The sequence below is a fragment of the Novosphingobium sp. B 225 genome (assembly GCF_002198665.1).
Lineage (GTDB): Bacteria > Pseudomonadota > Alphaproteobacteria > Sphingomonadales > Sphingomonadaceae > Novosphingobium.
In genome coordinates, this window is sequence record NZ_MWLM01000034.1 from 79,468 (window position 1) to 137,138 (window position 57,671).

The 57,671-nt window shown below is 65.8% G+C and carries 39 protein-coding genes and 1 pseudogene (1 of these 40 running past the window's edge); 22 read left to right on the forward strand and 18 right to left on the reverse strand.

Annotated features, from left to right (window positions below; translation table 11 throughout):
• Positions 1-324 precede the first annotated feature (324 nt).
• Both MNBBLIKP_RS05335 and MNBBLIKP_RS05340 read left to right on the forward strand, forming a co-directional pair.
• Complete coding sequence (locus tag MNBBLIKP_RS05335) at positions 325-1,404, forward strand: fatty acid desaturase (RefSeq protein ID WP_254912920.1); 1,080 nt, start codon at positions 325-327, stop codon at positions 1,402-1,404.
• Between the two features lie 206 nt (positions 1,405-1,610).
• The gene (locus tag MNBBLIKP_RS05340; protein ID WP_088308212.1) at positions 1,611-2,171 is read left to right on the forward strand and encodes a YqgE/AlgH family protein; all 561 of its coding nucleotides are present in this window, start codon (positions 1,611-1,613) and stop codon (positions 2,169-2,171) included.
• A 48-nt stretch (positions 2,172-2,219) separates the two neighbouring features.
• Here the strand turns inward: MNBBLIKP_RS05340 and MNBBLIKP_RS05345 are convergent, their stop codons facing one another.
• Positions 2,220-3,527, reverse strand: coding sequence for a sugar MFS transporter (locus MNBBLIKP_RS05345; RefSeq protein ID WP_176399661.1), 1,308 nt, complete (start codon positions 3,525-3,527; stop codon positions 2,220-2,222).
• A 168-nt stretch (positions 3,528-3,695) separates the two neighbouring features.
• Here MNBBLIKP_RS05345 and MNBBLIKP_RS05350 point away from each other — a divergent pair, with 168 nt between their 5' ends.
• The 4 genes from MNBBLIKP_RS05350 (at position 3,696) to MNBBLIKP_RS05365 (ending at position 11,147) form a co-directional block, all read left to right on the forward strand.
• On the forward strand, positions 3,696-4,442 hold the full coding sequence (locus tag MNBBLIKP_RS05350) for an IclR family transcriptional regulator (RefSeq protein ID WP_088308216.1): 747 nt from the start codon (positions 3,696-3,698) through the stop codon (positions 4,440-4,442).
• Between the two features lies 1 nt (position 4,443).
• The gene (locus MNBBLIKP_RS05355) at positions 4,444-5,601 is read left to right on the forward strand and encodes an acyl-CoA dehydrogenase family protein (protein ID WP_088308218.1); all 1,158 of its coding nucleotides are present in this window, start codon (positions 4,444-4,446) and stop codon (positions 5,599-5,601) included.
• A 2-nt stretch (positions 5,602-5,603) separates the two neighbouring features.
• Positions 5,604-6,836, forward strand: a complete 1,233-nt coding sequence (locus MNBBLIKP_RS05360; RefSeq protein WP_088308220.1) for a CaiB/BaiF CoA transferase family protein — start codon at positions 5,604-5,606, stop codon at positions 6,834-6,836.
• Positions 6,837-6,944: 108 nt separating this feature from the next.
• Positions 6,945-11,147, forward strand: coding sequence for a hypothetical protein (locus tag MNBBLIKP_RS05365; protein ID WP_088308222.1), 4,203 nt, complete (start codon positions 6,945-6,947; stop codon positions 11,145-11,147).
• A gap of 12 nt (positions 11,148-11,159) precedes the next feature.
• Here the strand turns inward: MNBBLIKP_RS05365 and MNBBLIKP_RS05370 are convergent, their stop codons facing one another.
• The 7 genes from MNBBLIKP_RS05370 to MNBBLIKP_RS05400 form a co-directional block, all read right to left on the reverse strand.
• The gene (locus MNBBLIKP_RS05370) at positions 11,160-14,024 is read right to left on the reverse strand and encodes an adenylate/guanylate cyclase domain-containing protein (protein ID WP_088308224.1); all 2,865 of its coding nucleotides are present in this window, start codon (positions 14,022-14,024) and stop codon (positions 11,160-11,162) included.
• Positions 14,021-14,668: a Crp/Fnr family transcriptional regulator gene (locus tag MNBBLIKP_RS05375; protein ID WP_176399662.1), complete on the reverse strand. Its 648-nt coding sequence runs from the start codon at positions 14,666-14,668 to the stop codon at positions 14,021-14,023. Before MNBBLIKP_RS05375 ends, MNBBLIKP_RS05370 begins: the two co-directional genes overlap by 4 nt.
• A 178-nt stretch (positions 14,669-14,846) precedes the next feature.
• A complete protein-coding gene (locus MNBBLIKP_RS05380) occupies positions 14,847-16,007 on the reverse strand; it encodes an acyl-CoA dehydrogenase family protein (RefSeq protein ID WP_088308227.1) in 1,161 nt (386 codons plus the stop codon).
• Positions 16,008-16,054: 47 nt separating this feature from the next.
• Complete coding sequence (locus MNBBLIKP_RS05385; RefSeq protein ID WP_088308229.1) at positions 16,055-16,744, reverse strand: VOC family protein; 690 nt, start codon at positions 16,742-16,744, stop codon at positions 16,055-16,057.
• A gap of 27 nt (positions 16,745-16,771) precedes the next feature.
• Entirely contained in the window at positions 16,772-17,968 is a 1,197-nt protein-coding gene (locus MNBBLIKP_RS05390) for a CaiB/BaiF CoA transferase family protein (protein WP_088308231.1), read from the reverse strand.
• On the reverse strand, positions 17,965-18,879 hold the full coding sequence (locus MNBBLIKP_RS05395; RefSeq protein ID WP_088308233.1) for a hydroxymethylglutaryl-CoA lyase: 915 nt from the start codon (positions 18,877-18,879) through the stop codon (positions 17,965-17,967). Before MNBBLIKP_RS05395 ends, MNBBLIKP_RS05390 begins: the two co-directional genes overlap by 4 nt.
• 15 nt (positions 18,880-18,894) lie before the next feature.
• On the reverse strand, positions 18,895-20,037 hold the full coding sequence (locus MNBBLIKP_RS05400; RefSeq protein ID WP_217896653.1) for an alpha/beta fold hydrolase: 1,143 nt from the start codon (positions 20,035-20,037) through the stop codon (positions 18,895-18,897).
• A 98-nt stretch (positions 20,038-20,135) separates the two neighbouring features.
• On the opposite strand from MNBBLIKP_RS05400, the gene MNBBLIKP_RS05405 reads away from it, so the two are divergent.
• On the forward strand, positions 20,136-21,275 hold the full coding sequence (locus tag MNBBLIKP_RS05405; protein WP_088308237.1) for a cell wall hydrolase: 1,140 nt from the start codon (positions 20,136-20,138) through the stop codon (positions 21,273-21,275).
• Positions 21,276-21,308: 33 nt separating this feature from the next.
• Here the strand turns inward: MNBBLIKP_RS05405 and MNBBLIKP_RS05410 are convergent.
• From MNBBLIKP_RS05410 to putA, 4 genes and pseudogenes are all read right to left on the reverse strand, one after another.
• Positions 21,309-22,547 (reverse strand): annotated as a pseudogene (locus MNBBLIKP_RS05410) (3-hydroxyacyl-CoA dehydrogenase NAD-binding domain-containing protein); the annotation flags it as partial.
• 61 nt (positions 22,548-22,608) lie between these two features.
• Positions 22,609-23,130 (reverse strand): hypothetical protein, encoded by a 522-nt coding sequence (locus MNBBLIKP_RS05415; protein WP_088308241.1) that lies wholly within the window; start codon positions 23,128-23,130, stop codon positions 22,609-22,611.
• A gap of 137 nt (positions 23,131-23,267) precedes the next feature.
• A complete protein-coding gene (locus tag MNBBLIKP_RS05420; protein WP_088308319.1) occupies positions 23,268-24,857 on the reverse strand; it encodes a fatty acid--CoA ligase in 1,590 nt (529 codons plus the stop codon).
• 335 nt (positions 24,858-25,192) lie between these two features.
• Complete coding sequence (putA, locus tag MNBBLIKP_RS05425; RefSeq protein ID WP_441339266.1) at positions 25,193-28,336, reverse strand: bifunctional proline dehydrogenase/L-glutamate gamma-semialdehyde dehydrogenase PutA; 3,144 nt, start codon at positions 28,334-28,336, stop codon at positions 25,193-25,195.
• Positions 28,337-28,483: 147 nt separating this feature from the next.
• On the opposite strand from putA, the gene MNBBLIKP_RS05430 reads away from it, so the two are divergent.
• The 7 genes from MNBBLIKP_RS05430 (at position 28,484) to MNBBLIKP_RS05460 (ending at position 37,085) form a co-directional block, all read left to right on the forward strand.
• On the forward strand, positions 28,484-29,023 hold the full coding sequence (locus MNBBLIKP_RS05430; protein WP_176399663.1) for a YfiR family protein: 540 nt from the start codon (positions 28,484-28,486) through the stop codon (positions 29,021-29,023).
• Between the two features lie 4 nt (positions 29,024-29,027).
• Positions 29,028-30,272 carry a diguanylate cyclase domain-containing protein gene (locus MNBBLIKP_RS05435; RefSeq protein ID WP_088308245.1) on the forward strand — a complete coding sequence of 415 codons (1,245 nt, stop codon included), beginning with the start codon at positions 29,028-29,030 and terminating at the stop codon, positions 30,270-30,272.
• Entirely contained in the window at positions 30,265-30,762 is a 498-nt protein-coding gene (locus tag MNBBLIKP_RS05440) for an OmpA family protein (RefSeq protein WP_254912922.1), read from the forward strand. The genes MNBBLIKP_RS05435 and MNBBLIKP_RS05440 overlap by 8 nt, the downstream gene beginning before the upstream one ends.
• 158 nt (positions 30,763-30,920) lie before the next feature.
• A complete protein-coding gene (locus tag MNBBLIKP_RS05445) occupies positions 30,921-34,514 on the forward strand; it encodes a hydantoinase B/oxoprolinase family protein (protein ID WP_088308249.1) in 3,594 nt (1,197 codons plus the stop codon).
• Between the two features lie 2 nt (positions 34,515-34,516).
• Positions 34,517-35,164 (forward strand): DUF969 domain-containing protein, encoded by a 648-nt coding sequence (locus MNBBLIKP_RS05450; protein WP_088308324.1) that lies wholly within the window; start codon positions 34,517-34,519, stop codon positions 35,162-35,164.
• A complete protein-coding gene (locus MNBBLIKP_RS05455) occupies positions 35,161-36,096 on the forward strand; it encodes a DUF979 domain-containing protein (protein ID WP_088308251.1) in 936 nt (311 codons plus the stop codon). The genes MNBBLIKP_RS05450 and MNBBLIKP_RS05455 overlap by 4 nt, the downstream gene beginning before the upstream one ends.
• On the forward strand, positions 36,093-37,085 hold the full coding sequence (locus MNBBLIKP_RS05460) for a DUF2891 domain-containing protein (RefSeq protein WP_088308253.1): 993 nt from the start codon (positions 36,093-36,095) through the stop codon (positions 37,083-37,085). The genes MNBBLIKP_RS05455 and MNBBLIKP_RS05460 overlap by 4 nt, the downstream gene beginning before the upstream one ends.
• Here the strand turns inward: MNBBLIKP_RS05460 and MNBBLIKP_RS05465 are convergent.
• The 5 genes from MNBBLIKP_RS05465 to zwf all read right to left on the reverse strand — a co-directional run bounded on the left by MNBBLIKP_RS05465 (position 37,082) and on the right by zwf (position 43,949).
• Positions 37,082-39,025, reverse strand: coding sequence for a hypothetical protein (locus MNBBLIKP_RS05465; protein WP_088308255.1), 1,944 nt, complete (start codon positions 39,023-39,025; stop codon positions 37,082-37,084). The two genes, MNBBLIKP_RS05460 and MNBBLIKP_RS05465, sit on opposite strands and share 4 nt — an antisense overlap.
• Positions 39,026-39,103: 78 nt before the next feature.
• Positions 39,104-39,718, reverse strand: a complete 615-nt coding sequence (eda, locus tag MNBBLIKP_RS05470) for a bifunctional 4-hydroxy-2-oxoglutarate aldolase/2-dehydro-3-deoxy-phosphogluconate aldolase (RefSeq protein ID WP_088308257.1) — start codon at positions 39,716-39,718, stop codon at positions 39,104-39,106.
• Positions 39,715-40,692: a glucokinase gene (locus MNBBLIKP_RS05475; RefSeq protein WP_088308259.1), complete on the reverse strand. Its 978-nt coding sequence runs from the start codon at positions 40,690-40,692 to the stop codon at positions 39,715-39,717. Before MNBBLIKP_RS05475 ends, eda begins: the two co-directional genes overlap by 4 nt.
• Entirely contained in the window at positions 40,689-42,503 is a 1,815-nt protein-coding gene (gene edd, locus MNBBLIKP_RS05480) for a phosphogluconate dehydratase (RefSeq protein WP_088308261.1), read from the reverse strand. Before edd ends, MNBBLIKP_RS05475 begins: the two co-directional genes overlap by 4 nt.
• Positions 42,504-42,509: 6 nt before the next feature.
• Positions 42,510-43,949 carry a glucose-6-phosphate dehydrogenase gene (zwf, locus tag MNBBLIKP_RS05485; protein ID WP_088308326.1) on the reverse strand — a complete coding sequence of 480 codons (1,440 nt, stop codon included), beginning with the start codon at positions 43,947-43,949 and terminating at the stop codon, positions 42,510-42,512.
• A gap of 155 nt (positions 43,950-44,104) precedes the next feature.
• On the opposite strand from zwf, the gene MNBBLIKP_RS05490 reads away from it, so the two are divergent.
• Complete coding sequence (locus MNBBLIKP_RS05490) at positions 44,105-45,358, forward strand: cation:proton antiporter (RefSeq protein ID WP_088308263.1); 1,254 nt, start codon at positions 44,105-44,107, stop codon at positions 45,356-45,358.
• Entirely contained in the window at positions 45,355-46,212 is an 858-nt protein-coding gene (locus MNBBLIKP_RS05495) for an endonuclease/exonuclease/phosphatase family protein (protein ID WP_088308265.1), read from the forward strand. The genes MNBBLIKP_RS05490 and MNBBLIKP_RS05495 overlap by 4 nt, the downstream gene beginning before the upstream one ends.
• Here the strand turns inward: MNBBLIKP_RS05495 and MNBBLIKP_RS05500 are convergent.
• Positions 46,196-47,164: a cupin-like domain-containing protein gene (locus MNBBLIKP_RS05500; RefSeq protein ID WP_176399664.1), complete on the reverse strand. Its 969-nt coding sequence runs from the start codon at positions 47,162-47,164 to the stop codon at positions 46,196-46,198. The two genes, MNBBLIKP_RS05495 and MNBBLIKP_RS05500, sit on opposite strands and share 17 nt — an antisense overlap.
• 214 nt (positions 47,165-47,378) lie before the next feature.
• On the opposite strand from MNBBLIKP_RS05500, the gene MNBBLIKP_RS05505 reads away from it, so the two are divergent.
• From MNBBLIKP_RS05505 to MNBBLIKP_RS05530, 6 genes are all read left to right on the forward strand, one after another.
• Entirely contained in the window at positions 47,379-48,407 is a 1,029-nt protein-coding gene (locus MNBBLIKP_RS05505) for a LacI family DNA-binding transcriptional regulator (RefSeq protein WP_088308269.1), read from the forward strand.
• Between the two features lie 158 nt (positions 48,408-48,565).
• Entirely contained in the window at positions 48,566-51,469 is a 2,904-nt protein-coding gene (locus tag MNBBLIKP_RS05510) for a TonB-dependent receptor (RefSeq protein ID WP_088308271.1), read from the forward strand.
• Between the two features lie 146 nt (positions 51,470-51,615).
• On the forward strand, positions 51,616-53,589 hold the full coding sequence (locus tag MNBBLIKP_RS05515) for a glycoside hydrolase family 3 protein (RefSeq protein ID WP_140420528.1): 1,974 nt from the start codon (positions 51,616-51,618) through the stop codon (positions 53,587-53,589).
• A 47-nt stretch (positions 53,590-53,636) separates the two neighbouring features.
• A complete protein-coding gene (locus tag MNBBLIKP_RS05520) occupies positions 53,637-55,142 on the forward strand; it encodes a tryptophan halogenase family protein (RefSeq protein WP_088308275.1) in 1,506 nt (501 codons plus the stop codon).
• On the forward strand, positions 55,139-56,572 hold the full coding sequence (locus MNBBLIKP_RS05525) for a glycoside hydrolase family 30 protein (RefSeq protein ID WP_217896655.1): 1,434 nt from the start codon (positions 55,139-55,141) through the stop codon (positions 56,570-56,572). The genes MNBBLIKP_RS05520 and MNBBLIKP_RS05525 overlap by 4 nt, the downstream gene beginning before the upstream one ends.
• A protein-coding gene (locus tag MNBBLIKP_RS05530) for an MFS transporter (protein WP_254912923.1) crosses the window boundary here: on the forward strand, positions 56,569-57,671 show its 5' portion. Its footprint extends 169 nt past the window's final position; only the first 1,103 of its 1,272 coding nucleotides appear in the window; its start codon is at positions 56,569-56,571; its stop codon lies beyond the right edge, outside the window. Before MNBBLIKP_RS05525 ends, MNBBLIKP_RS05530 begins: the two co-directional genes overlap by 4 nt.

Consider the following 57,671-nt stretch of genomic DNA (forward strand, 5'->3'; position numbering starts at 1 on the left):
CTCCCTTCGAGCTGAAACGTAATTTCAGCCAAAAAAACACCTCGTCACCCCGGGCTTGACCCGGGGTCCAGCTGTTCTTCAGCGAGGGTCCGGAACAACGCGAAGGCCGCAAAGGAAGCTGGACCCCGGGTCATGGCTCCGCGAGCCACGTGTCTCGCTACGCGGGTGACGGGAAAAGGGGCTGGATGAAAAGGGCGATGTGCCTTTCAGCCGCCAGTTCCCCCCAACCTTTCAACCCTTCGGATCGCCCCCACACCCCGGCGATTTCAGCCAACCCTTCAAACGCGCGTGACAAATGTGGCGGAGGCAATTAGCGGATCGGGTGTGAACGCTATCGAACATCAATCGACCTTCATCGGCAGCCGCGACAACACTGATTCCCCGCCGATCGATCCCCGGCGGCTGATGCGTGATCTGCAGGCGTTTCGCGACCCGCGGCCAGGCCGCAGTGCATGGGAACTGGCGGTCACGCTGATCCCCTTTCTGGCCTTGTTCGTGCTGATCGCGATTGCGACAGAGGCTGGCTATTACTTCGCGCTCGGGGCAACGCCGCTGGCGGGGCTGTTCTTGATGCGATTGTTCATCATCCAGCATGATTGCGGCCATGGGGCGTTCCTGCGAAACCGGATGAGCAATGACTGGTTGGGCAGGGCACTAAGCGTTTTCACGCTGACGCCGTATGATTGCTGGCGGCGTTCGCACGCGCTGCATCACGCCGCCACCGGCAATCTGGATGCGCGCGGGATCGGCGATGTCGATACGCTCACCGTGCGTGAATATCGCGAACGCACGCCGATCCAGCGGTTGCTCTACCGGTTGTACCGCCATCCCGTGGTGCTGTTGGGCTTTGGCCCGGCATACCAGTTTCTGTTGCGCCACCGGCTTCCGTTCGGCCTGATGAAAGACGGGCCGATTTACTGGAGCAGCGCCATCGGGACCAATCTGGCGACTGCGCTGATCCTGGCCATACCGGTTTTCCTGTGGGGCTTCGGCATCACAGCCATGGTGTTCTTTCCCGTGCTGATCAGCGCGGCATCGCTGGGTGTCTGGCTGTTTTACGTGCAGCATCAATTCCCGGAAGCCTATTGGGATCGCGCAGCCGATTGGTCATTCCATGATGCTGCATTGCGCGGCAGCTCCTACCTCGATTTGCCGCCGATATTTAGCTGGTTCACCGGATATATCGGCATCCATCATGTCCATCACCTGGCCAGCAGAATTCCGTTTTATCGCTTGCCCGAAGTGTTGGCAGAGCATCCCCAGCTGCGCGATCTGAACCGGTTCACCGCGCTTGAGGCGTGGGGCACTTTGCGGCTGGCCTTATGGGATGAAGGCGGGCGGGTGCTGGTGTCATTCCGCGAGGCATGTCGCATTCGCAGCGACACTTGCGCGCCGGGTTCATGACGGTGAAAAGCACGTAGGGCTGCAAAAGCGCTGCGGCGCGCCGGCCCCGAGGCTGCGGCGGCATTCCCCAACCTGCCCCGTCCGGCCCCAACCTGCCCCGTCCGGATCGCCCCCACGCTCCGGTGATTGCAGGCCCCCCCGACCTTGCCCTGGCCAGCTCCCATTCTGCCTGACCCCCGGCCCGATCCTGTGCTACAACCCCGCCCATGACCCAGGCCGAATATCTTGCCGGACGCCTGCTGCTGGCCATGCCCGGGATGGGCGATCCGCGGTTCGATCATGCGGTGGTGGCGATGTATGTTCATGACGGGGAAGGTGCGCTGGGGGTGATGGTGGGCAAGATCCGCCACGGGCTGCGGCTGCATGAATTGCTGGAGGATCTGGATATCCATCCCGGCGCGGCGCCCGATTGCGTGATCCATGATGGCGGGCCGGTGGAACAGCAGCGCGGGTTCGTGCTGCATTCACCCGACTGGGCCGGGCCGGGGACGATCGAAGCGGGAGAGCTGGGCTGTCTGTCGGCCTCGATCGAAGTGCTGAAAGCGATCGCTGCTGGCGAAGGGCCCAGCCGCTGGATCGTGGCGCTGGGCTATGCCGGGTGGGGTGCGGGCCAGCTGGAAGGGGAAATGCGCCGCCACGGCTGGCATGCGGCCAGGGGCAACGCCGAAGTGCTGTTTGACACCCCCGTCAGCGCCCGCTGGAAAGCGGCCTGGCAGAGCGAAGGGATCGATCCGGCGCTGCTGGCCAGCGAGACCGGGCGGGCATAGCCGCAAGCCCCCTCCTCTGAAGAGGAGGGGGGAAACCTGCCTGCGGCCTTATGCTTCGCTGCCGTGCCCGCTGCTGGGATGCTTCACGGTCCAGGCCCCGAACATGGCGATGATCGCATAGCAGACCACCGGCACCAGCAGCGCCATGCGGATATTGCCGGTCATGTCTGCCACCGTGCCGAACAGATAGGGGACCAGCGCCCCGCCAACGATTGCGGTGCACATGATGCCCGACCCTTGCGGGGTCTGGTCGCCCAGCCCTTCGGTCCCCAGGCTGAAGATCGTCGGGAACATCAGCGAATTGCAGAACCCGACCAGGATCAGCGTCCAGGCGGCCATGTTGCCGCTGCTCATCGCCGACAGGCCGATCAGCAGGATCGCGGTGGCGGCGAAGGCGGTCAGCACCCGGCCCGGCTTGAACAGGCGCAGCACAAAGCCGCCCAGCAGCCGCCCGATCATCGCGCCGCCCCAATAGAAAGCCACCAGCTTGCCGGCCGCTTCCATGCCCAGGCCCATCACGCTCTGATCGCCCAGATAGGCGATCATGTTGCTGCCGATCGCCACTTCGGCGCCGACATAAGTGAAGATGCAAAGCGCACCCAGCTGGACCCGGCGGTTGCTGGTGAACAGGTCCCAGGTCCCGGCCACTTTGGCCTCTTCCGCCTTGGCCCCGTCCAGCGCGGCGCGGAACAGCCAGAACAGTGCGGCCATGGCCAGCATGACCACGGCCAGCCACATATAGGCGTGGCCGATCGAAGCGCCCTGCTCGACCCGGTAGGCCTGCAGCTGTTCAGCCGTGGCGCTGGCCGCGTCGATCGGCTTGGCATCGCCCAGCAGAACCTGAGCCCCGCCATAGACCATCAGCGTGACGCCGATCGAATTGAACGCCTGGGCAAATGTCAGCCGACTGTGCGATGTTTCCACCGGCCCCAGCGTGGTGATCACCGGGTTCATGGCCACCTGCAGCACGGTAATCCCGGCCCCGATGAAGAACAGCGCGGTCAGGAACCCGCCGAACGATCCTGAATTGGATGCCGGGATGAACAGCAATGCCGCCCCCGCCACCATCACGAAACCCAGCACGAAAGTGCGGATGTAGCCCAGCCGGGCCATCACGATCCCGGCCGGGATCGAACACAGCGCATAGGCGATGAAGAACGCCATCTGCACCAGATTGGCCTCGGCATGGCTCAATTGGAACATCGGCCGGAACTTGCCGACCAGCAGGTCGTTGATGTTGGTCACCCCGCCCAGGATGAAAAATACCGCGAAAGCCAGCAGCAGCACGGTGCGTGCCTGCCCACCTGTCGCGCCGCCGGTCCCACCGGTCTGCGTACCCGTAATCGGAGCTGCCATGATCCCCTCTCCACCATGAGCCAGATCGGCTCTGCGGGCCTTGTTGCCACGCTTGATAGCCTTGTCTACCCGCATACGTATGGCAGCAGGGTGAGCGTTGGGAGCGCTTCCGGCGGGTTTTCAATATTCGGGATTGCATTTCAACAATGTGAAAAATAGAAGGCCGGGATGACCGGACCGGTGCGCTCTGTTTCTCAGGCCTTTGCCATTCTGCGGCTGCTGGCGCGCGATGGGCAGGCGCAGACCCTGTCCGACGTGGCCCGCGCCACCGGGCTTTCGGTGTCCAGCTGCCTCAACCTGCTGCGCACTCTGGTGGCCGAAGGCGCGTTGGAGGCGGAAAGCGGCAAACGCTACCGCCTCGCCCCCGGCTGGAGCGATCTGGGCGCGCTGATGCGCAGCGAAGTGGCGCGGGTTGTGGCGCGCACCCAGCCTTTGCTGACCCGCTTTGCCGAACAGCACAATGCTACCCTGGGCCTGTGGCACATCCAGCCGCGCGAGCGCCTGGAACTGGTCGCACTGGGTGCAAGCGACAGCGCGACGCGGATCCATATGGCCGTGGGGCAGCGCCAGCCGATCGGCGGCGGCAGCACCGGGCGCGCCCTGGCCGCAGCGCAAGTGGTGGACGATGCCGAACTGATGCGCCGCTTTGCCGCGTTGCGCTGGCACCGCCCGCTCGATTACGCGGCCTATGCACTGCAAGTCGGCGCGGCGCGCTCCAGTGGCTATGCGCTGGACGATGGCTTTGGCCACGCCGGGGTCTGCTCGGTCGCCTGCGTGGTGCCGGGCGAGCCTGCGGCCTATTGCCTGTCCGCTTCCATATTTGCCGGTTCGCGCGATCCCGATGGGGTGCGCGCGCTGGGGCTGGCGCTGGGCGCGCTGGCCCGCGCTATCGGCCAGAGCGACGAAAGGTCCTGACATGACGCAAGCGGAAAGCTTCCCCGAAATCCGCGACGCTGTGCGGCGGCTCTGTGCCGATTTCCCCGGTTCCTACTGGCAGGCGCTCGACCGCGAGCGGACCTATCCGACGGAATTCGTCCAGGCGCTGACCAGGGCCGGGTTCCTGTCGGTGCTGATCCCGGAGGAGTTCGGCGGATCGGGGCTGGGGCTGGGCGCGGCGACCGCGATTCTTGAGGAGATTCACCGTTCGGGCTGCAACGGCGGGGCCTGCCACGCGCAGATGTACACCATGGGCACCGTGCTCAAGCATGGCTCGCCTGAGCAGAAGGCAAAGTACCTGCCGGGGATTGCCGATGGCTCGCTGCGGCTGCAGGCCTTTGGCGTTACCGAACCGGGCGCGGGCACCGACACCACCCGGATTCGCACCTTTGCCCGGCGTGACGGTGATCACTACGTGGTCAGCGGTCAGAAGATCTGGATCAGCCGGGCCGAACATTCCGACCTGATGGTCCTGCTCTGCCGCACCACCGCGCGTGAGGATTGCGCCAAGAGCAGCGACGGGATGAGCGTGCTGCTGGTCGACATGCGCGAAGCGGTGGGCAACGGACTGACGGTGCGCCCGATCCGCACCATACTCAACCACGCCACCACCGAGCTGTTCTTTGACGATCTGCGCGTGCCGGCCGAAAATCTGATCGGGGAAGAGGGCAAGGGGTTCCGCTATATCCTGTCGGGCATGAACGCCGAACGGATCCTGATCGCCAGCGAATGCATCGGCGATGCCCGGTTCTTCATCGACCGCGCTTCGGCCTATGCCAAGGATCGCAATGTGTTTGGCCGGGCGATCGGATCGAACCAGGGCGTGCAGTTCCCGATCGCGCGGGCCTATGTCCAGATGACCGGCGCCAGCCTGATGGTGGACGATGCTGCGGCGAAGTTCGAGGCCGGGCTCGATTGCGGGACCGAAGCCAACATGGCCAAGATGGCGGCGAGCGAAGCCAGCTGGTACGCCGCCGACATGTGCGTGCAGACCCACGGCGGGTTCGGCTTTGCCGAGGAATATGACATAGAGCGCAAGTTCCGTGAAACCCGGCTGTATCAGGTCGCCCCGATCAGCACCAACCTGATCCTCAGTCACGTCGCCACCCACGTGCTGGGCCTGCCCAAGAGCTTCTGACCATGACCACAGTCAACCGTGCCCTCGACGGGGTCAAAGTGCTCGATCTCTCCCGCGTCCTTGCCGGGCCCTGGGCCACGCAGATGCTGGCCGATTTCGGGGCGGACGTGATCAAGGTCGAACTGCCGGGCAAGGGCGATGACACGCGCGGCTGGGGCCCGCCGTTCCTGAAATTGCCCGATGGCCGCGACGATCCCCAGGAAAGCGCCTATTACCTGTGCTGCAACCGCAACAAGCGCAGCATCGCGGTGGATCTGGCGCGGGCAGAGGGGCAGGCTCTGATCCGCAAGCTGGCCGCGCAGGCGGACATTGTGGTGGAGAATTTCAAGGTCGGCGGGCTGGCCAAATACGGGCTCGACTATGCCAGTCTCAGCGCGCTCAATCCCCGGCTGGTCTATTGTTCGATCACCGGGTTCGGCCAGTCCGGTCCCTATGCTGATCGTCCGGGCTATGATTTCGTCGCGCAGGGCATGGGCGGCTTCATGTCGATCACCGGCGAGGAGGGCGGCGGGCCATTGCGCGCGGGGGTGGCCATGGCAGACCTTTCCACCGGCAACATGGCGATGATTTCAATCCTGGTTGCGCTGCGCCATGCCGAACGGACGGGGGAAGGGCAGCAGATCGACGTGTCGCTGCTCGACACCCAGATCGCGATGCTGGCCAACCAGGCCTCAACCTATCTGGTCGACGGCACGGTGCCCGGGCGGATGGGCAACCGCCACCCCACCGTGGTGCCCTATACCACTTTCCCTTGCGCCGACGGAGTGCTGATCATCGCGATCGGTAACGACGGCCAGTACCGCGCCTTTTGCCACGAGATGGGCTGCCCCGAACTCGCCGAAGACCCCCGCTTCAAACTGGCGCGCGACCGGCTGATCAATCGTGAGGCGATCGAGCAGATCGTCCGCGATCTTGCCGCGCCGCAATTGCGCGATCCCCTGATCGACCGGCTGGTCAGGGCCGGGGTGCCGGCCGGGCCGGTCAATTCGATCAAGGACGTCTTCGCCGATCCCTTTATCGAAGCCCGCCAGACCGTGCACCGCTATGTGCGCGACGACGGAGTGGAGATTCCCAGCGTGGCCTTCCCCGGCAAACTCTCTGCCACTCCGGCGGACTACCGCCATCAGCCACCCCGGATCGGCGAACAGACCCGCGCGGTGCTGGGGGACTGGCTGGCTCTGGACGAAGCGGACTGCGCCGCGCTGGAACAGAGCGGCGCCGTTTTTCAGCGCTGAGCGACGCCGGCTTGTAGCTTTTCGCACAGACTTGGCCGCCAGCCTTGCTCTCAATCACCGCGCGCGTCCTAATGGATCGATTCGCGCGGACACATACAGGGGCAAGACATGCTGGAAGTCACATCCAAGACCATCGATGGCATCACCGATCTGGTCGTGATCGCCCCGATCAAGGAAGGCTTCATCCAGGCCTATGAGAACATCACATATGCCAGCCGCCTGAAACTGGTGGCCGAAGCGCTTAACCGGATTCGGGTTTCGGCGCGCGAATTTGAACGGGTGGTGCCGTTTTCCGATGTAACCGAACGGATTCTCAACCTGCTCGATTTCCGGGTTGGCGTGCTGGACAAGGACCTGTTCGGCATGGCCCGCAAGGCCCCGGGCAAACTGGAACTGCAAAGCCGCCGCTACCTGTACCTGACCGCCACTTTCGAAGGCGGGTGGGAACCTTACATGCGGCTGATCTGGCGGCCGCTGGGCACGTTCCTGGACCTGCTGTTCTGCAATTGCGATGGCTATGTCACTGCAACCGAACACAGCTGCGAGGAATACCTGCAATGGGTTCGCGACAACCAGATGGACAGCGCGATCTTCTATAACACCACGGGCCTGTCCACGCGCGATCAGAAATACCTGTCGCGGATCGAACGCCTGCAGCGCGAAGGCAAAAGCGAGCTGGAACTGGCGCAGGCGCGGATGGTCTATCCCGAACCCGCCGCCGCCGAAACCCGTCAGGGCAAAAGCGATCTGGCCAGGCTGCAGATGCAGCAGACCGGCAATCCCCTGGTCGGCTTCGAACATGTCGGCAAGACGCTCGAACTGGGGCTCGAAGCGCTGAATGTGATTTACAAGCTGGCCGATTTCTATCCGCCCGAATGGCTGACCGGGCGGCAGGCCGGGACCGATCCCGGCGGGCGCCAACGGATCAACGAAGGGCACCGTCTGGTCCGTGCGGCGGCGGATATTCTGCTGGGGTGGGATCAGTTCGCCGCCGGGCTCGATCAGCTGCCGGATGCGCACCCGCTCAAACAGCGTTGGACCACGGCCAAGGGGATCTACAAGGAACCGCTGAACTGGTATTCGACCGGCAAGACGCACCTCAAGCGGCTGGATGCCGCGCTGGAGGCGGAGCGGCCGCAAGACCCGGTGTTTGCCGCCAGCGAAGTGCAGGGCGGGATCCTGAAATCGCAGGGCAGCGCCGCCCAGCCGGTGGTCCACGGCGCGCTGCTGCTGTTCACGATCCGTGACAGCGCCGGGGCGCGCCGCTTTGTCAGCCAGATCGATCTGCATTTTGCCGATGGTGCGGGAAGCACGCCCACCGATGGGTTGTACCGCAATCTGGCCCTGACCGCCGATGGCCTGCTGCGGCTGGGGCTTGATCATCAGGTGGTCGATTGTTTCCCCAAGGAATTCCGCGAAGGGATGGAACAGCGCAGCGGGATCATTGGTGACATGCGCGAAAATCACCCGCGCAACTGGATCCTGCCCGAACGCAACGGCCCGGTTTTGACCGGTCAGGTTCCGGCTGGCACCGCGCTGCCCCGGGTCGAACTGCGCGAGGTTGATCTGGTAATCCAGCTGCGCTCGACCAATCCGGATCGCGCCGCGCTCGAAGCCGAAGCGCGCCGTCTGGCTGCGCTGGCCGGGGCGGGGGCCTCGCTCGAAGCGGTCGAATGGATGCTGGGCGGGCACGGTGAAGGCGACGGCTATTTCCGTGATCATTTCGGCTATCTTGACGGGATCAGCCAGCCGCGCCCGGTCCTGCCGGGTCAGCCCGCCGGTCTGGCGCGGGACCGGGTCAAACCGGGCGAAGTGCTGGCCGGTTATGGCAACGATCGCGGTGATGCCGCGCCGGGCCCCTATGCCTCGCTGGCCGATGAACGCAGCGGCCCGCGCGCCGCGGCGCAGGATCTGCAACGCAACGGCACCTATCTGGTGCTGCGCAAGATTGGTGAGGATGTCGAACGCTTCAACCAGTGGCTGACGCGCGCTGCCGGGCCGATCGCCGCGCAGCTGGGGATCGATGCCGGGGCCGCGCAGGCGCTGCTCAAGGCCGCGATCATGGGGCGCGATCAGGCCGGACGGCCGCTTGCCAAGCCCGACAGTCCTGACCTCAACGATTTCGATTACGGCGAGGACGGGACGGGGCAGCGCTGCCCCTATGCGGCGCATATCCGCCGCGCCAATCCGCGCCGGATCGTGACGGGTGGGGGCCTGCCCCCGGCCAGCCAGGCCGAAACCCAGACCCGCGCCGAATTTGATCGGCCATCGCCCCGGCTGCTGCGCCGGGCCATGCTGTTCGGCGATCCGGCCCAGGGTCCGGCCCGTGCCGGGCTGATGTTCATGGCCTATAACGCCAGCATTGCCGAACAGTACGAAGTGATCCAGCGCTGGCTCAACGGTGGCAACAGCACCGATGTGGCCGGCGCCAACAACGATCCGCTGACCGGGGTCGGGCCCAAGGATGCCCCGGCGGTGTTCCAGTTCATTGCCAGCGATGCCGCGGGCAAGCCGCAAGTGGTGCGGGCCGAACTGCCGCTGTTCACCCCCGGCGCACCGCCGGTGGGCCATGCCGATCCGGGGCGACATCCGTTTACGCCGCTGCATTGGGGGCTGTACCTGTTCGTGCCTTCGCGCAGCGCACTGGCCGCGCTGGGTCAGTTGACCGCCAGCTATCTGCCGATGCGCCCGTTTGATGAAGACGCGGTGGGCCGCGCGATCATCGAACGGGTGTCCGCCATGCCCGAAGATGAAGCGGCCAAGGAATGGAAGCGGCTGCTGGAAGATTTTACCACCAAGGACCCGGCCGAACGCGATCTGACCCCTGATATGTGGGCGGCGATCCGGCACTATTACGGCGGCGCGCTCAACCTGCGGCGCGGGCCGAACCAGGGCGGCGGCGTGGCGCTGGTGGGCGAAGGCGATAGCGGCGAGGAACCCGATGCGCCGCGCTATGACTGGGCCAATCCCGATCGCGAAAACCAGAACGTGGTGCTCTGCGCGGGCGCGCGGCAGGTGGCTCAGGTGCTGGCGGACTGGAAGAACTTTTCCAGCGAGGAACAGCTGCGCCGGATCCATGGCAACAGCGGACCGATCTTCGTTACCCAGCAGCCCGACGATAACTATCACAACCCGGCGCTGACCGCGCTCAAGCTCAACTACTGGAACGATTCCAACGCGACCAACGCGATCCTGATGAAGTACGATGCCCCGGCCGGGTTCAAGGCCGGTTACGCCGCCGGGACCAAAGTGCTGAACGCATCGAAGCAGGCGGTTGAGGCGCTGGGGCGCACATCGTTCAAGCTGGAACTGCGCCGCCAGTACCTGCTCCCCGCGCTGGGGGTTTTAAGCCAGATCTGGTACGGCTTCCCCGATGGCACCCACATGCTGCTTGGGCCGTGGTCATGGTCGCCGGTGCGACTGGGCGAACCGGGCGAGGCGGAAATGGCTGCGGCCAATCCCGATATGGTCTGGCGCGACAAGCCGCATGCTCCGGGCGATTTCCTCTCCCCCTCGCGCAATGCCTTCTATCCCCGGCCCAGCCCCGAAGTGACCGACTATGCCGAAAACCACGGCAAGGCGATTCTGATCGCGGCCCGCAAATTCGTGGCCGATCACCGCGCGGCCGACACGGTTCCGGGCGGATCGGTTGCCGCCGCGATGTTCCGGGAGATCCAGGATCCCGAAGTGCTGGCGCGCAATATCGTTGGCACCATGGTGGGTGCGATCCCGCCGATGGATGGCAATCTGCGCGGGGTGCTGGCCGAATGGCTGGGTCAGAAATCGCTGTGGCGGCACCAGTCGGCGCTGAAGCAGGCCACTGCGGGCCAGTCCGCCGATCAGGCGATCGCTGCGGCCATCGCGGCCTTGCGGGGCCCGGTTTCGCAGGCGATGTGCATCCGCCCCGCGCCAGACCTGCTCTATCGCACGGCCCAGCACGATACGCGGATCAAGACAGACCCGCCCACGCCCGGCTGTCCGCACCGCCGCGATGTGAAAGTGCGCAAGGGCGATATGGTGGTGGTCAGCCAGGTCTCCGCCGCGCAGCGCTCACTGTTCGATCCGGCCACGCCGGACGGCGATGTCTCGATTGTGTTCGGGGGCAAGCGTCAGCAGGCCGATCAGATCGACAGCCCGCCGCCTTATGCGGTTCACGCCTGCCCGGCGCAGGACATGGCCTTTGGCGCGATCATGGGGATCATGGCGGCCTTGCTCGATGCCGGGACGATCCAGGCCATGCCCGCCGCGCTGATCGTGCGGCTGAGTGACTGGAAACCGATCGGCGCTTCGCCCGGTGTTGCTTCCACGTGAGTGGAACAGACTCTAGGCTCTGATCCCCAGCGCTGACAGGGCGGCCTTGGCTTCGGCCTCGATCGTCTCGGCTGCGGCACTTTCACCGCGAAAGCGGGCAAGCTGTGCGGCGCACAGCAGGTTTCGGGCGGCTTCGCGCGGGCTGTGGCGGATCCGGGCCGAACGTCTGGCCTGATCCAGATAGTGATCGGCGCGGTCGCTGCGGCCCTGGCCTTGGGCCAGCCGGGCCAGTGCGCGCCAGCCCATCGCTTCGCCCAGCCGGTCACCGCCTTCGCGGACCCGTTGCACCAAGGCCCCGGCATAGGCCCGCGCCGCCGCCGTATCGCCGCGCACGGCCATGACCTGGGTCAGCCAGCCGAACAGCAGCGAGGTGCGCTGGCGGCTGTTGCCCGGGCTGAGGAACCAGCGCGCGGTATCTTCCATCCGCCGCACCTGCCGTTCATCGCCATCGATCCGCCAGCGGGCATAGGCGGCCAGCGCGTGGCTCATCATCGCCAGATAGCGGGTGTGGGTGCGGGTGCAATCCTGCAGCGCGGCCTGGGCCAGGCTTTCGGCCCCGTACCAATCGCCTTGCCACAGCCGGATCGCGGCGCGCTGGGTCAGCAGCGATGGGCGCATCGTGGTCAAGGCATCGGGATCGAGTGCTTCGGCCCGGTCGAACAGCGCGTCCGCCTCGGCCATGTGGCCCTGATCGCCCAGCAGAAAGCCGTGGCAGGCCAGCCCATAGATCAGCGTTTCGCGGTGGTGGCGGCCGCCGCGCTCGGCGAACTGGGGCAGCACCACGCGGAACAATTCGTCCGCCTCGCCATACCGACCGGCGCTGTTGAGGGACTGGGCCAGCTTGATTTCGATCTGGCCCATGAACCGCTCGTCGCCTGCCGCCAGCGCGGCATCGCGTGCGACCGAAAGGTCGCGGATCGAGCGCTTGCCGAGCCCCAGGCCATAAGCGATCGATCCCAGCCAATAGCGTCCCCGGATCTGCGCGGCGGGATCATCGCTGCCGGCCAGCAGCGCCTGGGCGCGCTGGATCACATCGAGCTGGTCGGCGGCGGGATCGACGATGCTGGCCAGCCCGAACTTGTTGAGCAAGGTCCAGCCCTGCCCTTCGCGCTGAGGGCCGGGCTCAAGCGCCTCGATCCGGGTCAGCGCGGCGCGGTAATGCGCCTGAGCCCGGTCCAGCGCGCCCGCCGCCAGCGCCGCGTCCCCGGCGCGCATGGCATAATCAAGCGCGGCCTCGTCCATTCCGGCGGCGGCGCTGTGATAGGCCAGAGCATCGAGCAGGCCATCCGCGCCGAGCAGTTCGGCCCGCTCTTCCAGCACATGCAGCGCGCGTTGGTGCAGATCGCGGCGCAGCGCCAGATCGATCCCGGCATAGACGGCATCGCGGGTCAGCCCGTGCTTGAAGCGCAGCATGGTGCCGCTATCGCCGGGATAGAGGAAATCGGCCTGCTCCAGCCGGTGCAACGCGGGCGCATCGATCGCCGCGCCCTGGATCGCGGCCAGCAGCCAGCCGGGCACCTGATGGCCCAGCACCGCAGCCTGTCGCAGCAGATCGGCATCGCGGGCGGGAAGCGCGGCAAAGCGGGCTTGGACCGCCATGTCGAACCATGCCCCGCGCGCCTCGCCTTCGGGGGCCTCGCCGCGGCTGGCCCAGGCGTGGCACAGCTCTTCAAGCAACAGCGGACTGCCCCCGGCGGCCATGGTCAGCCGTTCGATCACCCCGGGTTCGACCGTACCCAGCAAGGCCGCAATCGCCTGCTGCGCGGCCTGCGGCGTCAGCGGCAGCAGTGGTTCGATCAGGCAGGGCGTGCCTTCGGGCAAGCGGACCTGCCCCTCGCGCGAGGCGAGCAGGACGCGCAGCTGCCCGGCGGGCGCGGCGGCGAGCATCGCGGCCAGCTCGTCGCGGCTCGCATCGTCGGCCCATTGCCAATCGTCGATCACTACCAGGACCGGCAGGCTTGCCGCCGCCAGCGCAATCTCGCGCCCGATCGACACGCCCTCCGCCGCCGCCTGTTCGGCCTGCTCGCTCCCGGCCAGTCCGCCCGCAATCTGCAGGAATGGTTGCAGCGGCCGCGCTGCCAGGTACGCTTCGCAGTACCCGCGCGCGACGCGCCATCCGGCACTGCGCGCCTCGTCGCAAGCATGCGCAAGCAGGCGGCTCTTGCCGATCCCGGCGGGTCCGTGGAGCAGCATGGTCACCGCGCCCTGGCCGCCGCCGCGCAGCCAGGTCTTGAGCCGCGTCTGAATCTCGTCACGCCCGGTAAGCGGGGTCAGCCGTTGGCGCGCGCGTCCGGCAAAGCGGCTTTCCACATCGCTGCGGCCCAGCACCGGCAGCGCATTCAACCGCTTGCGCCGCCCGCCCAGCTGCAAGGGCACGGGCGCGCCGGTGGTAAAAAACGCGGCGTCCCCGCCCAGCGTCTCGGCGCTGACCAGCAGCCCGTCGGGGCTGGAGGCATCGCACAGCCGCGCCGCGACATTGGTCGCATCGCCCAACATCTCATAACGCCCGCGCACCATGTCGCCGCTACGCAGCAGCACCACCCCGGCGTGAATCCCGCTGTGCAGCCGCAGCTTGAGCCCCGGGCCGAACAGCCCGTCCAGTTCTGCCGCGGCCTGATGCAGATCCAGCGCAGCTTCGGTCGCGCGGCGTCCGGCGTCTTCGTGGGCGAGCGGATAGCCGAACATGCACAGCGCCCCGTCCCCGTCGATCCGGACCACCTCGCCACCATGATGGCTGACGATCCGTCCGGTCAGTTCGCGCAGCCGGGTCAGGAGTTCGGCATAGTGTTCCGGTTCCATGTTCCCGGTGATGCCGGTGGAATCGGTCAGGTCGGTGAACAGCAGGACAAGGTGATGGCGCTGATTGACCAGGCTCATCTCAGCATGCGTTCGTATTGGTTGCGCAGGGCCGAAAGCGAAGCGATGTGCAACTGGCGGCCGCGCTGCTGAAGCAGGCCATCCTGGCCCAGCAGCCCCAGTTCGCGCGAAACCGCTTCGCGGCTGGTGCCGATCCGTGCGGCCAGTTCGGCATGGGTCGGCATCGGGCGGATATCGGCGCTGTCGGCCCCCGGTTCAGCCACTTCCAGCGCAAGCCGCAGCAGTTCGGCCTGGACCCGGCTGGCAACTGGCAGGGTGGCAAGTTCAAAGGCGCGGTCGGTCAGATTGCGGACCCGCTGGGCCAGCTGCTGTGCCACCCACAGCCCGGCCTCGGGCACTTCGCCCAGCAGCTGGGTAAATTCAGGCCCGGTCAGATGCGCAAGACGCGAATCCTCGATCGCGGTAACATTGGTAGAGCGCGGCTGGCCATCGATTGCGCTGAGTTCCCCGAACATCTCGCCCGGGCCCATATCGCTCAGGATTACTTCGCGCCCCTGCGGCGAAACCAGCGAGAACAGCAGGCGTCCTGACAGGACCAGATAGACGTCGCGGCCCTGGCTGCCTTCGGCAACCACCACCTGCTTGCGGCTGATCGGCTGCTGGCGGGCGCGGGCCAGGAATGCGTCGCGAACCGCGGGCGGCATGATCCGCTCCGCGCGCTGCTCTTGGCCTGACGGGCCAAAACCATGCATCCTTGCGACCCCTGTTCGCCACGGGCCTGCCCCAAACCGGCCCTTCTGTCTGCTACTAGTCCCTGCCGGTGATTTTTGTCACATCATTTTTTGGCGGGAAGAACCAGTTTGGGACGCTCTGCGCGCCTGTTCAGCTGAACAGGCTTTGATATTTCTGCGAAAAAACATCGCGCCCAATAATCAGGCGCATCACTTCACTGGAACCGGCGAGGATCCGGTTGATGCGGGCGTCGCTGAACATCCGGCTGATCGGATATTCATCCATGAAGCCCGCCCCGCCGTGCAGCTGTACCCCCAGGTCCAGCATCTTCCACTCAACCTCGCTCGCCACCATCTTGGCCTTGGCGCCCATGTTGCTGGTGAGCTGTCCGATATTATGGGCGGCGACGCAGTGGTCGATATAGACCTGCGCCAATTCAATCTCGGTATCCATCTCGGCCATGCGGAACTGGGTGTTCTGCTGGTCGGACAGCGGCGCCCCGAAGATCTGCCGCTGGCTGACGTAATCGCGGGTGATGTCAAACGCCTTGCGGGCATTGGCGGCGCAGCCGACGGCGGAAATCAGCCGTTCCTCGGCCAGGCCCTCCATCAGATAGTAAAACCCCTTGCCGGCCTCACCCAGCTGGTTGGCCTTGGGCACTTGCACATTGTTGAAGAACAGTTCGGCGGTGTCCTGCGCGGGCATGCCCATCTTTTTCAGGTTGCGGCCGCGTTCGAACCCTTCCATCCCGCGCTCCAGGATCAGCAGCACCATCGCATGTTTCTTGTCCGCGCCCGCAACCTTGGCAGCCACGATCACCACATCGGCGTTGATCCCGTTGGAGATATAGGTCTTGGAACCGTTGAGCAGCCAGTGATCGCCCATGTCCTGCGCCGTGGTGCGCATCCCCGCCAGGTCCGATCCCGCGCCCGGCTCGGTCATGGCGATGGCCAGGATCGTTTCACCCGAAACGCATTTCGGCAGGAACCGCATGCGCTGTTCCTCGGTGCCAAAGCGCTGGAAATAAGGGCCGACCAGGCGGCTGTGCAGCGTGTTATAGAACTGCTTGGCCCCGGCGCGGCAGGTTTCCTCGATGATGATCTGTTCAAAGCGGAAATCGGTGTCGCCCATGCCGCCATATTTCTCGTCCGGCCAGATCATCAGAAAGCCCTGATCGCCCGCCTTCCTGAAGGCCGCGCGATCGACGATCCCCGCCTCGCGCCAATCTTCCATATGCGGGGCAATTTCTGCCTCAAGGAACTTGCGATAGGCATCGCGGAACATGATCTGGTCTTCGCTGAACTGGCGCATGGCTTCCTCTTGCAGGATGGCGAACGGGCTGGGTCTGTGACCTAGGGTCAGGCCGGGTTGGGCGGCGGGTAGGCGGGCAGGCTTTCAAACACGCTGTCCGGGGTGGCCAGCATCCGTTCGTATTGCGCCTGCGGATAGTCAAGGTGCGGAACCGCGGGATCATAGGCCGGCTGCGACAATCCGCCGGGTCCGTCAAGGCCGGGCGGGGCGATCATCGCCTCCATCTCTGCCTCGCTCAGGCCCAGTCCGGCCAGCATCGCGCGGTCAATCCAGACCTGCGGTTCGACCGGGGTGGTAAAGGTCGAAACTTCCAGTGTCATATGTTCCGGCCCGGCAAAGTAGACCGATTTGCAGAACCCGTGATCGATCGGACCCAGCACCGGGATTCCGTGGCTGCGGACCCGATCACGCATGGCATAGAGCGCGGCCATATCGGGCACGCGAAAGGCCGTGTGCTGCAAGGCCCCCGGTGCCGCCGGTGCTTCACCGCGCCCGGCGTGGGTTACCCCCATGGTGGTCGGGATCGCCTCTCCCCCCGGCACGTGGACCAGCGAGAACAGGCTGTCATCGGCCATTTTGAGGAAGGCATGCATAGCGCCGGGAACGCCGTGCATTTCAAAGATCGCGACCAGCGGAAAACCCATCACGGCGGTGAAGAATTCCAGCTGGCGCTTCATGTCCCCGGCCATGAAGGCGATGTGATGGATGCCATCGGGGGTACCTGCCGGTTTGCTCATGGAATCGCCTCCTGTCCCGCTGCCGGTTCAGATGATGCCCTGCGTGGCCAGATGTGCAAGCGCCGCAGCATCCAGCCCCAGCCGCTGCCCATAGATTTCGGCATTGTGTTCGCCCGGCACAAGCGGTGCGCGGCGGCGCACGCTGGCCGGATTGGCCGACAATTTGGGCATCGGCGCCTGCATTTTTATCGCGCCAAGTTCGGGATGCTCTACTTCGACCAGCGCTTCGCGGGCGGCAAAGTGCGGGTCTTCCAGCATGTCCTTGCCGGTAAAGATCCGCCCGGCGGGGACCGAATGGGCGATCATCAGCGCTTCCACCTGATCCACGGTCAGTGTGGCAGTCCAGCGATTGATCAGCGCGTCCAGTTCCTGCTGGCGTTCGCCGCGCGCGGCATGGGTGGCAAAGCGCGGGTCGCGCGCCAGCTCCCCCTGGCCCATTGCCTCGGCCAGCCGCGCGAAGATCGCATCGCCGTTGCCGCCGATCATGTATTCGCCGTCGCGGCACTGATAGACGTTGCTGGGGGCGATCCCCGGTAGAATCGAACCCGATCGCTGCCGGACGATCCCCATCAGGTCATATTCCGGCACCAGGCTTTCCATCACTTGCAGCACCGCTTCGTACAGCGCGGAATCGACCACCTGGCCCTTGCCGCTGCTTTCCCGCGCATGGAGCGCAGCGAGTGCGCCCATGCAGCCATAGGTCGCCGCGAGAGTATCGCCGATCGACACGCCCATGCGGCTTGGCGGCCGGTCCGGATCGCCCACGATCGCGCGCCACCCGCCCATCGCTTCGCCAATCCCGCCAAACCCGGCGCGGGTGCTGTAGGGACCGGTCTGGCCATAGCCGGACATGCGGACAATGATCAGGCGCGGGTTGATCGCGTGCAGGTCTTCCGGTCCCAGTCCCCACTTCTCGACCGTGCCGGGCTTGAAGTTCTCGATCATGATATCCGCATCGGCCAGCAGGCGGCGGGCCAGGTCCTGCCCCTCGGCCACGCGCAGGTTGGCAGTGACCGAGCGCTTGTTGCGGCCGATCACCTGCCACCACACCTTGTGTGTCCCATTGCCCCATTGCCGCATCGGATCGCCCGCACCCGGCGGCTCGATCTTGACCACGTCGGCGCCCATATCGCCCAGCAATTGCCCGCAGAACGGACCCGCGATCAGCTGGCCCAGTTCGATCACCTTGACGCCATCTAGCGCGCCCGTGTTGTCACCCGTCATTGGTCTGCCTGTTTCGGAAAGGGCCCGGCCTTGGCCAGCATCGACGGCATCACCTTGTCCATCACCTGGCCCAGCCACTGCGCGGTTTCGATCAGCCGGTTCAGGTCCAGCCCGGTTTCCACGCCGCTGCGCGCCAGCATATAGGCCACGTCCTCGCTGGCCACATTGCCCGCCGCGCCGGGGGCAAACGGACAGCCGCCGAGCCCCCCGATCGAGGCATCGACCACGCTCGCCCCGGCCTCCACCGCCGCCCAGACATTGGCCACCCCGGTCCCCCGGGTGTTGTGGAAATGGACCCGCACCGGCAGCGGCGCGATGGCCCCTGCGATAGCGCGGACCAGCGCGGAAACCTGTGCGGGCACGGCCACCCCGATGGTATCGGCCAGCGCCACTTCGACCGGGCCAGCTTCGGCCAGCCGCGCTGCCATCCGCACCACATGGGCCGGATCGACCTCACCCGCGAAGGGACAGCCAAAGCTGGTGGCGATAGTCACTTGCGCGCTGCGGCCAGCCGCACGGGCCATGGCCACGATCCGCTCTGCCACGTCGATTGACTGCGCGCTGTCTTGCCCCTGGTTGCGAATCCCGAACGGATCCGAAGCGATGGCCACTGCGCCCAGCTGGTCCAGCCCCGCCGCCAGCGCGCGCTCTGCCCCGCGTTCGTTGAGCACCAGCCCGATCCGGGTCACACCTTCCGGTGCGCCCAGCCCTGCGACCACCGCTTCGGCATCGGCCATCTGCGGCACGCGCTTGGGATTGACGAAGCTTGCCACCTCGATCCGCCGTGATCCGGCGGCAATCGCGCGGCGGATCAGTTCGACCTTGTGCGCGGTGGAGATCAGCACAGCCTCGTTCTGCAGCCCGTCGCGCGGGCCGACTTCGACCATTTCTATGCTGCGGGGCTGGGTCATCGGTGGCTCTCTGGACTATCCCTGCGCCGCAATCCAGTCACGCACGCGGGCGGCGGCCTGGGCCTGAAGGTCCGGCTGGCCGAAGTAATAGTGGTTTGCCCCGGCGATCAGATGATGATCGATCTCGCACTTGCTCGCCGCCGCCATCAGCCGCGCGGCGTGGCTGGGGGTGCAGGCATCGTCGGCGCCGTTTTCGATCACCAGCATCGGACAGGCAATCCGCGCCGCACATTTCAGGCCATCGGCCTGGCTGTCATCATAGGACCACTGCGACAGCCACGAACGCAAGGTGGTGAACCGCGCCAGGCCCACCGGGCCATCGTTGACCACAAAGGGATCGCCCAGCATGCAGTGGTTCGGCTGGCGCTCGTTGGGATCGACCGTAGGGTCAAGCCAGCGCGGATCGGCCATGGTGCCCTGTACGGTAAAGCAGCGTTCCAGATTGTCGTGCCCGGCGGCCTTGAGCTCAGCCAGCTGGTCCTTGACCCAGGCCGTGATCCGCCGGTTGCGGGCGATCTGGCGCTGGCGGTATTCGGCGACGAATTCGGCTGAATAGGGCGGCTTCGGCCCGTCCGGGGCATAGAGGTTCCAGGCCGGATTGCGATCCCACGGCTTTGCCTCGTCCTCGATCGAAGGGTCCATCCATTCGGTCAGGGTGAGGTTGCGTGAAAGGTGCGCGGCGAGCAGCATCACGCCGTCCGCCGGAATGAATTGCGCCGCTGTCAGGTCATAAGGATCGCCCGCCGGGGTATGGGTAACGCGCGGGTCCTGCGCTTCGGCCTGATAGAACATCGACAGCGAACCGCCACCCGACCAGCCGCCCAGATAGACCCGGGCATAGCCCAGCCGCTCTTTCGCATCGCGCACACAGGCGCCCAGATCCATCACCGCGCGTTCCATGATCAGCGCGGTGTCGTTGCCCCGATAGCGCGGGTTGCAATAGATCGTGTGGACCCCCAGCCGGGCGAGCGCGCCAACCAGCGGCAGATAGGCCCCGCCGCCGATCGGGTGCGAGAAGATCACCACGCTGTCGGCGGGCACTCCCGGCCGCAGCAACTGGCATTCGACCGCCACTTTGCCGATTTCGCCGCCATAGGTGTCCTTGAATGCGCTCTGTTCGCTGAACAGCACGAGGTAGGGGATGCGATCGTAATGCAAGGGGCCTCTCCTTGCCGTCAGCTTGCCGGGGCCCCGGCCGTTTGTCCACCACGGCGCGGGCTTTGCGCTGCCGGACGGACCGGGCTAAGGGCTAGGCGATGCCGGTTGCCCTTATTCGCAAGCTGTCGGTCGCCGCTCTGGCGATCCTGCCCGTGCTGGCACTGCTGGCACTGTGCCGTCAGTTCGGCCCTTTGCCCGATCTTGCCACCTATTTCCCGGCCGCCCCGGCGGATCAGGCCGCCTCGCTCGCCGCCTTGCCGGGGCGCGCTGCGGACGCGCCCTTGCTGCAACAAAGCATCCTGCCGCCGGGTGACGCGCAGGCGCGCAATGCGGCGGTGCCGTTCTATGCCGGACCAGTGCTGCCCGCCGATCCGTTCCGTTTTGCCGGGAGCGAGACCGACCGCACCCGCGCCGCCGATTGCCTTGCGCTGGCCGCCATGGCCGAGGCCGGGCCCAGCGATGAAGGCCAGCGCGCGGTGATCCAGGTCGTGCTCAACCGGGTTCGCCATCCCGCCTTTGCCAAGACTGTCTGCGGGGTGGTGTTCGAAGGGTCAGAGCGCGCAACTGGCTGCCAGTTCAGCTTTACCTGTGATGGCTCGCTCGCCCGCCGGTACAGCGAACAGGCGTGGGAACACGCCCGGCTGCGCGCCGCCGAGGCACTGGGCGGGCGGGTCTTCGCGCTGGTCGGCAATGCCACGCATTACCACACCGATTGGGTGTTTCCTTACTGGAGCCCCAGTCTGGTAAAGCTGGCGCGGGTGGAGACGCACCTGTTCTTTCGCTGGCCGGGCTACTGGGGCACCAATGCGGCGATGCGGACGCCCTATCGCGGGGGTGAGCCTGATGTCAGTCAGCCGCTCCCCGGTGAAGCGCCCGCGCCGCTCGCCACGCCCGGCGCGCAGCCCACCGTGGCCCCCGGCGCGCCCGCGATTACGGGCGGCACGCTGACCATGCGTGACCCTACTGGCAAGGGCAATTTCGTCACGCTCGACCCGGGCTCCGGCCCGGCCGAGGCCATGGCGCTGGCCCGCAAGCTGTGCGGCGCGGCCACCACCTGCCGCGTCCTGGCCTGGGCCGACCGCGCGGAAATCCCCGCCACGTTCCCGCTGCCCCGCGCGGCGCGGGCCGCATTGCTGTTCAGCTATACCCGCGACCCGGCAGGCAGCGAGATCGCGCTGTATGACTGCACCCGGATCAACGGCGTGGCGCGGGACCAGTGCATTCCCAAGGCACGCTAGATCCTCCCCCGGTGGGGGAGGATCTTGTCTGGGTCAGCCGCTGAACTTTCCGCCTTCATTCGCCAACCGCTTGAGCAGCGGGGCGACCGGCAGGCCATACTGTTCCAGCCCGGCCACGATCTTGGGCAAGCCTTCATGGTCGGCCCAATACATGATCCCGCCGGTCCAGGCCGGCCAGCCATAGCCGTTGAGCCAGACCAGATCCACGTCCCCGGCGCGCTGGGCGATGGCTTCTTCCAGGATCAGCGCGCCTTCGCTGACCATCGGGTAGAGCAGGCGGGCGAAGATTTCTTCCTTTGATACCGCGCGCTGGGCCTTGCCTTCCTTGCTCGCGAAATCGGCGATGATCGCCAGCACTTCGTCGGACGGGCTGCGCTGGCGGTTCTCGTCGTAATCGTAGAAGCCCTTGCCGGTCTTCTGGCCCCAGCGCCCGGCGGCGCACAGCGCTTCGCGCACGGTGGTGACTTTGCTGGGATCGCGGTGCCAGCCGATGTCGAGGCCGGCCAGGTCACCCATCTGGAATGGCCCCATCGGGAAACCGAAATCGAGCAGGACCTGATCGATTTCGAAGTACTTCGCCCCTTCCATGATCATCAGGTTGGCCTGCTCCTGCCGTTTGGCGAGCATGCGGTTGCCGATGAAGCCGTGGCACACGCCTGAAACCACCGGCACTTTACGGATCGTTCCGGCCAGTTGCATCACGGTGGCCAGCTGGCTTGCCCCGGTCAGCTTGCCGCGCACCACTTCCAGCAGTTTCATGATGTTGGCGGGCGAGAAGAAATGCATGCCCAGCACCGCCTCGGGGCGCTTGGTCGCCGCAGCAATCTCATCGACGTTGAGGTAGCTGGTGTTGCTGGCGAGGATCGCACCCGGTTTGACGATCGCGTCCAGGCGTCCGAACACGTCCTTCTTGACCTCCATCGATTCGTACACCGCTTCGATCACCAGATCGCAGTCGGCCAGGTCATCGAAGCTCAGCGAGGGGGTCAGCCGCTCCATCGCTGCCTTGGCATCGGCCGCCTCGATCCGCCCGCGCTTGACGCTGGCTTCGTAATTCTTGCCCATCACCCCCACGCCGCGATCCAGCGCGGCCTGTTCCTGCTCGACAATCGTCACCGGGATCCCGGCGGACAGGAAATTCATCGTGATCCCGCCGCCCATCGTGCCCGCGCCGATCACCCCAACCTTGCGGATCGGGATCAGCGGGGTGTCGGCCGGCAGGTCGTCAATCCTGGCACAAAGCTGCAAGGCGGCCTGAATATGCGCCTGCGCGCCGGGAAGGGATTCGGACATTTCGATTTCCTTTTGCTTCTTTAGTCTCGGTGCCCGGCTTTCAACCGCACACTTTCACTGCCTTGCCCATTGCAGACGTGCCAAAATTCGTATCGCGCAATTCGGCCAAGTCAACGCGCTCGCCCCCCCGGTTCATGCGTTGCTCCGCGAAGTCCCTCGCCTTGGTCAGACTGGCTTCATCCCGCGCATCGAATCTGGGGCCGTCTGCTTCGCCGTGGCTCTGGTAATAGTCACTCCCGCGCATGACCTGCTTTCCAGATGCGACGACGCGCCTGGACAGGCCTTCGAACATGATCTTGGTATCGAGCTTACCCAGATAGGAGATCCGTCCCGGGACAACAGTGAATTCCACTGTGGCCTTTTCCAGGCAGTCGCTCCAATGGTTCTGTTGCCAGAAGCTGTCGATCCGGTACCGGCCCGGCGGCAAAGTGCGGGCAATGTAGCGCGGGCCAAGTCCTTCAAAGGGTACTTCCAACGCATAAACGCGCGACAGGAATCCGCTCTTGCCGTCCTTGGACATTTGGAGCGAATAGCCAAACGGCATCCCTTCGACTTGCAGCATGACAGCCCCATCCTTGGACTTGTCATCCAGCCTGACTTTCTCGGGCGATTGTCTTGCCAGCGTTGGGACCGGGGCGATTGCCAACGCGATTGCCGAAATTAGCCCCAATTTGTGAATTGATGTCATGTTCGATCCCGTCAATTGATCTGCCGCTCACGCCCTTCCCAATAAGGCTCGCGCAGGGTCCGGCGCAGAATTTTGCCGCTGGGGTTGCGGGGCAAAGCGTTAATCGTGTCCACGCTCTTGGGTACCTTGAACCCGGCCAGCCGTTCGCGCGCCCACTCGATGATCGAGGCGGCATCGATGGTGTGCCCCGGCTTGGGTACGCAGACCGCCTTTACCGCTTCGCCCCATTTCTCGTCCGGCACGCCGATCACGGCGACTTCCAGTACGTCCGGGTGGCCATAGATCCCGCTTTCGACTTCCGCCGGGTAAACGTTTTCGCCGCCGGTGATGATCATGTCCTTGGCGCGGTCATACATATAGACGTAGCCGTCTTCATCCACGTAACCGACGTCGCCAGTGGCGATCCAGCCGTCCGCATCCATGGTGCTCTGGGTCGCTTCGGGCAGCTTCCAGTAATGCAGCATGTTGCTGGAGCTGCGGGTGCAGATCTCCCCAATTGCGCGCGGAGGCAGGGCGCTGCCATCGGGGCCGCGGATGATCATTTCCACCCCCGGCAGCGGCTTTCCGGCCGAGCGCATCCGCTCGTTACCTTCCACCGAATGGTCCTCGGGCGGCAGCACGCAGATCGTGCCGGTGGTTTCGGTCATCCCGTAATTCTGCACGAATTCCGCGCTGAACATCGCGATGCACTGGCGCAGCAGTTCCAGCGGGATCGGGCTGGCACCATAGAGGATATATTTGATCCGGCTGAAATCGGTCGTCGCGCAGTCCGGGTGGTTGAGCAGCATCTGCAAGGCCGCCGGGACGATGAAGAAGCGGGTGACGCCCCGGTTTTCCACCGCATCGAACACGCGGGTGGGCTCGAACTCGCTCAGCACCACACCGGGCAGCCCGGCGGCGAGCGCCATCACCCCCAGCCCGGTGCCGCCGATGTGCGCGCAGGGCATGGCGACCAGCACCGCCTCATCCTCGTCCCACAGGGTATAGGGCATCGGATTGTCGAGCGCGGCCTTGCGCAGCCCGAACAGGTTGCGGTTGGACAGCACCGCGCCCTTGGGGTGGCCGGTGGTGCCGCTGGTGTAAAGCTGCAGCACGGCTTCGTCCGGCTGGGATGGGGTGAAATCGGTGCGGGGGCTGTCAGCGATCAGCTTGCGGGCTTCATCCGCGGTGAAGCAGCGGATCAGGCCGGGGCGCTGACCCAGGGTCTTGGCGCAGGCTTCAAACCCGTCGCCCAGGAACAGCAGCTTCGCTTCGGCATTGTCGATGATATAGGCCGCCTCAGGCTCGGCCAGCCGCCAGCCGACCGGGACCATCACCACGCCCGCGCGCGCCGCGCCGAAGAACAGGGTGAAATAGGTGGTGCTGTTCTTGCCGAACCAGGCCACCCGGTCCCCCTTGTTCAGCCCCAGGGCGAGCAGGGCCGATGCGACCCGCGCGGTCGCATCCTCGAACTGGCCATAAGTAAAGCTGAGGTCGTCCCCCTCGATCGCCAGCCGGTCTGGCCGGTCCTCGGCCCAGAACCGCAGAAACTCGTCAAAGGAAAACAGATCCGCCGTGCGGCGCGCCTTGGCCAGCAGGCGGTCATAGGTCGCTTGGTCCATCATTCTCTCCCGGTTGAAGGCGATGTTTAACCGGGCACTTAATTTGGGCAAGCGGGAAGTGGGGGTTGGTTGACGGCGCGGCGGTTCTCTGCGGCGAGTTTCGGGATAGTTCACGCAGAGGCGCGGAGGAGTAGCGCCTGCGGCAAAGCCGCTCTCTGCCCAAACGCCGCTCAAAACGCTGCGTGAAATGGGAAGGCGGCCGCGCCGCCAGTACTACGCCTCTGCGTCTCCACTTCTTCTCTGCGCCTCTGCGTGAACTATCCCGGAAGTGCGTCAAAACGCCCTGGATCGCTGCTTACACAGGGATGGCGAAGGGCGTGGGCGCGTTGGAGGGACTATCCCCCCGCCATCAAACTCGCATTCCCGCCCGCCGCCGTGGTGTCGATGCAGGTCACGCGTTCGGTGGCAAAGCGGGTGACATAGTGCGGGCCGCCGGCTTTGGGGCCGGTGCCGGACAGGCCCTCGCCGCCGAACGGCTGGCTGCCGACCACCGCGCCGATCTGGTTGCGGTTGACATAGAAATTGCCGACCCGTGCCTGCGCCTGCACCAGCCGCCGGGTGGCGTCGATCCGGCTGTGCAGGCCCAGGGTAAGGCCAAAGCCGGTCTGGTTGATGTCTCGGATCACTTGTTCCAGCGCGTCCGCCTGGAACCGCGCAACGTGCAGCACCGGGCCGAAATTCTCGGCCGTCAGGTCGGCAATGCTGCCAATTTCGATGATCGCCGGGGCCACAAAGGTTCCGCCTTTGCAGGCCCCCGGCAGTTCGCGTTGCCAAACCGGGTGTCCGGCTTTTTTCATCGCCGCGATATGCTTGTCGAGGCTCGCCTTGGCTTCGGCATCGATCACCGGCCCGACATCCGTGGTCAGATCCTCCGGGTCGCCGATCACCAGCGCTTCGAACGCGCCCTTGATCATGGACAGCATTCCGTCCGCGACATCGTCCTGCAGATAAAGCACGCGCAAGGCCGAGCAGCGCTGTCCTGCGCTCTGGAATGCGGCGGCGACCACGTCGCGGGTGACCTGTTCGGGCAGGGCAGAGCTGTCGACGATCATCGCGTTCTGCCCGCCGGTTTCGGCCACCAGTTGCGCCAGCGGCCCGTCGCGGCCCGCCAGGCTGCGGTTGATCGCGCGGGCGGTGGCGGTGGAGCCGGTGAAGGCCACCCCGGCAATGCGCGGATCGCTGGTCAGCATGGCACCAACCTTGCCGTCACCGGGGACGAGCTGGACCACCCCGTCCGAAATCCCCGCCTCGTGGAAAAGGCGCACCGCGAGATCGGCGATCAGCGGGGTCTGCTCGGCCGGTTTGGCCAGCACGGTGTTGCCCGCCGCGAGCGGCCCGGCGATCAGCCCGGTGAAGATCGCCAGCGGGAAATTCCACGGCGCGATCGCCACGAAGGCTCCTCGCCCGTGCAGGGTCAGGCGGTTGCTCTCCCCCGTCGGGCCGGGCAGGGCCGTGCCTTCGGGAGTAAAGTGCGCGCGTGCCTCGGCGGCGTAATAGCGCAGGAAATCGACCGCTTCGCGCAGTTCCAGCACGGCATCGCCCAGCGTTTTACCAGCCTCGCGCTGGCACAGGCTGAGGAACTGGACGGTGCGCGCCTCGTACAGGTCCGCCACTTCCTCCAGCCGCGCGGCGCGTTCTGCGCCGCCCAAGGCATCCCAGCCGGGTTGGAAGGCGACCGCGCGGTGGATCATCTCGTCAACCTCGGCGGGGGTGGCATCGCGGCACTCACCGACCAGACTGGCGTGATTGTGCGGTGAGCGGACAGGGTGCGCCGCCGAGCCGCGTTTGTGTTCCACCGTCGGCGCGGCGGGCCAGGGCTCGTCATCCTCGCGCCAGACCTTCAGTTCCGCCAGCAGCGGTTCGCGCACCAGCGGATCGGCCAAGTCCACGCCCGCGCTGTTCCGGCGGTCGAGGAAGATATCTGCCGGGAGCGGAATCGCCGGGTTGCGGCGCGGGGAGAGGGCGGCCAGTTCTGCCACCGGATCGCCGACCAGTTCGGCCACTGGCACCTCGGCATTGGCCATGCGGTTGACGAACGAACTATTCGCGCCGTTTTCCAGCAGGCGGCGGACCAGATAGGCCAGCAGTTCCTTGTGGCCGCCGACCGGCGCATAGATCCGCACCGGGGTGCGCGGCTGGCCGTTTTCGGTCTGATAGCGCGCCAGTTCGGCATAGACATCCTCGCCCATGCCGTGCAGCCGCTGGAATTCGAACCGGGTGTCGCCCGCCAGCGCCAGAATTGCTCCGACGGTATAGGCATTGTGGGTGGCAAAGGCCGGATAGATCGCATCGGGTGCAGCCAGCAGCTTGGCCGCGCAGGCGAGGTACGAGACATCGGTGGCGACCTTGCGGGTGAATACCGGATAATCACCATACCCGCCGACCTGGCTCAGCTTGACCTCGCTGTCCCAGTACGCGCCCTTGACCAGCCGGACCATGATCCGCCGGTGGTAACGCCGCCCCAGCGCCGCGACCCATTCGACCAAGGGCACCGCGCGCTTGGAATAGGCTTGCAGAGCCAGGCCGAACCCCTGCCACCCGCCCGCGAACAGTTCCTCGTCCGCGACCAGCGCTTCGATCACGTCCAGCGACAGTTCCAGCCGCTCAGCTTCTTCGGCGTCGATGGTGAAATGGATGTCGGCGGCGCGCGCCTTCAGCGCCAGCTCCTTCAGCATCGGCACCAGCGCGGCCTTGGCGGCATCGGCGTGGAGGAAATCGTAGCGCGGATAGAGCGCCGAAAGCTTGACCGAGATCCCCGGTGAAGCGATCACGCCCGGATTGCCATTGGCGCCCGCTTCCTGCGCCAGCCGGTCCAGCGCATCGGCATAGGACTGGCGGTAACGTTCGGCATCGGCAAAAGTCATTGCCGCTTCGCCCAGCATGTCGAAGCTGTGGGTCAGCCCGGCTTTTCGTTCCGGCGCGGCGCGCTCCAGCGCTTCGTCGATGGTGCGCCCGAACACGAATTGCCCGCCCAGGATCTTCATCGCCTGCAGGGTTGCCTGCCGGATCACCGGTTCGCCGAGCCGTCCGACCGCGCGTTTCAGGCTGGCGCCCAGCCCGCCGCTGTCAGCGCGGCGCTGTTGCAGCACCTGCCCGGTCAGCATCAGCGAGAAAGTGGCTGCGTTGACGAAAGTGCTGTCGCTGTCGCCCATCCGGTCCGACCAGTCGATCCCGGCCAGCTTGTCATGGATCAGCGCGTCGGCGGTGGCGGCATCGGGGACGCGCAGCAGGGCTTCGGCCAGGCACATCAGTGCGATGCCTTCTTCGGTGCCCAGCCCATAGGTTTGCAGGAAGGCATCAAGCCCGCTGGCCTTGTGCTGCCGCGCCCCTTCGACCAGCCGCGCGGCGATCCGGGCGGCTTCGCCATGCGCCGCGCTGGCGGGGGCAGCCTGCTGCAACCGCTCGGCAATGCAGGCTTCTTCCTCAAGGCGATAGGCGCGGCGCAGGGCGGTTCGGTCAAGCGGAGCGGGCAAGGCAATGACTCCCTGTTGAAACAATGTTGCGCAATAGCATTGGTTGCGCCGGAAACCAATCGGGCGCGAGATGGTTGTTTTGGAGTAAAGCGAGCCCGCATAAATCCTTGCTTTTTCGCCGCAATGCAGCAATGCCGGTGGCCGAGAAGGCATATGATCAGGGTTGCAACGATCATCTTCGCCGCCATGCTGGCATCCTTTGCTGCACCGCCCGCGGTTGCGGCAGAGGAATCGCTTGTCCTGGCGGCGGCATCCGGCGATCCCTATGCCCCGGCGGTGGGCCGCATGGTTCAGTCGATGGTCGAATATACCCGCTGGACCAGCCCGCCCAACCCGGTTGAGCTGTGCATTTCCGGCCCGGCCGATCACGCGTCGCGGCTGGATGGGCTGCGCCTGTCCGATGGCCGCGCGATCGTACGGCGGTCGATCTCGGCCAGCCCGCTCGCGCTGGCGGGCTGTGATGTGCTCTATCTCGGACGGCTCCCGGCTTCGGCCGCGCGGGGGCTGACCGATGCGGCGCGGGGCAAAGGCGTGCTGACCATTGCCGAAAGCGATCCGGACGGGCGCAGCCAGGCGATGTTCGTGCTGGTGTTCCGCCCCGGCGCGCTGACTTTCCGGCTCAACATCGATGCTGTCTCGCGCTCTGGCCTCAGGGTCGATCCGCGCGTGCTGCGGCTGGCGCAGGGGGGCTGAGTCGATGCAGCGAGTCTCCCCCAATCAGGCCCTGCCCACGCTCAGCCAGTTGCTGGCCCGGGTCCATTTGCGGCTGATCCTGTTCTCGGTCGTGCTGGCCGCGCTCAGCTTGCTGGTCAGCGGCACAATCGTGATCCGCAATTATGCCAGCCGCAATCTCGATCTGGTGGCCAAGACCGTGGCCTATACAGTCGAACCTGCGGTGGTGTTTGGTGACAAGCAGGCCGTGGCCGAAGGGATCGCCTCGGTCGGCGCGGTCAACGGGATTGATCGGGTCGCGGTGCTTGATCCGCAAGGGCAAGTGCTGGCGGAATGGCGCCACCCGCATGGCGATTTCCACAGCCGGATCGAGGATGCGGCCAACCGGTTCATCTGGCCCAAACCGGCGGTGGCTACGATCAGCCGGAACGACACCGCGATCGGGCGGATCGAGATTTACGGCAATTCCGAAGGGATCCTGCGCTATGCCTTGTCGGGGCTGATCATTTCGCTGTCGTGCCTGGGGCTGACTGTGATTGCCACCCGGATCCTGGCGCGGCGGTTGCAGCAGGATGTGATCGCCCCGCTCGATCACGTGGCCGAAGTGGCCCATGCCGTGCGCAGCGACCGGGCCTTTGAACGGCGCGTGCCCAGTTCCGGCATTGCTGAAATTGACCGCTTCGGGCGCGATTTCAATGCGCTGCTGGCCGAACTGCAGGGCTGGCACGCGGGGCTTACCAGCGAGAACGCCGAACTGGCCCGCCGTGCTACCCACGATGCCTTGACCGGGCTGGGCAACCGGGTGTTGTTCGAACAGACCCTGGCCGATGCGATCGGGCAATCGGTGCGCAGCGGGCAAAGCTTTGCCGTGCTCTATTTCGATATCGACAGTTTCAAGCAGATCAACGATCGCCACGGCCACGAATGCGGCGACAGCGCCTTGATCGCCGTTGCCGAGCGGCTGCGCCAGTCGATCCGTCAGGCTGACCATGCGTTCCGCCTGGGCGGGGATGAATTCGCCGTGGTGCTGGCGGCCTTTGCCGATCAGGCCAGTATCAGCGCCGTGCTTGAACGGGTCGATCGCGCCATGGCGCAGCCCTATCGCCTGCCCACGGGCGCCAGCGCCAACGCCTCGCTCAGCGCCGGGGTCGCGGTCTATCCCGATGATGGCGTTTCACCGCAAGACCTGTTGCGCCGCGCCGATGCCAATATGTACCAAGCCAAGAAGGACCGGGCCCTGTCCGGTGCCAAGGGGAAAAACCATGCGTAACCTGTTCACCGCCGCCACGCTCGCCCTTTTGGCCGCCTGCGCCACTGTTCCGGCCAAGCCGGGCTTCAACAAGCAGCAGGTCGCGGTGCTGACTGAAAACGGGTTCAAACCGGAAGGTGAGAATTACGAACTGGGTCTGGCTGACCGGGTGCTGTTCGATGTCGACAAGGCTGACTTGAAGCCCGAAATGACCGACACGCTGACCAAGCTGACCAAGGCGCTGGCCGGGGTCGGGATCCACGGCGCGACGGTGGAAGGGCATACTGATTCAACCGGTGCCGACGATTACAACCAGGCCCTGTCCGAACGCCGTGCCCAGGCGGTCAAGGCGCTGATTGTCACCAGTGGTATGGCCGAGCCGGAAGTTGCGGCGCTTGGCAAAGGCGAAACCGATCCGATCGCCGACAACGCCACCGAAGACGGCCGCGCCCAGAACCGCCGGGTGGTGATCGTGGTCACCCCGGTTAATGCCATGGCGCTGAAGGATTGAGCCGTCCCCCTCCCGCTGGCGGGAGGGGTTAGGGGTGGGCCTGAGGCCGCACGCCCTGATCGCGCAACGGACCCACCCCCGACCCCTCCCGCAAGCGGGAGGGGGGAAGAACCACCTCTCCCCTTTGACCCGCTGCGCATCGGCCTTATGACAGCGCCATGACCACCTCCGCTTCCCGCTGGCAGTTCTGGATCGATCGCGGCGGGACTTTCACCGATGTGGTCGCGCGCGGGCCCGATGGGCGGGTGCTGACTGCCAAGCTGCTGTCCGAAGACCCGGCGCGGGCAGAAGATGCTGCCGTCGCCGCGATCCGGCAGCTGACCGGCACGCCCAATGGCCCGCTGCCCCCGGCAGAAGTGCGGATGGGGACCACGGTGGCCACCAATGCCTTGCTGGAGCGCAAGGGCGAACCCACCGTGCTGGCGATCACGCGCGGCTTTGGCGATGCCTTGCGGATCGGCACGCAGGACCGGCCCGAACTGTTCGTGCGCGAAATCAGGCTGGCCGAGCCGCCCCATGCCCGGGTGATCGAGATCGACGAGCGGGTCGATGCCGCGGGCAATGTGGTGCGGGCGCTGGATGAAGCCGCCGCGCTCGCCGCGTTCCGGCAGGCCGTGGCCGATGGGCTGCGCTCGGTCGCGATCGTGCTGATGCACGGCTGGCGCTATACCGCCCACGAAGCGCGGCTGGCACAGCTGGCGCGGCAGGCCGGGTTCACGCAGATTTCAGTCAGCCACAAGATCGCGCCCCTGATCAAGCTGATCGGGCGCGGGGATACGACCCTGGTCGATGCCTATCTTTCACCCGTGCTGCGCCGCTATGTCGAAGCGTTCTCGGGCGAATTGGGCGCGGAGAGCGAGCCGCTGTTCATGCAATCGAGCGGCGGGCTGGTGCAGGGGCGGCACTTTCACGGCAAGGATGCGATCCTGTCTGGCCCGGCCGGCGGGATCGTTGGCATGGCGCGCACGGCGGAATTGTCGGGCGAAGGCCGGGTGATCGGGTTCGACATGGGCGGGACCAGCACCGATGTCAGCCACTATGCCGGGGCCTATGAGCGTGACAGTGAGGTCCGCGTCGCCAATGTCCGGATCCGTGCGCCGATGCTGCGGATCCACACCGTTGCGGCGGGCGGCGGATCGATCTGCCGGTTCGATTCGGGGCGGCTGGTGGTGGGGCCGGAAAGCGCGGGCGCGGTGCCGGGTCCGGCCTGCTATCGCCGGGGCGGGCCGCTGACCGTCACCGATTGCAATGTCATGCTGGGCAAGATCATGCCCGAACACTTCCCCGCGCTGTTCGGCCCCACTGGGGACCAGCCGCTCGACCGGCAGGTGGTGGAACAGAAATTCGCCGCGCTGGCCGCCGATGTCGCGCGCGAGACCGGGCAGCAATTACCCCCGCAAGACCTTGCCGCCGGCTTCGTGCGAATCGCGGTTACCCAGATGGCCCATGCGATCCGGCAGATCTCGGTCGCGCGCGGGCACGACGTTACCCAATATGCCATGGCCTGTTTCGGTGGCGCAGGCGGGCAGCATGCCTGTCTGGTCGCAGACGAGCTGGGGATCGCGACCGTGCTGATCCACCCGCTGGCGGGCGTGCTGTCAGCCTATGGCATGGGGCTGGCGAGCGAGGCCGCCATGCGCGAACGCTCGCTTGGCTTGCCGCTGGTGGCCGGGGTTGAACAGGAAATCGAAGCCGCGCGCGCCGCGCTGGCGGATGAAGCCGCAGCGCAGCTGGGCACACCTGCCAGCCGGATCGAAGCCAGCCTGTTCCTGCGCCGGGCCGGCAGTGAAAATGCGATTGAACTGCCGCCGGGGCCGCTGGATGAACTGACCGCAGGTTTCGCCGCCGCGCACCGCGCGCAGTTCGGTTATGATCTGGCGGGGGAACTGGTGGTGGACCGGGTGCGGGTGGAAGCGGCGGCCGAAGATGCCAGCGCCGCGCAGCTCGCCTGGCCCTTGCCGGACCTCAGCGGCGCGGCGCTGGGCACCGCGCCGTGCTGGCTGCAAGGCGCAGAAGCTGCGGTGCCGGTTTTTGACCGCGCCGCGCTCGCCGCCGGGTTCAGCGCGGCGGGGCCGATGGTGGTGATCGATCCGCTCAGCACGACCATGGTGGAGCCGGGCTGGACCCTGCGGGTGGACGGCGATGGCACGCTGCGGCTGGAACGCAGCGCCGCGCGCGCCGCCGCACCGGTCCTGGGGGCCGAGGCCGATCCGATCCGGCTCGAAATTTTCAACGGCCTGTTCATGGCGATTGCCGAAGAAATGGGCTCCGCGCTCGCGCGCAGTGCGATGTCGGTCAATATCCGCGAACGGCTCGATTTCTCCTGCGCGGTGTTCGATGCGCAAGGACGGCTGGCGGCCAATGCGCCGCACATGCCGGTGCATCTGGGTTCGATGGGGGAAAGCGTGCAGGTGGTGCTGCGCGCTCGCGCGGGCGGCGCGGATGGGCGGGGCATAAGGCGCGGCGATGCCTATGTCCTCAACGCGCCCTATGCCGGGGGCACGCATCTGCCAGACATTACCGTGGTCATGCCGGTGTTCGCGCAGGGTGACACCGACGCACCCAGCTTCTTCGTCGCGGCGCGCGGGCACCATGCCGATGTGGGCGGAATCGCGCCCGGATCGATGCCGCCGGATAGCCGCAGCATCGCGGAAGAAGGCGTCCTGCTCGACAATGTGCTGCTGGTGGATGAGGGCCGCTTTCGCGAGGCTGAGCTGCGCGATCTGCTCTCGTCCGGGCCGTATCCCAGCCGCGCGGTCGATCAGAACCTCGCCGATCTGGCTGCGCAGGTCGCGGCCTGCGCGCGCGGGGCGGCGGGGCTGCACCATGCCTGCGCTGAACATGGCCAGGCCACGGTCAGCGCCTATATGGCCCACGTCCACGCCAATGCCGAAGAGGCGGTGCGGCGGCTGATCGGACGGCTGGAAGACGGCGCGTTCCCCTATGAACTGGATAATGGCGCGGTGGTGGCAGTGGCGGTGCGGGTGGACCGCGAAGCGCGCAGCGTGACGATCGACTTCACCGGCACCAGCGACCAGCTTGAGGGCAATTTCAACGCGCCGTTCAGCGTGGTCCGCGCGGCGGTGATGTATGTGCTGCGCACGATGATCGACGATCCGATCCCGATGAACGAAGGCTGCCTGGCCCCGGTGACGATTGTGGTGCCCGAAGGTTCGATGCTCAATCCGCGCTATCCCGCCGCCGTGGTTGCGGGCAATGTCGAAACCAGTCAGGTGGTAACCGACGCGCTGTTCGGCGCATTCGGGGCGATGGCGGCGGCGCAGGGGACGATGAACAATTTCACTTTCGGCACCGACCGCTATCAATACTATGAAACCATCGCCGGGGGCGCGGGGGCCGGGCCGGGCTTTGCCGGGGCCAGCGCGGTCCAGACCCATATGACCAACAGCCGCCTGACCGATCCTGAAGTGCTGGAAAGCCGGTTTCCGGTGCTGCTGGAAGAGTTTGCGATCCGGCGCGGATCGGGCGGCGCGGGCCTGTGGCGCGGCGGCGATGGCGCGGTGCGGCGGCTGCGCTTCCTCGAACCGATGCAGGCCGGTCTGCTCGCCAACCGCCGCCGGGTGCCGCCGTTCGGGCTCGCCGGGGGCGAACCGGGAGTTTGCGGCACCGGGCGGGTCGAGCGGCTGGACGGCACAGTCGAAATGCTCGGCGCGACGGCCTCTGTCAGCCTGGCTACGGGCGATGTAATCGTGATCGAAACGCCCGGCGGGGGAGGATACGGCGAGCCATGACTCTGTGGGTTCTATCCGGTTTGGCGGTGATGGTCTTTGGCTTTGTGCTGCGGTTCAATCCGCTCGTGGTGATACTTGCCGCTGCTCTCGCCTCGGGGCTCAGCGCGGGCTTGCAGCTGGTTGAAATCGTGGCCGCCTTCGGCAAGGCGTTCAACAACACGCGCTATGTTTCGGTGATCTGGATCGTGCTGCCGGTGATCGGGCTGCTTGAGCGCCGCGGGTTGCAGGAACGCGCCAAGGCGCTGATTTCCGGACTGAAAGGGGCCACGACCGGGCGGTTGCTGCTCGGCTATCTGCTGTTCCGCCAGCTCACCAGCGCGCTGGGCCTCACCTCCATCGCCGGCCCGGCGCAGACCGTCCGGCCGCTGGTCGCACCCATGGCGGTCGCCGCATCGGGCTCTGACGATCCGGCCGAGCAGAACCGGATCAAGGCCTTGTCTGCTGCGACTGACAACGTCGGGCTGTTCTTTGGTGAGGATATCTTCATCGCGATCGGCTCAATCCTGCTGATGAAGGGCTTCATGGATCAGCAGGGTATTCAGCTAAGCCCGTTCGACCTGTCGGTCTGGGCGATCCCCACCGCGATTTTCGCCTTTGCCATCCATGGCTTCCGCCTGTGGCGACTGGACCGCAAGGAGGCCGGGCAATGATCGGGCTCGCACAGGTATATGTGGTCGCCGGACTGGCTTTCACCGCCTTCGCCGCGCTGTCACTGACCGATGCCAGCAATCCGAAGCGCCTGATAAATGGCGCGTTCTGGGGCCTGTTGGCGCTGTCGATGCTGGCCGGGGATCAACTGGGCGATCTCGGCAACGGGGTGCTGGTCCTTGCGCTGGTCGCGCTTGCTGCGCTGGGGCTTGGCAAAGGCAGCGGCGGGGCAAGCGAGGCGGAGCGCGCTGGTGCGGCGGCGCATCATGGCAACCGCCTGTTCCTGCTTGCCCTGGTGATCCCGGCCACGGCGCTGGCGGGAACATTCCTGTTCAAGCTCGCGCCCGCGCTGGTCGATCCCAAACAGGTCACGCTGGTCAGCCTGACGCTGGGTGTGCTGCTGGCGCTGGCCTGCGGCATGGCGGTGCTGCGCGCCGCGCCCTTGGTGCCGCTGCAGGAAGGGCGGCGGCTGATGGATACGGTCGGCTGGGCCGGGATCCTGCCGCAGATGCTGGCCAGTCTGGGTGCGGTGTTCGCACTGGCCGGGGTAGGGGATGTGGTTGGCAAACTGATGGCCGGGGTGATCCCGCAAGGCAGCCTGTTTGCCGCCGTGCTGGCTTACGGCCTTGGCATGGCGCTGTTCACGATGGTGATGGGGAACGCCTTTGCCGCTTTCCCGGTGATGGCCGCGGCGATCGGGCTGCCCTTGCTGATCCACCAGTACCACGGCGATCCGGCGATTGTCGCCGCGATCGGGATGCTCGCGGGGTTCTGCGGCACGCTGATGACGCCGATGGCAGCGAACTTCAACATTGTCCCCGCCGCGCTGCTTGACCTGCCTGACCGCAATGCGGTGGTGAAGGCGCAGGTCCCCACGGCCTTGCCGCTGCTCGCGGTCAATATCATGCTCATTTACTGGCTGGCCTTCCCATGATGCAGCTGACTGACAGCCACGCCGCGCAGTTCATGGCGCTGACGCTGGGCCACCTGACCCGCGAATTTCCGCACAAGCTGGACCATGTGATGGACGGCCCCGCCGATGTCCGCCGCCCCAGCGATCTGCACCCGATCTTCCACGGCAGCTTTGATTTCCATTCCTGCGTCCACGGCTATTGGCAGGTCATGCGGCTGGCCCGGCTCTATCCGCGCCTGCCCGAAGCGGACCGGGTGCGCGCGCATGCCGACCGGATGCTGACGGCAGAGAACTTCGTGGGTGAGCTGGCCTACCTCGCCAATCCCAGCACGCGCGGGTTCGTGCGGCCCTATGGCTGGGCCTGGGTGCTGGCGCTGCATGGCGAACTGGCGCGGCACGATGCGCCCTGGGCAGGCCACGCGGAGCCATTCGCGCGCGCCTTTGCGGCGCGCTTCGCCGCGTTCCTGCCGGTCCAGACCTATCCGATCCGGGTCGGCACGCACTTCAATTCGGCCTTCGCGATGGTGCTGGCGCATGACTGGGCCAGCACCCACGATCCGGCGCTCGCCGCGCTGATCGCGGCCCGCGCGCAAGACTGGTTCGGGCTGGACCGCGCCTGTCAGGCGTGGGAGCCCAGCGGGGACGATTTCCTGTCCTCAGCACTGACCGAGGCACTGGTGATGAGCCGGACCATGGGCGCTGACTTTGCCGACTGGTTTGACCTGTTCCTGCCCGCCGCCGCCATGCAAAGCCCGGCGACGTTGTTCACCCCGGCGCACGTGTCAGACCGCAGTGACGGCAAGATTGCGCATCTCGATGGGCTCAATCTCAGCCGCGCATGGTGCTGGCGTTCCATCGCCCGCGCTTTGCCCGATGGACATCCGGTCCGCCCGATTGCCGGGCAAGTGGCCGAAAGCCACATCGCCGCTGCCTTGCCGCATCTGGCAGACGATTACATGGGCGAACATTGGCTCGCGACTTACGCGCTGCTGGCGCTCGAAGCGGGTTAGTTCACCGGCGTTGCACCTTGGCCCGCGGCCCAGGCGCGGCTGACTTCGCGTGAGCCGAGGTAATTGCCGGCCTTGTCATATTCGCGCACGGTCACTGTGCCGCTGCCCGCGCGCATCGCCGCATCGAACCCTTCAGCCAGCCCGGCCAGCTGGTCCCAGAAGCTGGGCTTCTGGGTCTTGCGCCAGGCGACGTATTTCTGCCGCTGTTCCTCTTCCCAGCGCGCCTTGGTGGCTAGTTCGGCGGCCAGCTTTGCATCGGCTTCGGCCTGGGCCCGCGCGCCCGCGGCGGCGCGTTCGGCATCGATGTTGGCCATCCATGAAAGGCCCCGTTGGCACGATGGCATGGCGGCGCGGCCCCCGACGCAGAACCGGTTGAGCAGATCGCGGTCGGTCAGGGTATAGCGCTGGGCAAAGGCAAACACATCGGCATCGTTTTTCCCGACGAGATTCCGCTGGATCTGCCACAGTTCCAGCGATGTTGGCGCGGCCTTGCCCATAAAGGTGGCGAATTCGGCCCGCCATTTTGCATCCTCACGCCGCGCCAGCACGGCTTTCAGCATGGCCTGACCGGGCTTCGATTGCCGCCCCCAGCGTTCGCTCTGGCCAGACAGGATCACCGCGTCCCACAGCGCCAGTCGCCCGGTCCGGGCGGCGTGCATCGCGCCGAAAACGGTATCGTCCGCTCCCGGCGATTCGCCCCACGATAACTTCTCAAGCGAGGCGAGGAATTTCTTCTCGGCTTGCTCGGGCGTATAGGTCACCGGAACAAAGGAAAAGTTTTCAAACTTGAAGGCATAATCGCTCTTGCCGGTGCGCGCCCAGTTGAACGGGTTGGCATATTTTCCGACCTGCACGAACTGCATCGAATAGCCCAGGCAATCCGTCAGGCAGCTGGCTCCGGACAGCGCGGCCAGCCGATCCGGGCCGTGGCGCTGCCAATAGTGCGCCCCCCAGATGTCGGCCAGGGTGGGCACCACCACCTGCACCAGATCGTAATTGCCCTGTTCAGGAAATTGCTGCCAGCCCGGCAATTTATAGGATTCCCTGGCGTTGCCATACTGCAGCACGATCAGCCCTTCGAGCACGGCATGCATCGCGTCGCGGTCACCGCTTTCGGCCAGTTCGCTCAGCCGTTTCAGCACCGGCCAGTCGATCAGGGCCTTGGCCATCGATTCGCGCTTTTTCCAATAGTCCTTGGTCCCATAGAGTTCGAGCCAGGGCAGGGCCGGGGAATTCTTCCAGCTGTCGCGCAGCTTGCGCACTTCGGACTTTTCGGACGATGTCAGTTGCCGCACCGAAAAGCGCGGGCGCAGCTGTTCCACCACTTCGCGCTTCAGGCCGTCCTTGCGACCCGAATCCGTCCCCCAGATTGCCCGGCCCTTTGCCCCCATCCGGTCCTGCACCGCCCGCATCGATTCCAGGTACCATTGTTGCCCGGTCCGGGCAGGATCGCATTGCAGCGTTTGCGGGCGGAGCGTTTTCGTTCCTTCATACCAGGCCGCTTCAAGACAGCGCCCGGCCTGATCGACCAATTGCCTGTCGCGCACAGTCCAGGTTTCCGCTGCGCGCCGATCATCGCAAATGCCGATGCTGGCGATGCTGGCCACGTTGTTGGAATAGAGGCAGCCCAGATCACCGAACCGCAGGCGTACCCGGTTGCTGCCGGGGCCATCGATTGCTTCCAGCGTCACGCGCTGGCTCCAGATCGTATCGCAGAGCTTGATGTCACTGTTGTCGTAGCTGTCGGAATCGCTCACCGCGCCAAGACAGGCGGTGCGATCGCTGCCGGGGGTCAGGACCAGCGGGGCGACGGCCAGCCGCCGCAAGCGTTCTGGCAGGGATTCTGCACCGGGCGGGATCAGGGCGTTCTGCGCCTTCAGCGGGGCGGGCAGGCCAAGGGCAAGGCAAAGTGTCAGGGCAAGCGCCAATATGGCCCGCATCGGGTCAACTCCGGTTCCGCGCGACCGGAGCAGATTAGCGCCGCGGATCGGGATGGCAAGCCAGCCCGTTGCAGCGGATCAGCGGGGAAGCGTTGCTGCCGTCCGGGCCGCAGCCTCGATCGCGGCCTTATCGGGGGTGCCCTTGGGGACAATCCACGATCCGCCGCAACACAACACTGCGTCCAGCGCAAGCCAGTCAGGTGCGGTCTGGGCGGTGATCCCGCCGGTCGGGCAGAACCGGACCGAGCCGAACGGACCGGCAATCGCCTTCAGTGCGGGGATGCCGCCATTGGCCTCGGCCGGGAAGAACTTGAACCGGTCCAGCCCCAGGTCGAGCCCGCGCATGATGTCGCTGCTGGTGGCGGTGCCGGGCAGGAAGGGGACTTTGGCGGCAATCGCGGCTTTGGCCAGGCTTTCGGTCAGCCCGGGGGAGACGATGAACTCGCTCCCTGCGGTCAGCGCATCGTCGAGCGCATGTTCGTTGAGCACCGTGCCCGCGCCGACGACCGCGCCGGGAACCTGCTTCATCTCGCGGATCACGTCGAGCGCGCTGGCGGTGCGCAGGGTCACTTCGAGCACGGGCAAGCCGCCCGCAACCAGGGCTTCGGCAATCGGGCGAGCGTGGGCCACGTCTTCGATCACCAGCACCGGGATCACCGGGGCCAGGCGCATGATGTGTTCGATGGTGGTCATGCAAGATGCTCCGCAGCAAAGGCCGCCGCAGCCCCGAATAGGCCCGGCTGGGGATGGGTGATAAGTTTGACCGGCAAAGCGGCCATCAGGCCTTCGAACCGGCCCTTGGCGCGAAACCGGCTGGCAAAGCCTGATTGCAGCAGGGTGTCCTTGATCCGCAGGCCAAGACCGCCTGCGATCACCACGCCGCTGGCGCCCTGGGCCAGGGCAATGTCTCCGGCAACCGCGCCCAGCGACAGGCAGAACCGGTCAACCGCAGCGGCGGCCAGGCTGTCTTCGCCCGAAGTGCCCAGTTGCCACAGCGTGCGGTCATCCAGCGGCTGAATCGCGCGCCCTTCCAGCGCGGCCAGGGCTTCATAGATGTCGACGATCCCGGGGCCGGAAACCACCCGCTCCACCGAAACCCGGCGATAGCGCTGGCGCAGCCGGGCCAGCACGGCATCTTCGATGCTGTCGAGCGGGGCAAAGTCGATATGCCCGCCTTCGGTCGCCTGGACGCGGTATTGTCCTGCGCCATCGCGCCAGACATGCGCCACGCCCAGCCCCGTGCCGGGACCGACGATCGACAGTGTGCCCTGGGCGGGCAGCGGCTCGTCCGGGCCAGCGAGGTGGACGAAATGGTCTACCCCGGCGCGCGCCACGGCATGGCCGACCGCGCCGAAATCGTTGACCAGCGTATGGCGGCTCGCACCCAGCTTTTCCGGGATCAGCGCGGGGCGGATGATCCACGGGTTGTTGGTAAAGCGGATTACCTCGCCCCCGACCGGACCGGCCACGGCAATCGCCACATTGGGGGGCAGGGTGCCGCCCTGCTGGCGGGCAAAGTCTTCCCAGGCGGTCTGGAAGCTGGCGTGGTCTTTGGTGTGGAGTGTGGCCGGTTCGCCCAGCGTGATGCTGCCATCGGCGGATACTTCGGCCATGGCAAAGCGTGCATGGGTGCCGCCGATGTCGACAGTGACGAGTTCCGTGTTCAAAGTCCCGCCTCCGCCAGCATGGCCGAACCGCCCCGTTCAGCCCCGTCGGCGTGGTGGCGCAGCACAGCGAACAGTTCGCGCCCGGTGCCCATTTCCAGGCGCGGCGGCGCGGCCGGGGTGCGGGTGGACAGGTCGGCCAGCACTTCCAGCGATCCGATGTTGGCGCAAAGCCGAACCAGATCGCCATCCTGAAGCAGCGCCAAGGCGCCGCCGCCCAGCGCCTCCGGGGTGACATGGATGGCCGCCGGAATCTTGCCCGATGCGCCCGACATGCGGCCGTCGGTTACCAGCGCCACCTTGAAGCCGCGGTCCTGCAGGACGCCCAGCGGCGGGGTCAGCTTGTGCAGCTCGGGCATACCATTGGCGCGCGGGCCCTGAAAGCGGACCACAACGACGACATCGCGGTCCAGTTCGCCCGCCTTGAACGCGGCCTGCACGGCTTCCTGGCTGTCGAATACCCGGGCCGGGGCCTCGATCGTCCAGCGTTCGGCATCGACCGCGCTGGTCTTGAATGTGGCGCGGCCCAGGTTGCCCTGAACCAGCCGCATTCCGCCATCGCCCAGGAACGGCTGCGCAACCGGGCGCAACATCGCATCATCGCCGCTCTGCGCCGGGGCGGGGCGGACGGCCAGCGCTTCGCCGTCCAGCCAGGGCTCATCGGCATAGGCCCGCATGCCGCCTGCGGCCACGGTCAGCACGTCTGCGTGAGCCAGACCGGCATCGAGCAATTCGCGCACGACATAGCCGATCCCGCCAGCGGCGTGGAAATGGTTCACATCGCCAGCGCCATTGGGATAGACCCGCGCGATCAGCGGCACGGCGCTGCTCAATTCGTCCAGATCCTGCCAATCAAGCTGCACGCCCGCCGCACGGGCCATGGCCGGCAAGTGGATCGCATGGTTGGTCGATCCACCCGTGGCGAGCAGACCGACACAGGCGTTCACAATCGCCTTTTCATCAACCACCAGCCCCATCGGGCGATAGTCTGCACTGTCCCGGCCAATCTCGGCCAGGCGGTGCACCGCAGCGCGGGTCAGCGCGGAACGCAGCGGAGTGCCGGGCGGCACAAAGGCTGCGCCCGGAATGTGCAGGCCCATCATCTCCATCATCATCTGATTGGAATTGGCCGTGCCATAGAAAGTGCAGGTGCCCGGCGAATGATAGCTCTTGCTCTCGCTGTCCAACAGCTCGGCCCGGCTGGCCTTGCCTTCGGCATAGAGCTGGCGGACTTTCTGCTTGTCCTTGTTGGCGATGCCGCTGGGCATCGGGCCGCTCGGCACGAACAGCGCGGGCAAATGGCCGAACCGCAGCGCACCGATCACCAGCCCGGGAACGATCTTGTCGCAAATCCCCAGCAAGGCCATGCCATCGAACATCGCGTGGCTCATCGCGATGGCCGTGCCTATGGCGATGGCATCGCGGCTGAACAGCGACAGTTCCATGCCGGCTTGCCCCTGGGTCACCCCGTCGCACATCGCGGGCACGCCGCCGGCCACCTGCGCGGTCGCACCAACTTCGCGGGCGTACAGCTTCATCGCTTCGGGATAGCGCGCATAGGGCTGATGCGCGGACAGCATGTCGTTATAGGCGGTAACGATCGCCAGGTTCGGCCCGCGCCCGCTGGCGATGGCTGCCTTGTCTCCCTCGGCCGCGGCAAAGCCATGGGCCAGGTTTGAGCAGGACAGGCCGCTGCGCGCGGTAGAGCTATGGGCTTCGCGCTCGATCAGGTCGAGATAGCGGCGGCGGCTGTCCTTCGAACGGTCGATGATCCTTGCGGTAACGCGCTCGATAATGGGGTGAAGCTGGGTCATGCTCTGCTACTCGTGCCAGGTTGCGCCGTCGCGTTCGGTCAGGGCGACAGCGGCGGACGGGCCCCAGCTGCCGGCGGTATAACTCTTGGGGCGCACACCATGTTCCGCCCAGCTGGCGCGGATCGCGTCGATCCAGTCCCATTGCGCTTCCACTTCGTCGCGGCGGACGAACAGCGTCTGGTCGCCCTCGATCAGGTCGAGCAGCAGGCGTTCATAGGCGATCCGCTTCGTCGGCCCGGCAAAGGCATCGGGCATCGCAATGTCGAGCGGCACCGCACGCAGGCGGATCCCGTCGCGGTCAAGTCCCGGGACTTTGGCCATCAACGAGAGCGAGATATTTTCTTCGGGCTGAATTCCGATCACCAGCCGGTTCGGTTCGGTCCGCGCGCCGCGCCCGGCAAAGATCGAATGCGGCACCTGCCGGAACTGCACCACGATCTCGGTGCGGCGCTGGGGCATCCGCTTGCCCGTGCGCAGATAGAACGGCACGCCCTTCCAGCGCCAGTTGTCGATATGCGCCTTGATCGCGACATAGGTTTCGGTGTCGGAATCGCGGCCCAGTTCGTCATCGTAACCAGCTACGGGCTGGCCATCGATTGCGCCCTTGCGGTACTGGCCGGTGACCGTTTCGTCCGGGTGGGTCAGCCGCAGCGCCCGCAGCGCCTTGACCTTTTCATCGCGAACCGCTGTGGCGTCAAAGCTGGCTGGCGGTTCCATCGCGACCAGTGCAAGCAGCTGCAACATATGGTTCTGCACCATATCACGCAGCGCGCCGGCCCCGTCGTAATAGCCCGCGCGGCTTTCCAGACCGACCGTTTCGGCCACGGTAATCTGGACGTGATCGATATGCGCCGCGTTCCACAGCGGTTCGAACATGATGTTGGCGAACCGCAGCGCCAGCAGGTTCTGGACCGTTTCCTTGCCCAGATAGTGGTCGATCCGGAAAATCCGGTCCTCACTGAACGCGCTGGCGACCGCATCGTTGATCTCGCGGCTGGTTTCCAGATCGGTGCCCAGCGGCTTTTCCAACCCGATCCGCACTTTGTCCCCGGTCAGCCCGCCTGCGACGAGTCCGGCAATGGTCGGTTCAAACAGGCTGGGTGCGGTGGAAAGGAAGATCGACAGACCGCGTTCGATCGGCCCCACTTTTTCGGCCAGCGAGTGGAAATGCGCGGTGTCGTTGGCATCGAGCGGTTGATAATGCAGCCGGTTGAGGAATTCAGCCATGCTTCCGCGCCGGTCGGGCGGCAGGAACTTTTCCAGCGCGGCGCGGGTGAAGTTGCGATAGCCCTGATCATCCAGGTCCTGCCGCGCCGTGCCGATGATCCGCAGGTCCGGCGCGATCAATTTGTCCACCCCCAGCGCGCAGAGCGAAGGCAGCAGCATGCGCTGCGCCAGATCACCAGTGGCGCCAAACAGCAGCAGTCGATCGGCAGTAAAGCTCATCTCCGGCACCTCTGTCTGGCTGATGTGACGCAGCGGTGGGTAGCAGCGCTGCAGCCCCCGCGCCATAGCAGCGCATTCCAATGCACGGGCGCTGCATACGTCTGCGCAGAGCAACGTCTTCCCCAACACCGTATTCTGCCATAGGAATTGCCGCGATGACTGCCAGCCAGCTTAGCGTCCTGTTCTTTCTGCAACTTGCCGTGATCATCGCGGTCTGCCGTTTGGTTGGCGCCTTTGCCCAGCGCTTTCTGGGCCAGCCGCAAGTGGTGGGGGAAATGATCGCCGGGGTGCTGCTTGGCCCGTCGATCCTGGGCTTTGCGGCACCGGGACTGGAAGCGGCGCTGTTTCCCGCGGAAAGCAAGAAAGTGCTCTATGTCGGCGCGCAGCTGGGCGTGGGGCTGTACATGTTCCTGGTCGGGCTGACTTTCGACAAGGCCGAATTCCGCGCCAGCGCGCGTTCGGCGGCGGTGGTCGCCTTTGGATCGATGGCCGCGCCATTTGCCGTGGCGGCGCTGATGGCACCCTGGCTGCTGGGCATCGAAGGGCTGTTCACCCCGCGCGTCGGTACGGCGCAGGCCGCGCTGTTCCTGGGCGCGGCGATTGCGATCACGGCCTTCCCGATGCTCGCGCGGATCATCCACGAACGCGGGATTGCGCACACCAGGCTGGGCACCCTGTCGCTTTCCTCTGGCGCGATTGGTGATGCCGGGGCCTGGATCGTGGTTGCGGTGGTGCTCGCCAGCCTGGGTGAGGGCGCGCATATTGCCTGGCTGGCAATCGGCGGCGGGCTGTCCTTTGCCTTCGTGATGATCGTCATCGCGCCGCGCCTGCTGGCTCCGCTCGCCGCGATCCATGCCCGCAAGGGTGAAACTGACATGGCCCTGCTCGGCACGGTCCTGGTGCTGTTTCTGCTCAGCGCTTTCGCGATGGATGCGGTCGGGATCCATGCGGTGTTCGGCGGGTTCCTGCTGGGCACGGCGATGCCGCGCGGGGCATTTGCCGAAGAAGTCCGCGCCAAGCTTGAACCGTTCACCACAGTGTTCCTGCTGCCGATGTTCTTCACTTTTTCCGGGCTCAACACCCAGCTGGCGGTGGTCGATAACCTGGCGCTGGCGATGGCGGCGCTGGCGATCCTGGCGGCTTCGATCCTGGCCAAGGGCGGGGCCTGCTATCTCGCAGCGCGGCTGTCGGGGCATGATCATGCCACTGCCATGGGCATCGGCGCGCTGATGAATGCGCGCGGGCTGATGGAACTGATCATCATCAACATCGGGCTGCAGCGCGGGGTGATCGAACCGGGGCTGTTCGCGATCCTGGTGGTGATGGCGATCGTCACCACCCTGATGGCCAGCCCGCTGTTCGAAGCGGTCTATGGCCGCAAGGCGCGGGCCGAAGGAGCCATCACGTGAAGCGCGTGGCCGCGGTCGCAGCCTTGCTGGCTTCAGCCCCGGTGCAAGCGACCCCTTGCGCACCCGAACTGCGGGTGATGACCTATAACATCCGGCTCGACACTCCGGCTGATGGCGAAAACCGCTGGGAAAAACGGCGGCCGCTGTTCCTGTCGCAGCTTGATCTCCTCCAGCCTGCGATTCTGGGTCTGCAGGAAGTGGTGCCGGGGCAGCTCAGTGATCTGGAAGCGGCGCTGCCCCATCACCAGCGGATCGGCGCGGGGCGCGACGGGGCAGGACAGGGAGAAGCTTCGCCGCTGTTCGTTTCGCGGCGGTTGTTCACGGTGCGCGCCAGCGGCATGTTCTGGCTTTCATCCACACCGCAGGTGCCTTCGCTCGGCTGGGATGCCAGCTATCGCCGGGTCGCAACCTGGGCGCACCTGCGCCGCCGCGCAGACGGCGCGCGGGTGCTCGCCATCAACACGCATTGGGACCATCTGGGCAAGCAGGCGCGGCTGGAAAGCGGCAAGATGCTGGCCAGCTGGATCGCTGCCCACCGCAAGCGCGGTGAAGCAGTGGTGCTGCTGGGTGATTTCAATGCGGAACTGACCGAAAGTTCGATGCAGGCGTTGCTGGGATCGCTGGCCGATGCGCGGACGGCGGCGGGAAGCAAGGCGGCGGGAACCACCGTTACCTTCAACGGCTATGATCCCAGCCCCAGGTCCGGGCAGACGATTGACCACGTGCTTGTCGCGCCCGGAACCCGCGTGCTGCGCTATCACGCCCTGGCCGAACAGTTCGACGGGCGGCTGGCTTCGGATCACTTTCCGGTGATTGCCGATCTGGCACTGCCGGGCGTCAGGGCCTGCGGGTAAGGCTGGCGATCAGCATCCGCTGCATCGCGGCAAGATCTGCCGCGCCACGGGCGCCCAGCACACCGCGCGCCGGCGGCGGCAAGTGTTCGCCGGCCGGGCCGTCTGCTTCGAACACATAATGTGCGAACATCGCAGCCCAGTGCCGCCGCGCTTCGGCTGACAGCGGGCGCAGCGCAAGCATGCCGTGCAGCATCGCATCCCAGGCCGAAGCCGGGGTCATGGCAGGCGCGGGCCACCAGTAATTGACCAGCATCGAGACCGGATCCAGCGCCTCGACATGGTGGAACCAGCCATAGGGCACATAGACTGCGTCGCCCGGTTCAAGTTCAGCAATCCACGCCGCTTCGCAGGCTGCGGCAAAGCGCGGATAGCGCGCAGGATCAGGGTGCAGCGGATCGGTCATCGCGATCGGGGTGCCCGCCGGGGTCGGATCGAATGGCCCCATGTAAAGGTTGCCCACCTGCTCGGGCGGATAGAGCGTGAAGCGGCGGCGGCCAGCAGTGCAATAGGCCAGATTGGGGGCCGGGTCGGAATGGGCCGCCACTTGCGCGCGGGTGCCGATCCACAGCCGGGCCTCGCCCGGGCCGGGCAGCAGCGGCAGCGGATGGCTTTGCGCAAACGCCGGAGTCACTTCGCGCGCGATGACGCCCTGGGCGGCAATCGCGGCACCGGTGGGGCTGTGCCATTCAGCCTCGATCCGGTTAAGCAGTTCGCCCAGGCTGGCACTGTTCCGCGCGAAGTTGAAGCCGCGCAGGTCCGGGGCATAGTGGAACCGGCCCTGCTGCGCCGGAGGCAGGATGGCAAAATCGAGTTCCTGCGCGCCGCCATAACCGCGCAGCAGGGCCAGCACCGCGCCTGGCCCTTCGCTCGCCGCCTGCACCACCGGCCAATGCCGCACGATCCCGCGCAGCACCAGCGGCTCCGCCGGAGGCGGAGCGCCGGGGGCGAACAAAGCGGCGGAATCACCGCTGGGCGGGGGGACGGGGCAAGGCATGACCGGGCCAAGCTGGCACGGATCGATGTGTTTAGGAAGCGCTTCCAACGCTTGGCCTTGATGCACCTTGCAATTACCTGGGCAGCGCTCCCGGCTTGCCAAGCCTGCAATTGGTTGCAACAATACAAATCAGGGGCACAGGGGCATCCATGTTTTCGAGTTCGTTTGGCCAGTGAGCAAACCCACTATCGATGATGTTGCTGCGCTGGCCGGGGTGGCGCGCACCACGGTTTCGCGCGTGCTCAACCATCAGCCCAACGTGCGCGAGGAAGTGCGCGACAAAGTGATGCGCGCGGTGCAGATGCTGGGCTACCGGGTCAACCTGCAGGCGCGGCACCTGGCCGGACGCAAGGCGATGCGGCTGGCCCTGGTCCATGCATCGGACTTTGACAGCGAACCCAACTCTTACTTCAGCTCGGCGCTGGAACTGGGCGCGACCCGGGCTTCGGCCCGGATCGGGGCGCAACTGATCACCCATGTGGTCAACCAGAACGATCCGGGCGCGGCCGCCGAAGTGATCGCCAGCGCCAGCGATGATCAGTGCGACGGGATTATCCTGACCCCGCCCTTTGCCGATGACATCGAACTGCTGCGCGCGCTGGAAACCATGCAATGCCGGGTCGTGGCGATCGCTGCGGGCCCCGCCAGCGACGGGGTGGTGGCCACGCTGGGGATCGATGATCGCCAGGCGGGCTACGATATTGGCGCGCATTTGCTGGCAATGGGCCACCGCCGGTTTGCCTTTATCAAGGGGCTGCAAGGCCACCTTTCGGCGGAAACGCGCTTTGACGGGTTCGTCCAGGCGCTGCACGATGCGGGGATCGGCGCCGATACGATCGTGCTCGAACGCGGTAACTTCACTTTCCGTTCGGGGCTGGACTGTGCCCAGCGGCTGCTGGACGGGACGCAACCGATCACAGCGCTGGTCTGCGCCAATGACGATATGGCTGCGGGCGCGCTGCTCGCCGCACACAAGGCGGGTCTGCAGATCCCCCAGCAAATCGCGATCACCGGGTTTGACGATACCCCGGTGTCTGAAATCGTCTGGCCGCCGCTGACCACGATCCACCAGCCGCTGCGGCAGATGGGCGCGCGGGCGGTGGAATTGCTGGCCGAACTGATCGGCGGCGCACAGCAGGATGTGCGGCGCGAAGTGCTGGATCACAGCCTGGTCGTGCGCGATTCCAGCGGGGCTGGCTGAACCCCGCATTCTGAATTCCTATGCGTTGGAAGCGCTTCCTATTGACGGCGCGCACTGCTTGCGGCACTAAGTTGGAAGCGCTTCCAAGTTTCCACGCCCCTGCTCATGGCAGACGGCGAAGGAAAAATGACGGAATACCGCACTTACGGAGGGGATGAATGGCAATGAGGGATACCATCGGCCAAGCCGCGATTCGGCTGCCGCGCACTTATCGATTCGGGCTGACCGCCGCGTCCACGCTGGCACTTGCCGCGCTCGTGCCGCAGGCCGCCCTGGCGCAAGACGCCAATCCGCCAGCTGATGAAGCGCTGACTGACGCCAATGGCGAAATCATCGTCTCGGGCATCCGCTATTCGATCGCCAACTCGATCAATCTCAAGCGCAATGCCGAAAGCATCGTTGAATCGATCTCGGCCGAAGAAATCGGCAAGCTGCCCGACGTTTCGATCGCGGAATCGATTGCCCGTCTGCCCGGCCTTGCTGCGCAGCGCGTCGGCGGCCGTGCCCAGTCGATCTCGATCCGCGGGCTCTCGCCGGACTTCACCACCACCTTCCTCAATGGCCGCCAGCAGGCCAGCTCGGGTGACAACCGCTCGGTCGAATTTGACCAGTATCCTTCGGAACTGCTGCAGAGCGTGGTGGTCTACAAGACGCCTGACGCATCGATCGCGGGCATGGGCCTGTCGGGTTCGGCGGACCTGCGCACGGTGCGCCCGCTTGAATTCGGCAAGCGCGCCATCGCGCTCAACCTGCGCGGCGAACTGAACAGCGGCGGACGGCTCAACGAGGATGTGCGCAACTGGGGCTGGCGCGGCAGCGCAAGCTATATCGACCAGAACGAGGACGGCACCGTGGGCTGGGCGATCGGTTATGCCCACCTCGACAGCCCGTCGCAGAACCGCCACATCAAGGCCTATAACTATGAAACGTTCTGCTGCGGGATCGACAACAACATCACGCCCGCCGCAAACAAGGGTGCGACCTATGTTACCGGGCAGGAAGTGTTCGCCTATTCGCGTGAGAACAAGCGCGATGCGGCGATCGGCATCCTGGAACTGAAGCCCAGCGATTCGATCCACTCCACGCTCGACCTTTACTATTCGCGCTTCAAACAGCGCGAGGTGATGCGCGGTACCCAGTGGTTCTCCAACGTCTGGGCCGATAGCCAGAAGTTCACCAACACCACCACAACCATGCTGGGCGGAACCACTGTAGGCGTCACCGGGACCACCACCGGGGTCGCTCCGCAGCTGCGCAACGATCTCAACACCCGTGACGATCACTTGTTCAGCGCCGGATGGAACACCGAATTCCAGCTGGGCGATTCAACCACGCTGATCACCGACCTGTCCTATTCGCGCAACAAGCGGGATGAAAGCATCACCGAAACCTATGCCGGTTACGGCTGCTGCGCCACGTCGGCCACGCAGAACGCCAACCGCGTGTTTGACAGCATCGGCTGGGATTACACCCAGTTCCTGACCGGCGAAGGCTTCCCCGACTGGAGCGAAGGGCTCAACTATGCCGATGCCAGCAAGGTTTCGCTGGGTGACCGCGCGCCCTGGGGCGGCTGGGGCCATGATGGCGCGACCAAGAACCCGCATGTGACTGAAAAGGTCTGGGCGGCAGACATCGGCCTCAAGCACGAATTCGGCGAAAGCTTCTTCCGCAGTGTCGAACTGGGCGGCAACTATACCCGCCGGACCAAGACCAAGACGGTCGAGGAATTTGACCTGTTCCTCAAGAACAACCGCACCCAGACCCTGGTCGGTTCGGACTATCTGGTGCAGCCGACTTCGCTGGCGTTCGCCGGAATGGGCGGCGTGCTGTCGGTCGATCTCGCCCGCGCTCTGCCGAACTATTACAACCAGGTGGTCTATATCGATGCCAACACCTTCGACAAGGCGTGGGACATCGAGGAAGATATCTGGACCGGCAAGGCCAAGCTGAACATCGAGGCGGGCGGTCTGCACGGCAATATCGGTGTGCAGGTGGTCCACCAGAAGCAGGCTTCGCACGGCAGCGCGATCAACGTCACGGTTACGCCGCGCGTGGTCACCCCGGTCTCGCGTTCGACCAGCTATACTGATTGGTTGCCCAGCCTGAACCTGACCTATGAACTGGGTGGCGGGCACCGGCTGCGGCTGGCCGCATCGAAAACCATGGCGCGTCCGCGCATGGACGAAATGCGGGCAGACTTCATCCCCGGCTTCTCCAATCCCTGTTCTGGCAGCGGCGGGTCTTCGGCCAACTGCCAGCCGGGCGGTACGATCAATCCCTGGAATGCCAGCGGCGGCAACCCCTATCTCGAGCCCTGGCGCGCCAAGGCGGTCGATCTGGCCTATGAATGGTACATCGACCGGTCGAGCTATGTGTCGATCGCCGGTTTCTACAAGCATCTGGACAATTACATCTACACCCAGCGCCAGGTGTTCGATTTCACCGGCCTGACCGTTCCGCCAACCGCGGTGATCCCGGTCGGGGTCACGGTCAGCCCGCTGGGCCAGATCAACCAGCCGGCCAACGGCAAGGGCGGCAAGCTCTACGGTCTGGAAATCTCCGGTGCGTTGAGCTTGGGCAAGATCGTTCCGGCGCTGGATGGCTTCGGGATCATCGGCAGCTACAGCTATACCAAGTCCGATCTGCGTCCGACCAACTCGACCAATGCCAAAACGATTGCGGCCACCCGCATTCCGGGGCTGTCGGGAACGGTTTACAACATCACCGGTTACTTCGAAAAGTGGGGCTTCCAGGCCCGCGCAAGCTATCGCTACCGTTCGCCGTTCAAGGGTGAAGTGGTTCAGCTGTTCGCATCGCGCGGGGCGACCGAAATCCTTGCGGACAAGCAGCTCGATGCGCAGCTTGGCTATACTTTCGCAGAAGGGACCAATCTGGAAGGGCTCTCGTTGCTGTTCCAGGTCAACAACCTGACCGATTCGCCCTATCGCACCCGTCTGGGCGTCGATGGCGGCGGGGCGCGCACGGCTGATGGCGGTGCGGTGCCGGAAATCTACGAAAAGTACGGTCGTCAGTTCCTGCTTGGCGCAAGCTACCGGTTCTGACCGTCTGGGAATGCGGACGCGCTGTCATGGCGCGTCCGTTCCCGGCAGGCCAGGCGCGGAGCCCCCGTCGCACTCTCTGGGGGCATCGCCATGAGGGGTCTGACCCTGCTGGATACGAAAACGACACGATCAAAGGCTGACCGGAATTGACGAAGTTTAACAGGCCAGCCCTGCTTTCCTTGCTGCTACTGACCGCAACCGGATCGGCGCTGGTCGCCCGCCCGGTGGCTGCCCCGCGCTGGAACACGGATGAAGCGCGCACGATCGCCGCGTGGAAACCGCGCGCGGCCCCGCGGCCCGATCCCCGGATCGAAGCGCGGATCCGCCAGATCCTGTCCGGCATGACGCTGGAACAGAAGATCGGGCAGATGACCCAGCCCAGCATCCTGTCGGTCACTCCGGACGAAGTGCGGCACTATGCCATCGGCTCGGTGCTTAACGGCGGCGGCGGCTGGCCGGGTGGAAACAAGCACGCCAGCGTGGCCGACTGGGTCAAGCTGGCCAAGGCTTATGAACAGGCCTCGCTGAGCACCGACATGAAGATCAAGGTGCCGGTGATCTGGGGCGTGGATGCGGTCCACGGCCACAATAACATCTATGGCGCCACCACATTCCCCCAGAACATCGGGCTGGGGGCGACAAATGATCCCGATCTGGTCGAACGGATCGGACGCGCCACCGCGCGTCAGGTCCGCGCCACCGGGATCGGCTGGGCCTTTGCCCCGACTCTGGCAGTGGTCCAGAACCAACGCTGGGGGCGGTCCTATGAAGGGTACAGCAGTGATCCGGCGTTGGTTTCACGCCTGGGATCGGCGCTGGTGCGCGGGCTGCAGGGCAAGCTGAACGGCGACGGCGATGTGCTTGCCTCGGCCAAGCATTTCGTCGGCGATGGCGGCACCTGGCGCGGGATCGATCAGGGCGAAAACCGCTCTGGCGAAGTAACCCTCGCATCGCTGCACGGCGCGGGGTACTACGCAGCGCTCGATGCCGGGGCGCAGACCGTAATGGTCAGCTACAATTCCTGGGCACGTGACGGGGCGCAGGTGCAGGGCAAGATGCACGGCAACCGCGCGCTGGTAACCGGCGTGCTCAAGGACCGGCTCAAGTTCGACGGGCTGGTCGTGTCCGACTGGAACGCGATCGAGCAGGTCACCGGGTGCGAGCGCGATCACTGCCCCGCCGCGTTCAACGCCGGGGTCGATCTGTTCATGGTTCCCGACAACTGGAAAAGCTTCATCGCCAAGGCAGTGGCGGACGTGCGCGAAGGGCGTGTGCCGATGGCGCGGATCGACGATGCGGTCAGCCGGATCTTGCGCGTCAAGCTGCGCATGGGGCTGCTGGAACGTCCGACCAGCGCAGGCAAACTGACCGGCGATACCGCGCATCTTGATGCCCGCGCGCTGGCCCAGGAAGCCGTGCGGAAAAGCGCGGTTCTGTTCAAGAATGACAATGCCGTGCTGCCGCTGGCACCCGGCAAGCGGATTCTGGTGGTCGGCGCGGGGGCGGACAGCTTCCCCGCACAGTCGGGCGGCTGGTCAATGACCTGGCAGGGCGATGAAACCGACAATGCCGACTATCCGCTGGGCGAAACGCTGCTGGGCGGCCTGAAGCGGGTCTATGGCGCGGATCAGGTGGCCTATTCGGCCGATGGCAGCCTGTTCGCGGCGGGCAAGTACGATGCCGTGATCGCCGTGATGGGCGAACGCCCCTATGCCGAAATGAAAGGCGATGTGCGCTGGCCCGCGCCGCTGGCCCATTCGGTGCTCTATCCCGATCAGGCTGCATTGCTGGCCCGTGTAGCGGGGCAGGGCACTCCGGTGGTCTCGGTGCTCTATTCGGGCCGGGCCACCTATTCAACCGACCTGATCAACCGTTCCGATGCTTTCGTTGCCGCCTTCCTCCCAGGCAGCGAGGCTGGGGCTCTCGCCGATCTCATCGCGGGTCGGCAGGGTCTCGATTTTCACGGCCGCCTGCCAGTCGCCTGGCCCAACACCGCCTGCCCATCAGGCAGTGAGCCGATTGGCGAGCGGCTGTTCGCGCGGGGCTTCGGCCTGTCCTATGCCCATCGGGTCGCGACAGGCAGACTGGCCGAAGCCCCCATTGTTCCCGCTTGCCCCTGACGGGGACGCGTGGAACAGTGGCGAACGGGTTTGAGGGAGCCGGGGCGATGACGCCGATCAGGAAAATTCTCATCGCGGGGGGCGGATCGTCCGGCTGGATGACTGCGGCCTTGCTCGCGCGGCTGTTCCAGGGCCTGTACGAGATCGTGCTGGTCGAAAGCGATCAGATCGGCACCATCGGCGTGGGCGAAGCGACGATCCCCGCGATCAAGAAGTACACCGAACTGCTGGGGCTGGACGAGGATGAATTCATCGCCCGCACCCAGGCCAGCTTCAAACTGGGGATCCAGTTCGTTGACTGGTGGAAGCAGGGTTCCAGCTATATCCACGGGTTCGGGGTGATCGGGCAGGACTGGGAATGGCTGCGGATGCACCATTACTGGCTGAAAGCCCACCAGCAAGGCCGCGCCGATGATTTCGCCGCCTATTCGATCAACACCGCTGCGGCGCTGGAAAACAAGTTCCTGCGCGCGCAGACCCAGATGGGGGATAGTCCGCTTAGCGAGATCGGCCACGCGTTCCATTTCGATGCGGCGCTGTTCGCACGGTTCCTGTCCGCCTATGCCCAGGAACGCGGCGTGCGGCGGCGCGAGGGCAAGATCACGGACGTCACCTTGCGCCCCGATGACGGGTTCATCGACAGCGTGACGATGCAAGATGGCGAAGTGATCAAGGCCGATCTGTTCGTCGATTGCTCGGGCTTTCGCGGGCTGTTCATCAATCAGGCGCTGGGGGTCCCGTTCGAGGACTGGTCGCACTGGCTGCCGTGCGACCGGGCGATTGCTGTGCCGTGCGAGCGCTCGGAAAACTTCACCCCCTACACCCGCTCCACCGCACACGGCGCGGGCTGGCAGTGGCGCATTCCCTTGCAGCACCGCACCGGCAACGGGCACGTGTTTTCCAGCAGGTTCATGGACGATGCCGAGGCCGAGCGGATACTGCTATCCAATCTGGACGGTGCGCCGCGTGCCGATCCGTTCAAGGTCGATTTCAAGGCCGGCAAGCGCAAGGAACTGTGGCACAAGAACTGTGTCGCGGTCGGGCTGGCGGGGGGCTTTCTGGAGCCGCTGGAATCGACCAGCCTGCATCTGGTTCAGGCCGGGATCATCCGCATGGTCCGGCTGCTGCCCGACGCCGGTTTCGACGCCGCGACCATTGCCGAATTCAACCGTCAGACCGATTTCGAATACGAACGGATCCGCGATTTCATCATTCTGCACTACAAGGCGACCGAGCGGGACGATACGCCGTTCTGGGACTATTGCCGGACCATGGATGTGCCCGACACCTTGCAGCGCAAGGTCGATCTGTGGATGGCCAACGGGCGCATCTTCCGTGAGGATGAGGAACTGTTCGCCGAGGAAAGCTGGATCCAGGTGTTCCTGGGGCAGGGCTGGGTGCCGCGCGGGTACGATCCGCTGGTCGATATCAAGAGCGACGCGCAGATCGCCCAGTACCTCAGCAACATCGCGGCAGTGATCGGCAAATGCGTCAAGGTGATGCCAAGCCACGCCGAATATGTCGCCAAGACCTGCCCCGCCCCGGCGGCATGATGCCTTCCCCCGCCCCGTTTACCCGCGCGCTGGCCGCGCTGCTGCTGGCATTGGCGCTGGCGGCCTGCGCGCATGTGCCGGGAATGGGGCCGAAGGCGCAGGTCTGGGCCAGCAGCATGGATGGCGCGCGCAAGCTGGAACGGCAGGCAGACCTGGCCCCCGGCGATGCTGCGGGTGCGGTTCTGACGCTCGATCCGGGCAAGACCGACCAGACCATGGTCGGGTTCGGCGCGGCGATGACCGATGCCTCTGCGCAATTGTTCCAGACCGCGCTCAGCCCCGCGCAGCGCAAGGCGCTGTTTGCAGAGCTGTTCGGACGGCAGGGGCTGGGCCTCAATTTCCTGCGGGTGCCGATCGGAGCTTCGGACTTTTCGGCCCGGCATTACAGCCTCGATGATGTGCCGCCGGGGCAGTCCGACCCTGATCTGACGCACTTCTCCATGGCCGAACCGCAGCGCTTTCAAATCCCGGCATTGCAGGCAGCAAAGCGGGTCAATCCCGGCCTGGTGCTGATGGCCAGCCCGTGGAGCGCACCGGCCTGGATGAAAGACAGCCAGAGCCTGATCAAGGGCCGCCTGCGGCGCGATGCCTATGGAGCCTATGCGGCCTATTTCACCCGCTATCTGTCGGAAATGCGCCGTGCCGGACTGCCGGTGCGCTATGTCTCGGTGCAGAATGAGCCGCAGTTCGAGCCCGAAAACTATCCCGGCATGCGGATGACCCCGGCCGATCGCGCAGCCTTTGTCGCCACTGCGCTGGGTCCGGCTTTGGCGGGCAGCGGGACCGAAATCCTTGAATGGGACCACAATTGGGACCATCCTGAAGAGCCACTGGCGGTGTTGGCCGATCCCGCGGCGGCGCCTTATGTCGCCGGTGTGGCGTGGCACTGCTATGGCGGCGATCCCAGAGTTATGGGTCAAGTGCGCGCCGCGCATCCAGGCAAGCAGGTGTTCTTTTCCGAATGTTCCGGCGGGGAATGGTCGCCCAATTGGGGTGAGGCGATGGGCTGGATGTTCGACAATCTGATTGTGGCCCCGGTTCGCGCCGGATCGAAGGGCACGATCCTGTGGAACCTCGCGCTCGATCCCGCGCACGGGCCGCACCTTGGCGGGTGCGGGGATTGCCGGGGCGTGGTGACCATCGATCCTGCCACCGGCACAGTGACCCGTAACCTGGAATACTATGTGCTGGGCCATGCCAGCCGGTTCGTCCGCCGCGGCGCGGTGCGGATCGACAGCGGGGACCAGCTGGCGGGGATCAGCCATGCCGCGTTCCGCAACCGTGATGGCTCGCTGGTCCTGCTCGCGCGCAATGGGGGCAAGGCAGAGCAAAGGCTTGCCATCAGCCTGGGCGACAGGGCATGGTCACTGACGATGCCCGCCGGAGAAATCATGACCCTGATCTGGCCCGCCGCAGCCAGCAAACTGTGACTGCGTGGTTGCGCGGCCTGGGATTGAGCGGGGCGTTTGTTTCGGTCACCACGCTGTTCTTCGTCTGGGGCTTCATCAGTTCGAACAACGATCCCCTGATCGTCACCCTGCGCGCGGCATTTGGCCTTGGCTATACCCAGGGTCTGGCGGTGCAACTGGTCAGTTTTGTCGCCTTCGGGCTGATGTCGCTGCCGGCGGCCTGGCTCAGCGAACGGTTGGGGCTGCTGCGGGCGATCCTGCTGGCCTTGCTGACCATGATCGGCGCCTGCCTGCTGCTGCGCGTGGTGCTGCCGTGGCATAGCTATGGCGCGATCCTGCTGGCGCTGTTCGTGCTGGCGGTGGGGGTCAACATGCTGCAAGTCGCCGCCAATCCGCTCGCGGCCGCACTTGGCCCCGCGCAGACCAGCCATTTCCGGCTCAGCTTGGCGCAGGCGTTCAATTCGCTGGGGGTGGTCATGGGGGCCCATTTCGGATCGCGAATCATGCTGGGGGACCGGGCCATGGTGGCCCACCCCGGCGGACTGGCCAGCGCGGCGGACCGGACCGAGGCGCTGGGCGCGGTAAGCTATGCCTATGGGGTTATGACCGTGCTGCTGCTGGCCTTGCTGGCTTTCCTGTGGCTGCAGCGCGCGCGGATCACGGCTGCTGCGGCGGGGATCGCACCCGCGCCGCAAAGCTCGGTCTTCGCGGCGCTCCATTCGCGCTGGGCCGTGGCTGGGGCTGTGGCGATCGGGCTCTATGTCGGGGCAGAGGTTTCGATCGGCAGCGTGATGATCAATTTCCTGCACCAGCCCGGCGTGCTGAACCTGCCGTTCGAGCGCGGCGGGGAATTGCTCGCCAACCTTTACTGGGGCGGAGCGCTGGTCGGGCGGTTCATTGGCGCGGCCTTGCTGACCCGGGTGCCCGCGCCGCGCCTGCTGGCGATCAACGCGCTGTGCGCCGCCGCGCTGTGCCTGCTGGCGCTGGGCGGGCAGGGGGCCGTCGCCGGCTATGCCGCCTTGGCGGTGGGGCTGTTCAATTCGATCATGTTCCCGACGATCTTCACGATCACGCTGGAACGCGCCGGGGTAACGCAAAGCTCCACCTCGGGCCTGCTTTG

What these genes read in the sequence shown, in the direction of transcription:
- MNBBLIKP_RS05445 (WP_088308249.1), top strand. Translation starts at nt 30,921, where the DNA reads ATGACCACCTCCGCTTCCCGCTGGCAGTTCTGGATCGATCGCGGCGGG.
- MNBBLIKP_RS05455 (WP_088308251.1), top strand. Translation starts at nt 35,161, where the DNA reads ATGATCGGGCTCGCACAGGTATATGTGGTCGCCGGACTGGCTTTCACC.
- MNBBLIKP_RS05465 (WP_088308255.1), bottom strand. Translation starts at nt 39,025, where the DNA reads ATGCGGGCCATATTGGCGCTTGCCCTGACACTTTGCCTTGCCCTTGGC.
- MNBBLIKP_RS05525 (WP_217896655.1), top strand. Translation starts at nt 55,139, where the DNA reads ATGATGCCTTCCCCCGCCCCGTTTACCCGCGCGCTGGCCGCGCTGCTG.
- MNBBLIKP_RS05350 (WP_088308216.1), top strand. Translation starts at nt 3,696, where the DNA reads ATGACCGGACCGGTGCGCTCTGTTTCTCAGGCCTTTGCCATTCTGCGG.
- MNBBLIKP_RS05340 (WP_088308212.1), top strand. Translation starts at nt 1,611, where the DNA reads ATGACCCAGGCCGAATATCTTGCCGGACGCCTGCTGCTGGCCATGCCC.
- MNBBLIKP_RS05365 (WP_088308222.1), top strand. Translation starts at nt 6,945, where the DNA reads ATGCTGGAAGTCACATCCAAGACCATCGATGGCATCACCGATCTGGTC.
- MNBBLIKP_RS05345 (WP_176399661.1), bottom strand. Translation starts at nt 3,527, where the DNA reads ATGGCAGCTCCGATTACGGGTACGCAGACCGGTGGGACCGGCGGCGCG.
- edd (WP_088308261.1), bottom strand. Translation starts at nt 42,503, where the DNA reads ATGACCCAGCTTCACCCCATTATCGAGCGCGTTACCGCAAGGATCATC.
- MNBBLIKP_RS05380 (WP_088308227.1), bottom strand. Translation starts at nt 16,007, where the DNA reads ATGCGCCAGTTCAGCGAAGACCAGATCATGTTCCGCGATGCCTATCGC.
- MNBBLIKP_RS05430 (WP_176399663.1), top strand. Translation starts at nt 28,484, where the DNA reads ATGATCAGGGTTGCAACGATCATCTTCGCCGCCATGCTGGCATCCTTT.
- eda (WP_088308257.1), bottom strand. Translation starts at nt 39,718, where the DNA reads ATGACCACCATCGAACACATCATGCGCCTGGCCCCGGTGATCCCGGTG.
- MNBBLIKP_RS05375 (WP_176399662.1), bottom strand. Translation starts at nt 14,668, where the DNA reads ATGCCGCCCGCGGTTCGCGACGCATTCCTGGCCCGCGCCCGCCAGCAG.
- MNBBLIKP_RS05360 (WP_088308220.1), top strand. Translation starts at nt 5,604, where the DNA reads ATGACCACAGTCAACCGTGCCCTCGACGGGGTCAAAGTGCTCGATCTC.
- MNBBLIKP_RS05385 (WP_088308229.1), bottom strand. Translation starts at nt 16,744, where the DNA reads ATGAGCAAACCGGCAGGTACCCCCGATGGCATCCATCACATCGCCTTC.
- MNBBLIKP_RS05355 (WP_088308218.1), top strand. Translation starts at nt 4,444, where the DNA reads ATGACGCAAGCGGAAAGCTTCCCCGAAATCCGCGACGCTGTGCGGCGG.
- MNBBLIKP_RS05405 (WP_088308237.1), top strand. Translation starts at nt 20,136, where the DNA reads ATGCCGGTTGCCCTTATTCGCAAGCTGTCGGTCGCCGCTCTGGCGATC.
- MNBBLIKP_RS05440 (WP_254912922.1), top strand. Translation starts at nt 30,265, where the DNA reads ATGCGTAACCTGTTCACCGCCGCCACGCTCGCCCTTTTGGCCGCCTGC.
- MNBBLIKP_RS05390 (WP_088308231.1), bottom strand. Translation starts at nt 17,968, where the DNA reads ATGACGGGTGACAACACGGGCGCGCTAGATGGCGTCAAGGTGATCGAA.
- MNBBLIKP_RS05435 (WP_088308245.1), top strand. Translation starts at nt 29,028, where the DNA reads ATGCAGCGAGTCTCCCCCAATCAGGCCCTGCCCACGCTCAGCCAGTTG.
- MNBBLIKP_RS05370 (WP_088308224.1), bottom strand. Translation starts at nt 14,024, where the DNA reads ATGAGCCTGGTCAATCAGCGCCATCACCTTGTCCTGCTGTTCACCGAC.
- MNBBLIKP_RS05395 (WP_088308233.1), bottom strand. Translation starts at nt 18,879, where the DNA reads ATGACCCAGCCCCGCAGCATAGAAATGGTCGAAGTCGGCCCGCGCGAC.
- MNBBLIKP_RS05510 (WP_088308271.1), top strand. Translation starts at nt 48,566, where the DNA reads ATGGCAATGAGGGATACCATCGGCCAAGCCGCGATTCGGCTGCCGCGC.
- MNBBLIKP_RS05415 (WP_088308241.1), bottom strand. Translation starts at nt 23,130, where the DNA reads ATGCTGCAAGTCGAAGGGATGCCGTTTGGCTATTCGCTCCAAATGTCC.
- MNBBLIKP_RS05520 (WP_088308275.1), top strand. Translation starts at nt 53,637, where the DNA reads ATGACGCCGATCAGGAAAATTCTCATCGCGGGGGGCGGATCGTCCGGC.
- MNBBLIKP_RS05460 (WP_088308253.1), top strand. Translation starts at nt 36,093, where the DNA reads ATGATGCAGCTGACTGACAGCCACGCCGCGCAGTTCATGGCGCTGACG.
- MNBBLIKP_RS05420 (WP_088308319.1), bottom strand. Translation starts at nt 24,857, where the DNA reads ATGGACCAAGCGACCTATGACCGCCTGCTGGCCAAGGCGCGCCGCACG.
- zwf (WP_088308326.1), bottom strand. Translation starts at nt 43,949, where the DNA reads ATGAGCTTTACTGCCGATCGACTGCTGCTGTTTGGCGCCACTGGTGAT.
- MNBBLIKP_RS05490 (WP_088308263.1), top strand. Translation starts at nt 44,105, where the DNA reads ATGACTGCCAGCCAGCTTAGCGTCCTGTTCTTTCTGCAACTTGCCGTG.